The following is a 57,671-nucleotide window of genomic DNA, read 5'->3' as shown; positions in this document are numbered from 1 at the left end:
GAGGTCCAGGTGGAGCTGACGGAGGCGTAGACCCCTCCCCGGAAGCCCGGCTCCGCGCCGGACCGCGACCCCGGGCCACCGCATCGCCCGCACCTCGGTGGGGCCGTGGTGACCGCGGGTGCGCGCCCCGTACGACGACGGAGCCGGGGTTCGCGGAGCCGGGTGGCCCACGGAACGGGCCGGGTGTTCCACGGAGCCGGGCGATGCGTCGAGCCGGGCGGTGCAGGGAAGCCGGGCCGCTCCCGGAGCATGCCGACCGACCGTGCGACCGGGCCGGACTCCCACGGCGCCCGGCTGCCCGCAGGGCCCGGTCGCCTACGGAGCCCGGTCGTCACGGGCGGAGTCCGCCGTCCCCGCTCCGTACGCTCGCCCGCCCGCCCTCTCAGGCGCCCGTCCCGACCGGCGCGTCGGCCCGGAAGGTACCCGGGCGGGTTGACCCCTCCCGGAACGCATCGGGCGGGCTGCTTCCGCCCGGCTCGCGCTCAGCCAGTTTCCGGCCCGTGCCTGGACCACTCCCGGCCCGTTCGTCTCGTTCCCGGTTCGTTCCGTTCCTGGTTCGTTCCGGCGCCGCGCTGGTCCCGTGTCCGTGCACGTGTCCGTGCCCGTGTGCCGCCTCCCGGCGTGCCCGCCCCCTCCCACCTGCCACCTGAGCCCCCCACGCACCCGGGCCTCGCGCACCTGAGCCCCGCCCTCCTGCCGCGCTGCCGTCCCGGGCCCCACGTGCCCCCGGGGCAGCCCCCGCCCCCAGGGGCACTCGAACATCCGCCCGCCACGGGATAGCCTCCGCCCATGGCGAATGTGCAGGCCGACGGGCAGTGGTACCCCCCTGAGTGGCCGGACCGGATCCGTGCGCTCACGGACGGCAGTCTCACGCCGGTCGTGCCCAAGCGGGCGGCCACCGTCATGCTCCTCAAGGACACCGGCACGGGTCCGGTGGTCCACATGCTGCGCCGGCGCGCCTCCATGGCGTTCGCGGGCGGTGCCTACGCCTATCCCGGCGGCGGGGTCGACCCGCGGGACGACGACCGGCACGTCCGCTGGGCCGGGCCGTTGCGCACCTGGTGGGCGGAGCGGCTCGGCGTCGACGAGACGGTGGCCCAGGCGATCGTGTGCGCGGCCGTGCGGGAGACGTACGAGGAGGCCGGTGTGCTGCTGGCCGGTCCCACTCCGGACTCGGTGGTGGGGGACACCACGGGCGACGACTGGGAGGCGGACCGGGCGGCGCTGGTCGCGCGGGAGACGTCCTTCGCGGAGTTCCTGGACCGCCGCGGGCTGGTGCTCCGCTCGGACCTGCTCGGCGCCTGGACGCGCTGGATCACCCCCGAGTTCGAGTCGCGCCGCTACGACACCTGGTTCTTCGTCGCCGCGCTGCCCGAGGGCCAGCGGACCCGCAACGCCTCGACGGAGGCCGACCGCACGGTGTGGATCACCCCGCGCGAGGCGGCCGCCGGTTACGACCGGGGCGAGTTGCTGATGATGCCCCCCACCATCGCCACCTTGCGCCAGCTCATGGAGTACGACACGGTCGCGCAGACGCTCGCGGGGGCGCCCGAACGGGATCTTACGCCGGTGCTGGCCACCGCGCGTCTGGAGGAGGGGCGGATCGTGCTCTCCTGGCCCGGGCACGACGAGTTCACCCAGCACATCCCGAGCACCCCGGGTGCACCGGACACTCTCGTCAGTCAGGCCGTCCCGGAGGCTTCGGACGTCCCGAACGGTGGAGCCGCCGTATGACGGATGCCGCAGCCCTTCCCGGACAGCCGCGCGGCGGAGTCCTCTCCGGACCGGCGACCGCACGCGCGGTCAACGTGCTCGCCCCCAACGCCTCGGCCATGACGCTGGACGGCACCAATACCTGGATCCTGTCCGAACCCGACTCCGACCTGGCGGTCGTGGTCGACCCGGGCCCGCTGGACGACGGCCACCTGCGGCACGTCGTCGGTACGGCCGAGCAGGCCGGCAAGCGTGTCGCGCTCACCCTGCTGACGCACGGCCACCCCGACCACGCCGAGGGCGCCGCCCGCTTCGCCGAGCTGACCGGCACCAACGTGCGGGCACTGGATCCGGCGCTGAGGCTGGGCGACGAGGGCCTGGCCGCCGGGGACGTCGTCGCGGTGGGGGGCCTGGAACTGCGCGTCGTTCCCACGCCCGGTCACACCTCCGACTCCCTCTGCTTCCACCTGCCCGCCGACCGCGCGGTGCTGACCGGCGACACCGTCCTGGGCCGCGGTACGACCGTCGTGGCCCATCCGGACGGCCGTCTCGGCGACTACCTGGACTCGCTGCGCCGGCTGCGCTCACTGACCGTGGACGACGGCGTCCGCACGGTCCTGCCGGGGCACGGCCCCGTCCTGGAGGACGCCCAGGGGGCCGTGGAGTTCTACCTGGCGCACCGCGCCAACCGCCTCGCCCAGGTGGAGACGGCCGTCGAGAACGGCCACCGCACCCCGTCCGAGGTCGTCGCCCACGTGTACGCCGACGTGGACCGCTCGCTCTGGCCCGCGGCGGAGCTCTCCGTGCGGGCGCAGCTGGAGTACCTCCAGGAGCACGGTCTGATCTGAAGGCCGGCTCCGATCCGATTCCAACCGATCCGATCTATTTCGATCGGATTCCCTTCGATCGAACCTCTCCCGATCCGATCCGATCCGATCCGGACGGAACGGTGGGCCGTTCCCGGAGAACTGAGCGGTGGGCGTACGACGGCCCACGCGCCGCCCGACAGCGGTGGTCGGCCGGCGCGCGCAGGAAACCGAGGCCCTCAGCTGGGCCGGACGGGTGACGTGACGGTGGTCGGTGACGCGACGGACGGGCTCGGCCCCGTCGGACGGAGCCGCAGCAGCCCCAGCAGCGGCCGCAGCTGCCGTTGCTGGGGCGGCAGGAGCCGCCGACCGCCCGGGAGGCGTCAGCGCGAGCGCTTGGCGAGGCGCTCGACGTCCAGGAGGATCACCGCACGGGCCTCCAGACGGAGCCAGCCGCGCTGGGCGAAGTCCGCCAGTGCCTTGTTGACCGTCTCGCGCGAGGCGCCGACCAGCTGGGCCAGCTCCTCCTGCGTCAGGTCGTGCACGACGTGGATGCCCTCCTCGGACTGCACGCCGAAGCGGCGGGAGAGGTCCAGCAGGGCGCGCGCCACGCGGCCCGGGACGTCCGAGAAGACCAGGTCCGACATGGCGTCGTTGGTCTTGCGGAGGCGACGGGCGACGGCCCGCAGCAGTGCCGTGGCGACCTCGGGGCGGGCGCTCAGCCAGGGGGTGAGGTCGTTGTGACCGAGGCCGAGCAGCTTGACCTCGGTCAGTGCCGTCGCCGTGGCGGTGCGGGGGCCCGGGTCGAACAGCGACAGCTCGCCGATCAGCTCTCCGGGGCCGACGACGGCCAGCATGTTCTCGCGGCCGTCGGGCGAGGTGCGGTGGAGCTTGACCTTGCCCTCGGTGACCACGTAGAGCCGGTCACCCGGGTCGCCTTCGTGGAACAGTGAGTCACCCCTCGCCAGGGTCACCTCACTCATGGAGGCGCGAAGCTCCGCGGCCTGCTCGTCATCGAGCGCCGCGAAGAGCGGGTTCCGCCGCAGAACGTCGTCCACGAGTTCTCTCCTTGTCGACCTGCTCAGGGGATCATGTTCCCCCTAGTACCAGGGGACCGTGGTGCCCATTTTGCCGGACAGTCCAAACAGTGTGATCTGTCACAAGGATGCCGCACCGTGCAGTCGGGGTACGCGGCAGGGGTCCGATTGGGCGCCGATCTTCGGTGTCCGGGGCGGATGTCGGTGCCGGGTCGTAGGCTGGCCGGGTGTCCAAATCGCCGGTGAGAGCACAGGCCGAGGGGGCTGCGCGGGTGGAGGTACGTCGTGATTCCGCTGTGGGCGAACAGGGCCCCGATGGCGGAAGGAAATCCGCGGAACCGGTCGAAGCGACCAGGAGCGCGCCGGTGAAGAAGCCCGGCGCCCGGAAGGCACCCGCGACGAAGAAGACGCCGTCCGCGAAGAAGGCACCCGCGGCGAAAACGGCACCTGCGCCCAAGAAGACGGACGCAGCCAAGACGGCACCCGCACCCAAGAAGACGGACGCAGCCAAGACGGCACCCGCACCCAACAAGGCGGACGCCAACAAGGCACCCACGGCCAAGAAGGCAGCCACAGCCCGAAAGGCACCTGCCAAGAAGGCACCCGTCAAGAAGGCGCCCGCCCAAAAAGCCCCGCCCGTGAAGAAGGCGCCGGCCGCGAAGAAGCCGGTCGTGGCGCCGAAGAAGGCGGCCGTGGCGGTGAAGGGCGCGCAGACCAGGACCGTCGTCGGCGCTCCCCGGGGCGAGTCCCGTACCGCCCTGGTTCGTCGCGCCCGGCGGATCAACCGCGAGCTCGCCGAGGTCTACCCGTACGCGCACCCGGAGTTGGACTTCGAGAACCCCTTCCAACTCGTCGTCGCCACGGTGCTGTCGGCCCAGACCACCGACCTGCGCGTCAACCAGACGACTCCGGCGCTGTTCGCGAAGTACCCCACCCCCGAGGACCTGGCCGCGGCCGATCCCGAGGAGGTGGAGGAGATCCTGCGCCCCACGGGCTTCTTCCGCGCCAAGACGAAGTCGGTCATAGGGCTGTCGAAGGCCCTGGCGGAGGACTTCGGCGGAGAGGTGCCGGGCCGGCTGGAGGACCTGGTCAAACTGCCCGGTGTCGGCCGCAAGACCGCCTTCGTCGTGCTCGGCAACGCCTTCGGGCGTCCAGGGATCACCGTGGACACCCACTTCCAGCGCCTGGTGCGCCGCTGGGGCTGGACCGACGAGACCGACCCGGACAAGATCGAGGCGGCCGTCGGCGCGCTCTTCCCCAAGAGCGACTGGACGGACCTCTCCCACCACGTGATCTGGCACGGCCGCCGGATCTGCCACGCCCGCAAGCCGGCCTGCGGGGCCTGCCCGATCGCACCGCTCTGCCCGGCGTACGGCGAGGGCGAGACGGACCCGGAGAAGGCCAGGAAGCTGTTGAAGTACGAGAAGGCCGGCCTGCCGGGTCAGCGGCTGAACCCACCGCAGTCGTACCTGGACGCGGGAGGCCGTCCCGCTCCGCCGCTGGGCGCCGGGTGACGGAGCAGCCGGGTGGGCAGGCGAGCCGCCCGAGGAACGAAACCGGGGGCACCGGGCGTTGACCCCGTGGGACGCGGACGCGCACGCCGGCTCGGCCGCTGAGCCGGACGCGGGCATCGGTGCGGAGGTGGACGTGGACGACGTGGACGATGCGGGCGGCGAGGGGCACCCGCTGGGGCACGGACCGGAGGCATGGACGGGACGGCAGCCGGTCCCGTCCGGCGGCGCCCACCGGAACGCCCCCGAGCGGTCGCCGCACGCTCGGCGACGGGCTGCCGCGCGCCCACCCGCTACGGGCTCGCTGCCCGGCCCGGCCCGGTCACGAGGGGCACGGTCACGACGGCCACGCGACCGTGGGCACGTCGTAGCAGCCGTACCGGAGCACGCGTGGCGGTACGGCCGACCACGCCCGCGAGGGTGCTCAGGGTCGTACGCCCACGGCGAAGCGCAGGTGAGGGGACGCCCGGACCGGATCGGGCCCGGACGAGGGGGGTGGCGAAGATGCAGGTGAGCGGGGCCCGGGACGACCGGGTGGCGCTCCGTAGGGAAGGTCTGCCCTCCTGGCTCGACCCGGTGGCGCGGGCGGCCGAGACGGTCGCGCCGAGGCAGCTCAGCCGCTTCCTGCCGCCGGAGGACGGCGCGGGCCGCCAGTCCGCCGTCCTGGTCCTGTTCGGTGAGGGGCGTCGCGGCCCCGAGCTGCTGCTGATGGAACGCGCGAGTTCGCTGCGGTCCCATGCGGGCCAGCCGGCCTTCCCCGGTGGTGCCCTCGACCCCGAGGACGGCGACCCGCAGGCCGACGGGCCGCTGCGAGCCGCGCTGCGCGAGGCCGAGGAGGAGACCGGGCTGGACCCGGCCGGCGTCCAGCTGTTCGGTGCGCTGCCGAAGCTGTACATCCCCGTCAGCGACTTCGTGGTCGCTCCCGTTCTGGGCTGGTGGCGGGCCCCGAGCCCGGTGGGCGTGGTCGACCCGAACGAGACGGCACGCGTCTTCACGGTCCCCGTGGCGGATCTCACGGATCCGGACAACCGGGCCACCACGGTCCACCCCAGCGGCTACACCGGTCCGGCATTTCTGGTCGAATCGGCCCTGGTGTGGGGCTTCACGGCCGGGATCATCGACCGGCTGCTGCACTTCGCCGGGTGGGAGCGCCCGTGGAACCGGGACAAGCAGGTCCCGCTGGACTGGCGGTCATGACAGGCTGTTCGCCGTGCCGTGCTCTTCGGGGGCCTGCGAGGGTGGTGTGTCCGCCCCGCCCTCGCTTCCGGATTCCGGCCGTGCCGAAGCGACCGGAGTGACGAGGCGAGGCTTGAATCGGTGAACGTGCTGGACATCCTGCTGCTGGTGGCCGCCGTGTGGTTCGCCGTCGTCGGCTACCGCCAGGGGTTCGTCGTCGGCATCCTGTCGGTGATCGGTTTCCTGGGCGGCGGTCTCGTCGCCGTCTACGCCCTGCCGGTCATCTGGGACGCGCTGACGGACAACGCCGAGGTCAGCACCACCGCAGCCGTCGTGGCCATCGTCGTCGTCATAGTCTGCGCCTCCATCGGCCAGGCCCTGACGACCCATCTCGGCAACAAGCTGCGCCGCTACATCACCTGGTCCCCGGCCCGCGCGCTGGACGCCACCGGCGGCGCCCTGGTCAACGTGGTGGCGATGCTGCTGGTGGCCTGGCTGATCGGCTCGGCCCTCGCGGGGACCACGCTGCCGACGCTCGGCAAGGAGGTCCGCAGCTCCAAGGTGCTGCTCGGCGTCGCACGGGCGCTGCCCGACCAGGCCGACACCTGGTTCGCCGACTTCTCCTCCGTCCTCGCACAGAACGGCTTCCCGCAGGTCTTCAGCCCGTTCGCCAACGAGCCGATCAAGAACGTCCGTCCGCCCGACCCGGCGCTCGCGGGCAGCCCGGTGGCGGAGCGCGCGCAGCGGTCCATCGTCAAGGTCATGGGCACCGCCGAGCGCTGCGGCAAAGTGCTGGAGGGCACCGGTTTCGTCTTCGACGAGCGCCGCGTCATGACCAACGCGCACGTCGTCGGGGGAGTCGACGAACCCACCGTCCAGATAGGCGGCGAGGGCCGCAAGTACGACGCGACGGTCGTCCTCTACGACTGGGAGCGCGACATCGCCGTCCTCGACGTGCCCGACATGAAGGCGCCCGCACTGCGGTTCACGACCGAGGACGCGAGCAGCGGCGACAGCGCGATCGTCGCCGGGTTCCCCGAGAACGGTGCGTACGACGTCCGGTCGGCCCGGGTGCGCGGCCGGATCACGGCCAACGGTCCGGACATCTACCACCGGGGCACCGTCCGCCGCGACGTCTACTCCCTGTACGCGACCGTACGTCAGGGCAACTCCGGCGGCCCCCTGCTGACGCCCGAGGGCGAGGTCTACGGCGTGATCTTCGCGAAGTCGCTGGACGACGCCGAGACGGGCTACGCGCTGACGGTGGACGAGATCGAGGAAGACATCGCCAAGGGGCGCACCGCGAACCAGCAGGTCGACAGCGACAACTGCGCGCTGTGAGCGGGACGGAGGGACGTATCGGCCTCCTGATGGCCGTATGACCCGATGCCCCGACGGTCCCCTGAGGCGCTGACTGCCCGCCGTCTCGACGCCACGGCGCACCGACTCCCCGACGTCTCGACGCCCTGACAGCCGGCTGCCCGATGGCGGCCACATGCCGCGAAACGGGGCGCCCCGAGCCGGGACGGCTGGAACGGGGCGGCGGCCTGAACGGGACGGCCCGGCCCGGGCCCGGGATCGCCGGGTGAGCGACTCCGGGTGCCTGGTCCCGGGGGCGGTCGTCCCGCCGGACGGACGTGCCGTCGGGCTCCACCACCTGTGCGCAGCCGGGGTCCTGACCTGCCCTCAGGCTCGACTCCTGCTCACGTCCCGCATCAGGCCGCGACGGAAGCCAAGAGGAGGCGCCGCCCCGACTCCTTGCGGTCCCTGGCCCTCAGTGAGGCGTTCCGGGCATTCCGTTTACCGCTTACCGCACACGATCAACGCGTGCGACCGCTGCCCGGAGGTGTGCGGGAGTCGGGCCCCCGGAGCGGTCCGGCCGCGTGTGGCGCCGTGCGCGTACCACGGGTGCGGGTCCCCTGAAGCAGGCGTCCAGGCGCCCTGGAGCCCAGGCCGCTCAGGCGTGTGAACGGCCAGGCGTCCGAGGAGATCGAGGTGTTGGTCAGCCGCGTGGTTGGCGGAGGCGGACGGAGACCCAGCGGGCCCGGCGGCGCAGGATGCGCGGAATACCCACTTGAGGGTCGGTCCCTGCGACACCTGCCATACCTGCCATCTGCGGTGCACCGCCTCGCTGGTGAGAGCCCACACCGCTCGCCGAACGGCGCTTGCGGCTTGCGTCACTGTAGTCGTGCGTCCAGCCCATACCCGGACGTCTGCCCCCGCCCCATGGTCGATAACCGCTTCCCGCGCGCCCAATTGGCCTATGCGCCGGGCAAGTGGCCGCTCGTGGGGCAGGTGTTGGGGAAAACATGCGGGGAGTGGCCGTACGGTCACCGATCCGGTTCCGGATCCTTCAGCCAATTGATCAGTTCGGTTGAGAAGGCGACCGGATCCTCTTCGTGTGGAAAGTGTCCGAGCCCGTCGAACAACCGCCAGCGGTACGGAGCCTCGACGTACTGCCCCGAACCGGCCGCGCTCCTGGTGCGGACCACCGGGTCGAGCGAGCCGTGGAGATGCAGGGTGGGCACCCGCACCGGACGCTTCATCCTGCGGTTGAACTGGATGCCGTCCGGGCGGGCCAGGGAGCGCACCATCCAGCGGTACGGTTCCACGGAGCAGTGCGCCGTGGAGGGGATGCACATGGCGCGGCGGTAGACCTCCAACGCCTCCTCGTCGGCCGGGCGCGGTCCGGACCACTCGCGGATGAGCCGGGCGACGAGGGCCCCGTCGTCGGCGGTGAGCTGCCGTTCGGGGACCCAGGGCCGCTGGAACCCCCAGATGTGGGACAGCGCGGCCGACTGGCGGACGTCGGCCACCAGCGCCGAGCGCCACCGCCGCGGATGGGGCATGGACGCGACCGCCAGCCGCCGGACCAGCTTGGGCCGCATCGCGGCCGCCGTCCACGCCAGGAAGCCGCCCAGGTCGTGCCCCACCAGGGCGGCGTCCGGCTCGCCCAGGGAACGGATCACTCCGGTGATGTCCAGCGCCAGGTTGGCCGGGTCGTAGCCGCGCGGGGTACGGTCGCTGCCGCCGACGCCCCGCAGGTCCATGGCGACGGCCCGGAAGCCGGCGTCGGCGAGCGCGGGCAGCTGGTGCCGCCAGGTCCACCAGAACTGCGGGAAGCCGTGCAGCAACAGCACCAGTGGCCCGTCGCCCATTTCCGCGATGTGGAAGCGCGCGCCGTTGGCCGCGACGTCCCGGTGGGTCACCCGTGCGCCGCCGGGCACGTCGATGCGGACGACCGAGGCGGGTTGCGCCGAGGGGGGCTGCGCCGAGGGCGACTGCGCCGGTGGTGTGGAAGGGCCCGTCATGAGGACGAGCGTGCCACAGCCTCGATGGCTTCGGGGCCCCGGTTCTCGGGGAGGGCCGGACGCGGGTGCGGCTTGGCCTTCTGCAGCACGCCCGCCGTCTCCTTCATCGAAGCGGCGACCTTCTGCGGTCCGCGGCCCTTCTTCGCCTTCTTCGCGAAGACCACGCCGATCAGGACGAGTACCAGCGCGACGAGCACGTTCGCCGCGAAGGACAGCAGGAAGCAGAGGGCGAGGTTCCACTTGCTCCAGGTGTGGATGCCGTACGCCAGCGCGAAATTCAGCATCGGCAGGGAGAACACGAGGATCAGTCCGGCCAGCGACATCGCTCCGCCGCTGGCTGCTCCCCGCTTCACGTCCTGTTTGAGCTGCGCCTTCGCCAGCGCGATCTCGTCGTGCACCAGCGCCGACATTTCCGCCGTCGCCGAGGCGAACAGCTGGCCGACGCTGCGTTCGGCGCCGACCGGGCTGCCGTCGGGTGCGCTCATCGCGGTCTCCCTCTCCTGCGTACGTACTGCGTGCCGTGGCCACGGTGCAGTCTGCCGTCCGACGGTCCGTGCCGGGTGGAGCCGAGCCGGTCGACGTCGACCGGTCGTCCGCCGGCCCGCCACCGCGAACCGGTCGTCCGTCCGGCCCGCCGGGCCGCACGCACCGGTGCTGCGTTCGGTCCGGTGACTCCGGCCCGTCCGGTGCGGTGGTCCGACCGCCCGGTCCGGGTGGCCCGACGTTCCCGCTTCCACCGGTTCGGCGTCCGTCGCACCCCGACCGCTCCTGTCCGGCGGCGAGCGTTCGAGCCCGAGAGCCAACCGCTTGCTGCCGGACCGAGGCGCGTCCGACTTTTGTACCGTCTCGTCAGATCATGCCGGACGGTCGTGCTCCTCGCCTGCCCCGCCCGCCACTTCCGCAAGCCCGTGGCGCGCCGCGGCCTTCTCCTCGGCGAGTCGCCGGTGCTCCGCGGCCTTCCGCTCGTGGATCTCCGCCATGCGCACGTGGTACTCCGGGTCGTCCTCCTCGTAGATGTCCGGCACACCGCTCGCGTCCTCGTCGCGGTTCTCCGCCTCCTCCAGCCTGCGGTACTTGGCGTTGCGCAGCTTCAGCAGGACGGTGGCCAGGACGGTGGCGATGAGCGAGCCGGTCAGGACGGCGGCCTTGACCCGGTCGGTCATGGACGCGTCGCCGGCGAAGGCGAGTTCACCGATGAGCAGGGAGACGGTGAAGCCGATCCCGGCCAGGCTGGCCACGGCGAAGACGTCGGGCCAGGCGAGGTCGTCGCTGAGGGAGGCCCGGGTGAAGCGGGCCGTCAGCCAGGTGCCGCCGAAGATACCGACCGTCTTGCCGACGACGAGCCCGAGCACCACGCCGAGCGTCTCCGGAGTGGTGAACACGTCGGCGAGCGCACTTCCGGAGACCGTCACCCCGGCGCTGAACAGGGCGAACAACGGCACCGCAAGGCCCGCCGACACAGGCCGGACGAGGTGCTCCACGCGCTCCCCCGGAGAGCTCTCCTCACCCTCGCGACGGTGACAGCGGAGCATCAGGCCCATGGCGACACCGGCGATGGTCGCGTGGATGCCGCTGTTGTACATCAGCCCCCAGACGACCAGCGCGAGGGGCACGTACACGTACCACCCGCGCACGCCCTTGCGGAGCAGGAACCAGAAGAGGCCCAGGCTCAGGGCGGCACCGCCGAGCGCGGCGAAGTTGAGGCTCTCGGTGAAGAAGACCGCGATGATGAGGATCGCGAACAGGTCGTCCACCACGGCGAGCGTGAGCAGGAAGGCGCGCAGGGCGCTCGGCAGGGACGTGCCGATGACCGCGAGGACGGCGAGGGCGAAGGCGATGTCGGTGGCGGTCGGCACGGCCCAGCCGGCGAGTGATCCGCCGCCGGCCGAGCTGGTGATCGTGTAGACGATCGCCGGTGCGGCCATGCCGCAGAGGGCGGCGACGACCGGGAGCGCGGCGGCCCGGGGGTCGCGTAGGTCGCCCGCGACCAGTTCCCGTTTCAGTTCGACGCCGGCGACGAAGAAGAAGATCGCGAGCAGTCCGTCGGCGGCCCAGTGGGCGACGGAGAGGTCGAGGCCGAGCGCCTCCGGGCCGAAGTGGAAGTCGCTGACGCTCGTGTAGCTGTCGCTCAGCGCGGGAACGTTCGCCCAGATCAGGGCGGCGACGGCGGCGAGGAGCAGCAGGACCCCGCCGACGGTCTCGGTCCGCAGCGCGTCCGTGATGAAGGTCCGCTCGGGCAGCGAGAGGCGTCCGAAGGCCTTGCTGGGGCGGGGGGTGTGGGGCGGGGTCACGGGGTGGTCCTCTGGTCGGTGGGCAGCACGAACTGTGTGCCGACCAGACTTCCCGGCGCTCCATGGAACCGCTTCCGGCGCGGTTTCTGGCTACTGTAACCGCCACGCCGAACGGGTGCACCGGGGGGTGGCAGGGCGCCTGGCCGGGCCTGATGGGCTCACGACGGGGTCCGGACGCAGGTCCCGCGGGCTTCTCACCCGGTTCTCCGGGCCGGCGGCGCGCCTTCAGGGGGTCTTCTCGCCGACGCGCGGCCCGGCCGACCCGGGGCCCGGCCGACCCGGGGCCCGGCCGACGCGGGGCATCCGCCGGTACCCCGTCCTCCGGCCCGATGCCAGTCCCGGTACGGGCGCCCACCTGCTCGTACCGAGCAGCGTGCGCGCGCACCGAGCGGTGTCCGCGTGCACCGTGAGGCGTCCGCGCCCCCGAGTGCGGCTCGCGCACACCGACTGCGGCTCGCGCACGTCGGCGGCAGCGTTCCCGTTCCGCTCCTGCAACGCCCGGACACGGCGACGCCTCACGCCCCAGCGCCACGACGTGGGCGCGGCGCAGCGACGCCCCGGCCTCGCGACGCTCGGCCTCCCGACGCCCGACCGAACGCGGCAGGGGCACCCGGTGCGGTGAGCCCCGGGTGCCCCTGCCGGTCGCAACGGCTGTGCTGGCCGTCTCGGCCGGTCTCGGTCGTACCGGCGTGCCGGTCGTGCCGGTCGTGCGCGCCGGGCCGGCGGCGCCCTGCATGCCGGTCGTACCGGACGCCACCGTCAGTCCGCGCTCGGGCCTTGCTCAGCCCTCGCTCGGGCCTTGCTCAGCCGTCGCTCAGTCCTCGCTGGGCGACTGCGGCAGCTTCGCCTGGATGAGGTCCATGACGGTGGAGTCGGTCAGGGTGGTGACGTCGCCGAGCTGACGGTTCTCCGCGACGTCCCTGAGGAGACGGCGCATGATCTTGCCCGAGCGGGTCTTCGGCAGCTCCGCCACCGGAAGGATCCGCTTGGGCTTGGCGATCGGACCGAGGGTGGCGCCGACGTGGTTGCGCAGCTCGGCGACCAGGTCCTCGGTCTCCGCCGCCGTCCCGCGCAGGATGACGAAGGCGACGATCGCCTGGCCGGTCGTCTCGTCGGCGGCGCCGACCACGGCCGCCTCGGCGACCGACGGGTGGGAGACGAGGGCCGACTCGACCTCGGTGGTGGAGATGTTGTGCCCCGAGACCAGCATCACGTCGTCGACCCGGCCGAGCAGCCAGATGTCGCCGTCGTCGTCGCGCTTGGCGCCGTCGCCCGCGAAGTACTTGCCCTCGAACCGGGACCAGTACGTGTCGATGTAGCGCTGGTCGTCGCCCCAGATGGTGCGCAGCATCGACGGCCAGGGCTCGGTGACGACCAGGTACCCGCCGCCCCCGCTGGGCACCTCGTTGCCCTCGTCGTCGACGACGGTCGCGGCCACGCCGGGCAGCGGCGTCTGGGCGGAGCCGGGCTTGGCGTGGGTCACGCCGGGCAGCGGCGAGATCATGATGCCGCCGGTCTCCGTCTGCCACCAGGTGTCCACCACCGGGGTGCGGTCCCCACCGATGTTCTTGCGGTACCAGACCCATGCCTCGGGGTTGATCGGCTCACCGACCGAGCCCAGGAGCCGCAGCGACGACAGGTCGAACTTGGCGGGGACGTCGTCGCCCCACTTCATGAACGTCCGGATCGCGGTGGGCGCGGTGTAGAGGATGGTGACGCCGTACTTCTGGACGATCTCCCAGAAGCGGCCCTGGTGCGGTGTGTCGGGGGTGCCCTCGTACATGACCTGGGTCGCGCCGTTGGCGAGCGGGCCGTAGACGATGTAGGAGTGGCCGGTCACCCAGCCGATGTCGGCCGTGCACCAGAACACGTCCGTCTCCGGCTTCAGGTCGAAGACCGACCAGTGGGTGTACGCCGTCTGGGTGAGGAAGCCGCCGGAGGTGTGCAGGATGCCCTTCGGCTTACCCGTGGTGCCGGACGTGTACAGGATGAACAGCGGGTGCTCGGCGCCGAAGGCCTCCGGCGTGTGCTCGCTGCTCTGCCTTCCGACGAGGTCGTGCCACCACACGTCGCGGCCCTCGGTCCAGGCGATGTCCTGGCCGGTGCGGCGGACGACGAGGACGTGCTCCACGATGTCCGCCCGGCCGACGGCCTCGTCCACCGCCGGCTTGAGGGCGGACGGCTTGCCGCGCCGGTAACCGCCGTCGGCCGTGATGACCACTCGGGCGTCCGCGTCCTGGATGCGGGTGGCCAGGGCGTCCGACGAGAAGCCACCGAAGACCACGGAGTGGGCCGCGCCGATGCGGGCGCAGGCCAGCATCGCCACGACGGCCTCGGGGATCATCGGCAGGTAGACGGCGACCCGGTCGCCCTTCTGCACGCCCAGTTCCGTCAGGGCGTTGGCGGCCTGGGACACCTCGTCCTTGAGCTGGGCGTAGGTGATCGTGCGGCTGTCGCCCGGCTCGCCCTCGAAGTGGATGGCGACGCGGTCGCCGTGCCCGGCCTCGACGTGGCGGTCGACGCAGTTGTAGGCGACGTTGAGCTCGCCGTCCTGGAACCACTTGGCGAACGGCGGGTTGGACCAGTCGAGCGTCTCGGTGGGCTCCTTGGCCCAGGTCAGCCGACGGGCCTGCTCGGCCCAGAAGCCGAGCCTGTCAGCCTTGGCACTCTCGTACGCCTCGGCCGTGACGTTGGCGTGGGCGGCCAGGTCAGTGGGCGGCGCGAAGCGACGCTCCTCCCGCAGAAGGTTGGCCAGGCTTTCGTTGCTCACGGCATCTGCCTTTCCCAGGTGTGTCCGTTGTGTCCCAGGCCACAGCTCATCAGAACCGAGGGTGCCGTGACAAGGGGTGACGGCAAAGTGGTTTAGACCTGTTGCGGTGTCGGGTCGGTGTTGGCTCGGTGTCGAATGGTCGGGCGGCCGGGGGGTCACCGATACCCACGGATGCCGACGGCTCCCGGTTCAGGTCGGGTACCGCCTTTCACACCGGGACGGATCCCTCACCTGGGACATCCGCTGTCGGCAGTTCCTCCGCGCGGACGCGGTCGAAGGTCCGTGTCTCCTCCCTCTCCGTCAGCAGGTACGCCTGCGCGTCGGCCACGTCGAAGTACATCCCGTGCAGGTCGAGCCGCCCCTCCCGGACGGCGCGGGCGACCGACGCGTGGGCCCTGAGGTGGTCCAGCTGCTGGACCACGTTGCTCAGGCAGAGCCGCTCGACGGCGTCACGGGGCGGGCCCCCGGCGAGTCGCTCGGCCGGAGCGTCCGTGCCCTCCAGGCGGGCCAGGGCGGGCCGGCCGTGCCGCAGCCAGCGGCTCAGCGGGGTGCAGGCGCCCGCCGGGGGCGCGTCGAGCAGCGCCTGCATCGCACCGCAGCACGAATGGCCGCACACGGTGATCGAACGCACCGCCAGCACCTCCACGGCGTACTCGAGGGCGGCTGCCACCGAGTCGTCGCCCTCCTCGCCGGGCGGTGGGACGAGGTTGCCCACATTGCGCACCACGAACAGGTCTCCCGGACCACTGGACGTGATCATCGAGGTGACCAGTCGCGAGTCGGCGCAGGTCAGGAACAGTTGTGACGGCCGTTGTCCCTCGCGCGCCAGCCGGGCCAGCTCCTCGCGCACCAGCGGGGCGGTGTCCCGCTGGAACGCGCTGATGCCCCGGACGAGCTCCCGTCCGATCTCGCGCGGCCGGTCGACGCGTGCCGTCCCGGCCTCCCCTGGAGGAGGAGCGCCGGTCACGGGGGGCGCGGACGGGCGCTCGCACTGGTGGTTGCGCCAGGCGGTCCACGGCTTGCAGCGGCAGCCGCCGGCCGGCGCGCTGTCCTCCTCCGTGCCCTCGGCCGGGGGCGGCCCGGTGCGGTGCCCCGGCTCCGCGAGCCGGAGGCCGGCGCGACGGCCGGTGACCTCCACCCTGCCGCCCCGTGCGCGGTGGGTGCTCTGCCAGTCGTGCAGCGCCTCGTACGCCGCGTGGTCCATGAACGACCCGTCCAGCGTCACGACGGCGTCGGCGCCCGGGGGCACCAGGTGCAGGGCACGGCTGAGTCGCGGCACGGCGAGGAAGGTCAACTGCCCTCTCACGTGGATCCGGTGGGTGCCTCCTTTCTCCGTGTGCGTGATGCGGGTGCGGGTCAGACGGTGCAGGGCCACGGCGACGGCCACGGCGATGCCGAGGACGACGCCCTCCAGAACGCCCAGGGACACCACACCGAGGGTGGTGACGGCGTAGACGAGGACCTCACGGTGGCGGGTCACCGTGCGGATGTGGTGGAGGGACACCATCTGGATGCCGACGGCCATCACCAGGGCGGCGAGCGAGGCGAGCGGGATGAGCTCCAGGAGAGGGACCATCAGCAGTGCGGCGATCACTACGAGAACGCCGTGCAGCATCGTGGAGTTCCGGCTCACGGCACCCGCGCGCACATTCGCGGAACTGCGCACGGCGACCCCGGCGACGGGCAGGCCGCCGAGGCTGCCGGAGACGATGTTGGCGGCCCCCTGGCCGAGCAGCTCACGGTCCAGGTCGGAGCGGGTGACGTGCTGGGGGCCGGGGCGGGCCGACGCCAGCTTGTCGACCGCGACCGCGCCCAGCAGGGACTGCACGCTGCACACCAGCGTGGTGGTGAGCACGGCGGCCACGAGTCCCAGTACGGGGCCTTCGGGCAGCCCGGCCAGGGCGTGGCTGCGCCAGGACGGCAGGTCGACCTGGGCCAGGGCGAGGCCCGCGGCGGACGCCACGGCGGTGGCCCCGGTGACGGCGACGAGGGCGGCCGGGACCTTGCGCAGGATGCGGCCGATGCGGCCGGGGAGCCGTGGCCAGAACATCAGGAGCATCAGGGTCAGCAGGCTCGCGGACACCGCCGCGGGGTCGAAGTCGGCCAACTGGGCGGGCAGGGCCCGCAGGTTGTCGGGCACCGAGCTCTGCGGGGTGCCCCCGAGGACGATGTGCACCTGGGCGACGGCGATGGTGACCCCGATGCCGGCGAGCATGCCGTGCACGATGGCCGGGCTCACGGCGAGTGCGCCGCGGGCCACCCGCAGGCAGCCCAGGCCGAGCTGGGCGAGACCGGCGAGGACGGTGATGGCGCAGGTCGTACGCCAGCCGTAGCGCTGGATGAGGTCGGCGGTGACCACGGTGAGCCCGGCGGCGGGGCCGCTGACCTGGAGGGGGGAGCCGCCGAGCATTCCGGCGACGAGGCCGCCCACGGCGGCGGCCACCAGGCCGGCCTGGAGCGGCGCGCCGGTGGCGAGGGCGATGCCCAGGGACAGGGGGAGGGCGATCAGGAAGACGGCGACCGAGGCGGACACGTCGGCGCCCGCGATACGAGGGCGCCACGGTCCGGTCGGCGGCGGGCTGTGGGGCGGATGGGCGCGCTCGGTCCGATTCAGGTCGGCGGCGCGGGCGGGGACGCAGGCTGACATGTTTCCCGTCTCCTCGGGGTCTGCGCGGTCGCGGAACGGGTGGGGCTCCGCGCTGCGGCGGGCTGGTCGCGGCGGTGGGGCGCGGCGCCGGCACGGCGTCACCACGGCGGGACGATGCGCACGCACTCCCAACTGGCGGTAAACGAATCGTAATTCGGAGTAAAAGGTAGATCGTGACTTTCCCGGCATACAGGTCAAGGAATCACCCAGGGGGGTGAAGTGCCCATTCCATCGGCTTGTCGTACTAATCCCTGCTTCCGTGCCGTGCGACGTTGGCGGCGCTGTCGGCGTGCCGCGGCAGCACCTGACATCGCCCTCGCGAGGGTTCGTCCGAGAGAAGGAAGAAGGTGGGCGGAAGATGGCCGCCACCCACAGGATCGCAGCGGGCGCCGTGATCGTCGCGGTCTGCGCCGCCTCACTGGCCGCTTGCGGGACCGACACCGAGAACTCCGCGAAGGAGCGGGAGAAGGCCAAGCCGGCTCCGGCGCCGAAGAACGTGGTGCAGCTGATCGGCGACGGATCCACCGCCTACACCGGGGCCCAGCCGCACCTGCCCGAGCCCGAGCGGCTGAAGCCCGGCGAGAAGCCCCCGCAGTTCGTCGTCTTCTCCTGGGACGGAGCGGGCGAGGACAGCCAGAAGCTCTTCTCGCACTTCCGCAAGGTCGCCAAGGAGAACAACGCGACCATGACGTACTTCCTGAGCGGCGTGTACATGCTGCCGGAGGAGAAGCGCGACCTCTACCGCCCGCCGCAGCACTCGCCGGGCCGCTCCGACATCGGCTTCAACGACCGCCAGGGCATCACCGACACCGTCAAGCAACTGCGCCTGGCCTGGCTCGAGGGCAACGAGATCGGCACCCACTTCAACGGCCACTTCTGCGGCAACGGCGGCGGGGTCGGCGAGTGGTCGGTCGAGGAGTGGAAGGACGAGATCTCCCAGGCCAAGTGGTTCGTCAAGACCTGGAAGACCAACACCGGGGTCAAGAACGCGGCCCCGCTCCCCTTCGACTACGACAAGGAGCTCATCGGCGCCCGGACCCCGTGTCTGGAGGGCCAGGAGAACTTCATGAAGGCGGCCCGGGACCTGGGCTTCCGCTACGACACCAGCGGCGTCAACAACCAGGTCTGGCCGAAGAAGAAGGACGGCCTGTGGGACCTCTCGCTCCAGCTGGTGCCCTTCCCGGGACGGTCCTTCGAGACGCTGAGCATGGACTACAACTACATGGTCAACCAGTCCGGCACGACCACGCAGGGCGACCCCGCCAAGCACGAGCAGTGGGGTGACGAGATGCGGGACTCCCTGCTGCAGGGCTTCGACCGTGCCTACAACGGCAACCGCGCCCCGCTGATCATCGGCAACCACTTCGAGTCCTGGAACGGCGGCACCTACATGCGGGCCGTGGAGGAGGTCGTCGAGACGGTGTGCACCAAGTCCGAGGTGCGCTGCGTCTCCTTCCGCCAGCTCGTGGACTGGCTGGACGCGCAGGACCCGAAGACGCTGGAGAAGCTGCGCGGCCTCGGGGTCGGCGAGGCCCCGAAGAAGGACTGGAAGTCCTACCTGGCGGCAGCCGCCCCGGCCCCGGCGCCCAAGGGCGTCCCCGGGGCGCCGGCCGCCAAGGACTGACCGCCCGGCGGTGGCCGTGGAGCCGCCCGCCCTCCGCCGACGTGGTGGCGGGGCGGGCGGCCGGCTCTGTCGGCGCCCCGCCGGGTGGCGGATCCGTCACGGTGCCGGCGGCGCGGGGCGCCGAGCAACGCACTTGCGCGGGCGGCGGCACACCTCCGATGGCGTCCCGCCCGGCGACCGCTCGGGGACACCCGGCGCATCCCCACGGCACCCGCCCGGCGCACCTCAGGGGCGTCCGGCCCCCGGTACCTCCCGCCGGAGCGACCCGGTCATGCGGTGGCCGTGACGCCCTCCCCGAGGACGAAGGAGGGGTCGACCTGGGCCGCGAGGTCGGCGCCCGTGCGCTCGTTGCCCCACGCCTGGGCGTTCTTGAGGTGGAAGTGCACCATCTGGCGCATGTAGCGCTCCCGGTCCCGCCGTTCGTACGAGGCGTCGACGGCCTCGCGCAGCAGGCGCAACGCCCCGCGGTTGGACTCCTCCAGGAGCTCGAAGCGGGGCGGGCGGCCCTTCTCCAGTGCGCGGACCCAGTCGGAGTGCCCGACGGTCACCAGCAGGTCGTCCCCGGTCTCGGCGCGCAGGAAGTCGAGGTCGTCCGGGCCCTGCACCTTGTTGCCGACCACCTTCAGGGCGACGCCGAAGTCACGGGCGTACTCCTTGTACTGCCGGTAGACGGAAACCCCCTTCCGGGTCGGCTCGGCCACGAGGAACGTGAGGTCGAAGCGGGTGAACATGCCGGAGGCGAAGGAGTCCGAACCCGCCGTCATGTCGACCACGACGTACTCGTCCGGGCCGTCGACGAGGTGGTTCAGCCACAGCTCCACCGCTCCCGTCTTGGAGTGGTAGCAGGCGACCCCCAGGTCGGCGTCGGTGAAGGGGCCGGTAGCCATCAAACGGACGGCACCGTCGTCGAGTTCCACCGGGCGGGCGCAGGCGTCGTAGACGGGGTTCTCCTCGCACACCCGCAACAGCCGGGAGCCCTCGCCGGGCGGCGTCGTCTTGATCATCGCGGCGGCCGACGGGATGCGCGGGTTGGTGCCGCGCAGGTAGTCCTTGATGAGCGGCAGGTGCTCACCCATCGCGGGCAGCGCCGCGGCCTCCTCCTCGGCCAGCCCGAGGGCGGCCCCCAGGTGCTGGTTGATGTCCGCGTCGACTGCCAGGACCGGAGCTCCCTCGGCCGAGAGATGGCGGATGAACAGGGAGGACAGCGTCGTCTTGCCGCTGCCGCCCTTCCCAACGAAAGCAATTTTCATGTTCACCAAGCGTAGTGGTGCGATAGCTGTATGTGGCAATCCGACGTGAAGAAGACCACTCCTCCGTGGGTGGGGTCCCCGGGGTGGCTAGGGTCGTACCCATGAGTACGACTGGTGCGTCCGCGGGCCCTCCGCCCGGCCCCCGTCCGGCGTCGAGTGGCGGAGATCCCTTGGCGGCCCTCGGTTCGCTGCCCGGTGTGGCCGACTCCGTGGAATCGGTGCGCAAGGCCGTGGACCGGGTCTACGGGCACCGGGTCATGCGGCGGCGCAGCAACGAGATCACGTCCGAGGCGGCCCTGCGCGGCGCGCGGGGTTCGGCGGCGCTCGGCGGCGCCGACTGGGCCCTGGAGGAGGTGCGGCGGCGCACCGACTTCAGCGGTGACGACGAGGCGCGCACCGTGGGCGCGGCCCTGCGGCTGACCGCCGAGGCGGGACAGTTGCTGTCCATCTGGCGGCAGTCACCCCTTCGGGTGCTGGCCCGGCTGCACCTGGTCGCCGCGGCGGACAAGGCGGAGTTCGTCGGCCGCCCCCGCAAGCAGGGCGAACGGGTCGACGAACCGGGGATCGGGCTGCCCGTGCCCGGCGCCGCCGAGGCGCACGGACGCCTGGAGGGGCTGGCCGACCTGATCATCGCGGGCGGGTCCGCGCCGGCGCTGGTCACCGCCGCCGTGGTGCACGGCGAACTCCTCGCGCTGCGCCCGTTCGTCTCGCACAACGGCCTGGTCGCCCGCACCGCCGAACGCATCGTCCTGGTCGGCAGCGGCCTGGACCCGAAGTCGGTGTGTCCGGCCGAGGTGGGGCATGCCGAGCTGGGCCACGAGGCGTACCTGGCGGCCCTGGAGGGCTACATGTCGGGCACCCCGGAGGGCGTGGCCGCGTGGATCGTCCACTGCGGACGGGCGGTCGAGCTGGGGGCGCGCGAGTCCACGGCGGTGTGCGAGGCCCTGCAGCGCGGAGCGGCCTGACGCCGGCCGGTCCTGCGGACGGCCGCACGAGCGGAGCGGCGCCTGGTGGGCGGCGGTTCGGGCGGGTCGGCCGAGACGGGGCGGCGGTCCGTGGTGAGGGTGGCGGTCCGTGAGGGCGGCGGTCCGGAGTGGTGCGGGCGCGCGGCACAAGAATGCGGCGGTACGAGAACTCGTACCGCCGCCGGCATGTCCACCCGGTTACCAAGCGTCCTCGATATGTACCCATCAGGTCGGGGACTTCGCCCGTCACCTGGTGTGGCTGGCCCGTAATCGACGGGTCGACGTCGCGTGGGTGCCTGGTGGCCATGCTCGGTCCGTGGGGCCTCGATGCGTCTGTCGGGGGATCCTCTCGGATGTCCCTGGTCTCGCGGGCCGTGAATCCTTTGTACTGCACGTACGGACGATGCGGAAGACCCGGCCGCGCTTCTTTACTTTTGGGTTCAAAGGGGCGCTAAACGGGCGTGCGGTTTCCCGGTGGTGAGGGCGTGGACCGGTCCGCGATCAGGCCGCGGACGTCCGTCGTCGGCTGGCGTACCAGACCAGGCCGGCGGTGGCGGCCGCCGCCCCGATGGCCGCGGCGGCCACCAGCGCGGGGCGCGGCGGCACGGACAGGGTGGGCAGGCGCTGCTTCAGCCGTACGGGGCGGTGGAAGTCCAGGATCGGCCACTGTCGTGCGAGGGCTTCCCGGCGCAGGGCCCGGTCGGGGTTCACGGCATGGGGGTGGCCCACGGACTCCAGCATCGGCAGGTCGGTCACCGAGTCGCTGTAGGCGTAGCAGCGGGCGAGGTCGTAGCCCTCGGACTCGGCCAGCTCGCGGACGGCCTCCGCCTTCGTCGGGCCGTAGGCGTAGTACTCCACCTCCCCGGTGAAGCAGCCGTCGTCGCCGACGACCATGCGGGTGGCCACGACCCGGTCCGCGCCCAGCATGTCCCCGATCGGCTCGACGACCTCGGCGCCCGAGGTCGACACGATCACGACGTCCCGGCCCGCGGAGTGATGCTGCTCGATGAGGGTGGCGGCCTCGTCGTAGATGATCGGGTCGATGAGATCGTGCAGCGTCTCCGCGACGATCTCCTTGACCTGCTGCACGTTCCAGCCGCGGCACAGCGCGGACAGGTACGTGCGCATACGTTCCATCTGATCGTGATCGGCGCCGCCGGCCAGGAACACGAACTGGGCATATGCGGTGCGCAAGACCGCCCGGCGGTTGATCAGACCGCCTTGGTAGAAGGACTTGCTGAAGGTGAGCGTGCTCGACTTCGCAATGACCGTCTTGTCCAGATCAAAGAAGGCCGCTGTGCGGGGCAAGGAGTGGTTTTCCACGCCCCGAGCATAGGCGCAGCCCATTCGGCGTAAGGTGCGGCGCGTGGGTTTGCTTGAGAGGGCCCTCGGGTACACCATGGAAGTCACGGATCGTTCGCGACCGTGCTAACCCGGCCCGACTCCTCCCCCCCCGAGTCGGCCGTGGGGACGACCCCCGCTCTCCCCCCCGGCGGGGGTCGTCGCATGTCCGGATACTTTTTGGGCCCGACCTCCCAGCAGTCCGACTGTCGCCTTCCGTGGCGTGGCGCCTCGTTTGTCATGGCTATGACTTAATACGCTGCGTAGCCATCGGACTGCTCTACGGAAAGTCGCACAGTCGGTGCGCCCCGCCCGCCGGTTCTCACTGGTTCGGGTGACGGCTGTATTCACAGCCTCCGTTTTGTCCACAGTTTTCAAGCAAGATCCACTTTATTTCTCGCGGCGCTGCACCGTGTTTCCGACGCGACCCGTCCGGGGCGAGTTCATGGCCGGATGGGTAAGTCGCGTCGCGTTTGGCCGGATTCCGTCGGATCTCCGCAGGAGAAGGCGCTTTCCGGCACTCCACACGTCCGTACACCGCGCAGCCGCACAGGCCGCGCGCCCTGTGCAGCAAGGGGGACCACCATGGCTGGAACCGTCGCACACGACCCGCCGCCGAGGACCGGAGGAGGCCGGCAGGGCGGGCCACTGATCGTCACCGAGGACGCCGGCCTCCTGGACGACCTGCTGCGCCTGTGCGCGGCGGCAGGCGCCACTCCGGAGGTCCACCACGGCCTGCCGGAGCGCCGGGGCCGCTGGGAGGCGGCACCCCTGGTCATCGTCGGGGACGACGCCTCGCGGAGGGTGCGCGGTGCCGCGCGTCGCCGAGGGGTGGTGCTGGTGGGGCGCGACCAGGACGACTCCGGTGTGTGGCGGCGGGCCGTCGAGATCGGCGCCGACCACGTACTGATGCTGCCCGACGGGGAACAGTGGCTGGTCGACCGCATCGCCGACGTCGCCGAAGGCGTCGGCCGCCCCGCACTGACCGTGGGCGTCATCGGCGGCCGGGGCGGGGCCGGCGCGTCCACCCTCGCGTGCGCCCTCGCCGTCACCGCCGCCCGCGAAGGGCTGCGCACCCTGCTCGTGGACGCGGATCCGCTGGGTGGCGGGCTCGACGTGGTCCTGGGCGGCGAGTCGGCCGACGGTCTGCGCTGGCCCGCGTTCGCCGCCTCGCGCGGACGGGTCGGTGGCGGCGCCCTGGAGGAGTCGTTGCCGGAACTGCACTCGCTGCGGGTCCTCAGCTGGGACCGCGGCGACTGCGTGGCCGTGCCGCCGCAGGCGGTCCGCGCGGTGCTCGCTGCCGCACGCCGCGGCGGGGGCGCGGTGGTGGTCGACCTGCCGCGACGTGTCGACGACGGGGTCGCCGAGGCCCTCGCCCAGGTCGACCTCGGGGTCCTCGTGGTCCCCGCCGAACTGCGCGCCGTCGCCGCGGCGGGGCGGGTGGCCTCCGCCGTGGGCATGGTGGTGCGCGACCTCCGCGTGGCGGTGCGCGGACCGTACGCGCCCGGCCTGAACGACCGCGAAGTGGCGCGGCTGCTCGGGCTGCCCCTGGCGGGGGACGTACCCGTCGACCCGGATCTGCGGCACGGACACGCAGCGGGCCGCCCGCCCGCCGCGTCGGCCCGCGGACCGCTGGCCCGCTTCTGCAAGGAGTTCTGGGAGCGGGCGCTGGTGGAGGCGAGGGCGTCGTGACGACCCAGGAACGGGGTGCGGAGGCGTGTGGCGCGGCTGCGACGCAGCTCGGTGCACGGGCAGGTGGCGGGCAGGCGTGGGGCCAGGGCGGGCGGCGGGACGACGTGACGGCGTGGGGGGCGGGTGGGCGACCGGGTGGCATGAGGCTCCCGCCGACACCGGACCGTGCGGCACGGATCCCTGACGGAGGTGCTGCGCGGACCGGGGCGGCGGAGGGGGCACGAGCGGCAGGCGTCGTCCACGTGAGGACGTTGGCCGAGGGTGTCGGTGCCGTGCCCGTGGACAGTCCGACCGGGAAAGGCCCGGCGGCCCACCGGCACGACGCGGCCCGGGGCGAGCGGCCCACCGGCCGCGGACCGTGGTCCGCCTGGTTCGCGTCCGGCCGGTCACCGGAGCAGCAGGCGCCACGGCGACAGCCCTCACCGCCGCCGCAGGCTCCGGCACCACCGCGTCGACCGGCCGGACCGCCGCCGGACGGCGGGCGCAGGCCCGTCCACCGGGCGAACGACGGAAGGGACGGCGACACGGTGCTGATGCCTGGACTGCTCGACGGGGTCCGGCGATGGCTGGCAGAGCGCGGCGCCGAGCCGACGCCCGCGCGGGTGGCGCAGGCACTGCGCGAACAGGGACGGGTCCTGGGCGATGCAGAAGTGCTCCGGACCGCGCAGCAGCTGCGGTCCGAGCTGGTCGGCAGCGGGCCGCTGGAACCGCTGCTCGCCGATCCGTCGGTGACCGACGTGCTGGTGTCGGCACCGGACCGGGTCTGGGTTGACCGGGGCGGGGGACTGGAACTGACCGGCGTCCGCTTTCCCGACCCGACGGCCGTACGGCGCCTGGCCCAACGCCTCGCCGCCGTGGCCGGCCGCCGCCTGGACGACGCCCGCCCCTGGGTCGACGCCCGGCTGCCCGACGGCACGCGCCTGCACGCCGTGCTGCCTCCCGTCGCCGTGGGCTGCGCGTGCCTGTCCCTGCGGGTGGCGCGTCCTCGGGCCTTCACACTCGACGAGCTGGTGGCGGCGGGGACGGTTCCGCCCGGCGGCGACCGGATCCTGCGGGCCCTGCTGGAGGCACGGCTGTCGTTCCTGGTGAGCGGGGGCACGGGCTCGGGGAAGACAACGCTGCTCAGCGCCCTGCTCGGGCTCGCGGGGCCGGAGGAGCGGATCGTCCTGGCCGAGGACTCGGCGGAACTGCGGCCCGACCATCCGCACGTCGTCCGTCTGGAGACCCGGCCCGCCAACCAGGAGGGCGCGGGCCTCGTGACCCTCGAGGACCTGGTGCGGCAGGCACTGCGGATGCGGCCGGACCGGCTGGTGGTGGGAGAGGTGCGCGGCCCGGAAGTGATCCATCTGCTGGCCGCCCTGAACACCGGTCATGACGGCTCGGGCACGGTGCACGCCAACGCCGCGGCCGATGTGCCGGCCCGTCTGGAAGCCCTGGGCACGGCGGCCGGACTCGACCGGCTGGCCCTGCACAGCCAGGTGGCCGCCGCGCTGTCGGTCGTGCTGCACCTGGTGCGCGACCGCGCCGGGCGACGGCGGATCGCGGAGGTGCACGTGCTGCGGCGGGACCCGTCGGGGCTCGTCCGGACGGTACCGGCACTGCGGTGGGGCCCGGAGGCCTTCATCCGCGAGGAGGGCTGGGAACGGTTGCGGGGGCTGCTCCGCGCCGCGTACGCCGACCTCGGCCTCTGAGGCGGGCGACGCGACCGGTGCGGGCACGACGTGCGGGCACGGCGTGCGGGCGTACGGCGACACCGGTACGGGCACGGCGTACGGGCGGACGGTGCGACGAGCGGGGCCGGCCGACGGCGTCAGGCGACGCGTGGCCCGGCGGTCCGCGCCCGGGTGCTCCGCGCGTACCCCCGGCTGCTTCTGCTTCGCGCGAGGGATCGGCCGGAGCGGAGAACCGAGGGCCGGGGAGACGCCGGCCGCTGGGTCGGCCGCTGGGTCATGTGGGACGGGGACGTGCCGGCGCTGGGTCGTCCGGGCCGGGGCGCGCGGGGGCGCTGGGGTCCGGGGTCTGTCGTCGGAAGCGGTCTCGCGGTGGCGGTCCGGCCGTCGGCTTCGGTCGCGCGGCGGCGGCCGGGCCCTCGGCGGCCACTGGGTGTGCGAACACAGGAGTGAGGAGGACGTGAGGATGTACGACTCGACCGAGGTCGCGGCGGGCGCGGCCACCGCCTGTCTGGGCACTGCGCTGTGGCTGCTGGGTACCGGACGCACTCGGGCCAGGGGCGCGCGGCTGCTGGACGGTGGGACGGTACCGGTGGGGTGCGGTCCGCCCGGGTGGTCGCGCGCCGTCGGCGAACTGCTGCGGCGGATCCGTGGGCGACTGCGCTACGAGTGGTGGTCCTTGGCCGGGGGCTTGGTGGTGGCGGCGCTCGGCGCGTCCGTGCTCCCCGCCGTGGCGGGGGCCGCCGGGGTACCGCTGCTGCGCCGCACCAGGCTGGCCGCTGAGCAGCGCCGGGAACAGGAGCGGCGCGGGGACGCGGTGATCGCACTGTGCGGGGCGCTCGCCGGGGAGGTCCGAGCCGGACGCCAGCCCGGCGAGGCGCTGCAGTGGGCCGCACGGGACTCGTGCGGGCTCGGTGCGGCCCGGGCCGCGGTGCTCGCGGCCGCCCGATTCGGCGGCGACGTACCGGATGCGCTCGCGGTGGCCGCCCGCAACCCCGGTGCCGAAGGGCTGCGTGGGCTGGCCGCGTGCTGGCGGGTGGCCGTCGACCAGGGGGCAGGGCTCGCGGCCGGACTCGACCGGCTGGAGGCCGCCCTGCGGAACGAGCGTGACCTGCGCGCCGACCTGCGCGCCCAGTTGGCCGGTGCCCGCGCCACAGCGGTGATGCTGGCCGGGCTCCCGGTGCTCGGTCTGGGTCTGGGAGCGGCCCTCGGAGCCGACCCGCTGCACGTTCTGCTGCACACCGCCTCGGGACTGGGTTGCCTGGCGGCGGGTGTGCTCCTGGAGGGCGCGGGCCTGTGGTGGGTGCTGCGGATCATGCGCGGCGCCGAGGAGGCGGCCGTATGAGCGGCGACGTCATCCACAGGCTGGGGATGGCGCTGGGGGTCGTGGCGGTCGCCGGCTGCTGGGTGCGGTCCCTCGGGCGCGCCCGGGCCGCGCGCAGAACACGCAGGCGCCTGCCCGGGGTGCTGGCCGCGGAAGTGTCGTCGAGCCGCCGGTGGTTCACGGTGCCGAAGCGGGCCCCGGGGTGGCTTTCCTGCCTCGCGGTCGCGGGTGCCGGCTGGGTGCTGGTGGGCGGCCTCGGCGGAGCCGGCGTCGGAGTGACGGGCGGGTTCGCGCTCTGGTGGTGGCAGCGCCGGCGGGCGGGCTCCCTCGATCCGGCGAAGGCCCGCGACGCGACGGTGGCGGCCCGGCAACTTCCGTTGGCCGCCGACCTGCTGGCGGCCTGCATCGAGGCCGGCGCCGGGCCGGTGACGGCCGCACAGGCGGTCGGGGAAGCCCTGGGCGGCCCGGTGGGCGACGCCCTCGCCCACGGCGCGGCGGAGATGCTGCTGGGCGGCGAACCCGGTGTGGCCTGGCAGGGGCTGGCTGCCCTGCCGGGAGCCGGAGCGCTGGCACGGCTCCTGGAACGGGCCGACGTCTCGGGACTCCCCCTGGCCGGACCGGTCGCTCGCATCGCAGCCGGGACTCGCGCGGAGTGGGCCCGTGCCGGCACGGCGCGGGCGCGCAGGGCGGCCGTGCTGGTCACCGCCCCGGTCGGGCTGTGCTTCCTGCCCGCGTTCGTGGCCGTGGGGGTTCTCCCCGTGGTGATCGGCCTCGCGGGCGGAGTGCTGGGAGGGGGAGGCGCATAGCGGACCGCGGAGTACGGGCTGTGGAGAGGGCGACGGGGCGGCGCCGCCCCCACGGCCGGTGAGCCCGGCGACGGGCGCAGCCACACGGCGGACGTCGGCAACGACCGACCAGTGAGAGAACGACCCAATCATCCAAAACCGCAAGGGAGTTGACATGTATCAGATGGTGAAGGCGCGGCTGCGTGCCGTGGTGCGCAGGGTCCGCGCCGTGCGCAAGGACGCCGGAATGGTGACGTCCGAGTACGCGATGGGCATCGTGGCGGCGGTGGCGTTCGCCGTGGTGCTCTACAAGGTGGTCACGAGCGGGCCGGTGGCCGCGGCGTTGTCGAAGATCGTGAAGCAGGCCCTCGATGGCCGGATGTGAGCGGCGGAGGCACCGGGACCGTGGGTTCGTGACGGCGGAGGCGGCCGTGGTGCTGCCGGTGCTGGTGCTGTTCGTGACGGCGCTGGTCTGGGCGTTGCTGGTGGTTGCGGCCCAGATCGAGTGCGTCGACGCGGCCCGGGCGGGTGCTCGCGCTGCCGCCCGGCAGGATCCGCCCGCAAAGGTCGTCGAAGTGGCGCGTGAGGCGGCACCGGCCGACGCCAAGGTGACGGTCAGCCGGGAGTCGGAACACGTCCGGGTGGTTGTGGAGGCCCGGCCGCCGCTGCTGCACGGGTTGCCCTTCGACATCCGGGAGGAGGCCGTGGCGGCCGTGGAGGAGTCGGTGGGGAGGGGGCGTGAGGTCGCGTCTGCGGGGTGAGAGGCGAGGACCGTCGGCTCGACCGGGCGCGATGGGCGGGGGCGGACGCGTCACGGTGTGCTGGGGGAGGCGGCGGCAACTGCCCCGGGGCGAAGGGGGCGAGTGGCGGCAACGGCAGCGGGCCGAAGGGGGTGAACGGAGCGCAGGTCGGCCGTGGGTCCCTGGGCGGCGAGGTGGGATCCGACAGCCGACTCGCGGCAGAGGCAACGGGCGGCAATTCCTGGCTGACGGCAGCGGAAAGGGCATGGGGCGAGGTGGCCGCTGGGTCGACGGCGGCGCTCATCCGTCCTGCCGGGGTGGCCGCGGGGCCGAGGGCGCCGCCCGTCCACTCGGCCGGGGTGGCCGCGGGGCAGGCGACCGCGGCTCCGCCACCGTCTGGAGCGTCGGGGCCATCGCCGTGCTGTGTGTGGTGTCCGGGGTCGTCCTCGGGCTCGGGGAGGCCGTCGCGGTGCGGCACAGGGCAGCCGGAGGCGCCGATCTCGCGGCCCTCGCCGCCGCCGATCACTGGACGGACGGCGCCGCCGAGGCGTGTGCCGTGGCGGACCGGGTGGCCCGGGCGCAGGGCACCCGGCTGACGCGCTGCGATCTCGACGGCGATGTCGCCGACGTGTCGGTGGCGTCGGGGAGGGAGCCGTTCACGGCGGAGGTGCGGGCACGCGCCGGACCTCCCGCCGATCCGATGCCACCGGAGCACCCCGCCTCCCGACAGGCGTCGGCCCGCTCCTGGCCGGGCACGGGCACGGGCTCGGCCTACTCGCGGTCCTCCTCGTCAGGCATGCGGTCGGGCCGCTCCTCGTCGGACACCCACCCACGCTGCTCGCTCTCCGACGCCGTCTCCTTCGTTGCCGTCTCCTCCCGCGCCGTCTCCTTCGGCACCTTGGCCCCCGCCTCGGCCGCCTGTGCCCACGCCTCCGTGGGAGCAGCCTCCCCGGGAACGTCGGCCGCGTCGTCCGGAACAACGTCGTCCGGAACAACGTCGTCCGGAGCAGCGCCGACCGGAGCAGCCTTCTCGGGGGCAGCGTCCCCCGGGGCGGCCGGCTCCCGGGCTTGCTCCGGCGCCGGCTCCGCCAACCCTGCCGGCCCCACCGTTCCCGCCGTCCCGGTTGCCTCTCCCACCCTCACCGCCGTAGCCGTCTCCCCGGTCCCCACCGCCGTAGCCGTCTCCGCAGTCCCGCCCGGATTCACCGTCCTCGGATTCATCGTCCTCGTATCCGCCGTCCCCGGATCCGACGTCTCCGGAATCGCCGTCCCGGAATCCGTCGCTTCCGTCGCCTCCGCCAGCAGGACGGTGAGGAGGCGCACCGCACCGCGCTTGTGGAGAGGCTCGTTGCCGTTGCCGCACTTGGGGGACTGGATGCAGGACGGGCACCCGGCGTCGCACTCGCAGGAGGCGATGGCCTGGCGGGTGGCCGTGAGCCAGGAACGGGCGGTGTGGAAGGCCCGCTCGGCGAAGCCGGCACCGCCCGGGTGGCCGTCGTACACGAAGACGGTCGGCAACAGGGTGTCGGGGTGGAGAGGCACCGAGACGCCGCCGATGTCCCAGCGGTCGCAGGTGGCGAAGAGGGGCAGCATGCCGATCGAGGCGTGCTCGGCGGCGTGCAGGGCTCCGCCGAGGATCTCGGGGTTGATCCGCGCCCGGTCCAGTTGGTCCTCGGTGACGGTCCACCACACGGCCCGGGTGCGCAGCGTCCGGGGAGGCAGGTCCAGCTTCGTCTCGCCCAGGACCTCCCCGGTCATGACCCGCCGGCGAAGGAAGGAGACCACCTGGTTGGTGACCTCGACCGAGCCGAAGCAGAGGCGTCCCTCGCCCCAGGGGACCTCGGTGTCGGTCTCCAGGACGGAGATCGACGTCGTGTCCCGGGCGACCGTCGTGTACGGCGGACTCGCCTGTTCCACCAGGGCGACGGAGTCCTCCAGGTCCAGGGAGCGGACCAGGTAGGTCCGGCCCTGGTGCAGGTGGACCGCGCCCTCGTGCACCGTGGTGTGCGCGGCGCCCGCGTCGACGGTGCCGAGCAGGCGCCCGGTACCGGCCTCGACGACCTGGACCGGCCGCCCGCCCGCCCCGCGGATGTCGGTCAGGTCGGCGGCCCGCTCCCGGCGGGTCCAGTGCCAGGCCCGGGTCCGGCGACGGAGCAGCTTGGCGGCCTCCAGTTGCGGCAGTAGGTCCGTGGTGGCCGGGCCGAACAGGGCGATGTCGTCGTCCGTCAGGGGCTGTTCCTCGGCCGCGGCGCACAGGTGCGGGGCGAGCACGTAAGGGTTGTCGGGGTCGAGGACGGTGGACTCCACCGGTTGGTCGAACAGCGCCTCGGGATGGTGCACCAGGAAGGTGTCCAGCGGGTCGTCGCGGGCGACCAGCACGGCGAGGGCACCCTGCCCGGACCGTCCCGCGCGTCCCGCCTGCTGCCACAGGGACGCCCGGGTGCCGGGGTATCCGGCGATGACGACGGCGTCCAGGCCGGAGATGTCGACGCCCAGTTCCAGGGCGTTGGTGGCGGCGAGGCCGAGGAGTTCGCCCGAGTGCAGGGCACGCTCCAGGGCGCGGCGTTCCTCCGGGAGGTAGCCGCCCCGGTAGGCGGCGACCCGCCCGGTCAGGGAGCGGTCGACCTCGGCGAGGCGTTCCTGCGCGATCACGGAGATCAGTTCCGCGCCCCGCCGGCTCCGCACGAAGGTGACCGAACGGACGCCCTGCACCGTGAGGTCGGTCAGCAGGTCGGCGGCCTCCGCGGTGGCCGTGCGGCGGACGGGGGCACCCTTCTCGCCGTGCAGCTCGGTCAGCGGAGGCTCCCAGAGCGCGAACACCAGTTCACCGCGCGGTGAGGCGTCGTCGGCCACCTCGATCACCGGCAGGCCGGTGAGGCGGCGGGCCGCGACCGCGGGCTCGGCGGCGGTCGCGGAGGCGAGCAGGAACACCGGTGCGGCGCCGTAGCGGGCGCACAGGCGGCGCAGCCGGCGCAGCACCTGGGCCACGTGGGAGCCGAAGACGCCCCGGTAGGTGTGGCACTCGTCGATGACGACGTACTTCAGGGCCTTCAGGAAGGAGGACCAGCGGGAGTGGGACGGGAGGATGCCGCGGTGCAGCATGTCCGGGTTGGTCAGGACGTAGTTCGCGTACTGGCGGATCCACTCGCGTTCCTCGAACGGCGTGTCGCCGTCGTACACCGCGGCGCGCACCGAATGGCCCAGCGGACGTGAAAGTTCCTTCACAGCCCGGCACTGGTCGGCGGCGAGCGCCTTGGTGGGGGCGAGGTACAGGGCGGTGGCGCCGCGGCCGTTCGGTGCCTCGGCACCGTCCAGCAGGGTCGACAGGACCGGGGTGAGGTAGGCGAGCGACTTCCCGGAAGCCGTGCCGGTGGCGACCACGACCGACTCGCCGTCCAGGGCGTGCTCGGCGGCCCGTGCCTGGTGGGCCCAGGGATGCTCGATGCCCGCGGCCTGCACGGCGGCGACGACCTCCGCGCGGATCCGGTCCGGCCAGACGGCATGGCGGCCCTCACGCGGGGGCAAGTGCTCCGTATGAGTAATGCGCGAAGCCCGGCTCGGACCGGACGCGAGCCGGCCGAGGACCGCGTCCGGCGCGGGCCGGGACGCGGTGTCCACAGGGGGTCGATCGGATCGGTGATTCTTGGCCATCGGCACCGAGTGTGTCACTGGCGTGACGGACAATGGGGCCAAGGCGTCGTGCACGCCTGCCGGTAAGTGATTGAATGCCATCGCGGCTGGCGAACCGTCCCGGGGGCTGAGCCGAGATGCCCCAAGGGCGACCGCTCGATAGCTAGGTGCTGGAGGATCCGTGGACCTGTCCCTGTCGACCGAGACCATGGGCGATCGCACGATCGTCAGGGTCGGTGGCGAAATCGACGTATATACCGCGCCAAAGCTGCGCGAGCAGCTGGTCGAGCTGGTGAACGACGGCAGTTTCCACCTTGTCGTCGACATGGAGGGTGTGGACTTCCTCGACTCCACCGGGCTCGGCGTGCTGGTCGGCGGCCTGAAGCGTGTGCGTGCCCATGAGGGCTCGCTGCGCCTGGTCTGCAACCAGGAGCGCATTCTCAAGATCTTCCGCATCACCGGTCTCACCAAGGTGTTCCCCATCCACACCTCGGTCGAGGAAGCGGTGGCGGCGACCGACTGACCGTCCGCCCGGGCCCCGTGCCCGGGCGGCAGGAGTGAAGTTCGAGGGGACCGGGCTCTTCGGCGGTCCGGCCTCTCCACAGCACGCCCGAAGTTGCGAGGGGGATGCATGGCCACCGTTGAGCTCCGCTTCAGCGCGCTGCCCGAGCACGTCAGGACCGCCCGTCTGGTGGCGGCGGCGGTGGCGCGCAGGGCCGGGGTCGACGAGGCCGTCCTCGACGAGGTGCGCCTGGCCGTCGGCGAGGCGTGCTCACGGGCTGTGGGACTGCACCGGAACGGGGGCATCTCCGCCCCCGTGAAGGTCCTGCTGATCGAGGAGGAGAAGCAGTTCTCCATCGAGGTCGGCGACGAGATCCCCCATGCCGCTCCCGGCGAGGAAGTCGCCGACGGCGGTGACGGGGGCGTGGAGACCGGGGAGGACGAGATGGGCCTCGCGGTCATCAGCGGTCTCGTCGACGACGTCGAGGTCAGCGCCGGGGAGCACGGCGGGTCGATCCGCATGAGGTGGCCCACCGCGCCGCCGGCCACCCACCTCGGCTGACCACCGGACCGTCGCACACCACGCGGGACACACCGGGCTGCGCCCACCGAGCCGCACCCCGACGGGCCACTCCCCGCCGGGCCGCTGTCTCCAGGGCCTCGCCGCTTCACTCGTACGGGTGATCGTCTCTCCTGAAGGGCCCCTCGTGGGGCCCTTCAGCGTGTGCGGGTACCGCTGCCCGCGCCTACTGTGACCCCTGTGCCGTTGATCGCGTGAATTCCTTCACGACCGACTGCCGCACAGGCTGAAATGCACAAACGATCGACCGAATGCCTCAAGGGCATTACCGATTTCAGGCCCCAGGCCGTTTCTCGATCTTCAGGTGAAGAGTGCGCACCGGCATTTACATTTAACGCACTCTGTTTTGATCAGGTTCCGGTACCTAGAATCCCGTCCACATCTTGAGCTCAGCCCAAGCGTCAAGGAGGACGAATGGCGGGGCTTTCCATCTCATATCAGTCGGGCCGGCCCACATCTCTCGCGGCCGCCGTGCTGACCGACGACAACCGCGTGCTCGTGGTCGTCATCGGACTCGTGGCCCTGGCGGCGCTCGTGGTCGCGGGAGTCCTGGTGCGCCAGGTGCTCGCGGCCGGCGAGGGCACCGACAGCATGAAGAAGATCGCGGCAGCGGTCCAGGAGGGCGCCAACGCCTATCTGGGACGCCAGTTGCGCACGCTCGGCGTATTCGCCGTGGTCGTGTTCTTCCTGCTCATGCTGCTGCCCGCGGACGACTGGAATCAGCGTGCCGGACGGTCGGTGTTCTTCTTGATCGGAGCGGCGTTCTCGGCGGCCACCGGATACATCGGCATGTGGCTCGCCGTGCGCAGTAATGTGCGGGTCGCCGCGGCGGCCCGGGAGGCGACACCGGCGGAGGGCGAGCCGGAAAAGGATCTCACCGCCGTCTCCCACAAAGCGATGAAGATCGCATTTCGCACGGGTGGCGTCGTCGGCATGTTCACCGTCGGACTCGGCCTGCTGGGCGCGTCCTGCGTGGTGCTGGTGTACGCGGCCGACGCGCCGAAGGTGCTGGAGGGGTTCGGCCTCGGCGCCGCCCTCATCGCCATGTTCATGAGGGTCGGCGGTGGCATCTTCACCAAGGCCGCCGACGTCGGCGCCGACCTGGTCGGCAAGGTCGAGCAGGGCATTCCGGAGGACGATCCGCGCAATGCCGCGACCATCGCCGACAACGTGGGCGACAACGTCGGCGACTGCGCGGGCATGGCGGCCGACCTCTTCGAGTCCTACGCCGTCACCCTGGTCGCCGCGCTGATCCTCGGCTCGGCCGCGTTCGGTGACGCCGGGCTCGCCTTCCCGCTCATGGTCCCGGCGATCGGCGTGCTCACCGCGATGATCGGTGTCTTCGCGGTGGCTCCCCGGAGGTCGGACCGCAGCGGCATGAGCGCGATCAACCGCGGCTTCTTCATCTCCGCGGTGATCTCCCTCGTGCTCGTCGCGATCGCGGTGTACACCTACCTCCCGTCCTCCTACGCCGACCTCGACGGCGTCACCGACGCCGCGATCCAGGGCAAGGACGGCGACCCCCGGGTGCTCGCCCTGGTCGCCGTGGCGATCGGCATCGTGCTCGCCGCCCTGATCCAGCAGCTCACCGGGTACTTCACGGAGACCACCCGGCGACCCGTGCGGGACATCGGCAAGACCTCGCTCACCGGCCCGGCCACCGTGGTGCTCGCCGGCATCTCCCTCGGCCTGGAGTCCGCCGTCTACACCGCACTGCTGATCGGCCTCGGGGTGTACGGGGCGTTCCTGCTGGGCGGTACGTCGATCATGCTGGCGCTGTTCGCGGTGGCGCTCGCCGGCACCGGACTGCTCACCACGGTCGGTGTGATCGTCGCAATGGACACCTTCGGCCCGGTCTCGGACAACGCCCAGGGCATCGCCGAGATGTCGGGCGACGTCCAGGGCGCGGGCGCCCAGGTCCTCACCGACCTGGACGCGGTCGGCAACACCACCAAGGCCATCACCAAGGGCATCGCCATCGCCACGGCGGTACTCGCGGCGGCGGCACTGTTCGGCTCGTACCGTGACGCCATCACCACCGGCGCCCGGGACGTGGGCGAGAGACTGAGCGGCGAGGGCGCGCCGATGAGTCTGATGATGGACATCTCGCAGCCGAACAACCTCGTCGGCCTGATCGTGGGCGCGGCGGTCGTCTTCCTCTTCTCCGGACTGGCGATCAACGCGGTCTCGCGGTCGGCGGGCGCGGTGGTCTTCGAGGTGCGGCGGCAGTTCCGCGAGAAGCCCGGGATCATGGACTACACCGAGAAACCGGAATACGGCAAGGTCGTCGACATCTGCACCAAGGACGCCCTGCGGGAGCTCGCCACCCCCGGCCTGCTGGCGGTGATGGCGCCGATCCTCGTCGGCTTCACCCTCGGCGTCGGGGCCCTCGGCGCCTTCCTCGCGGGCGCCATCGGCACCGGCACGCTGATGGCCGTCTTCCTCGCCAACTCCGGTGGCGCGTGGGACAACGCGAAGAAACTCGTCGAGGACGGCCACCACGGCGGGAAGGGGAGCGAGGCGCACGAGGCCACGGTCATCGGCGACACCGTCGGCGACCCCTTCAAGGACACCGCCGGCCCCGCGATCAACCCCCTGCTGAAGGTGATGAACCTCGTCGCGCTGCTCATCGCGCCCGCGGTCATCAAGTTCTCCTACGGAGCCGACCGCAGCGTCGGCGTGCGGGTGTTGATCGCGGTCCTCGCGGCGGCCGTCATCGTCGGCGCGGTCTACGTGTCGAAGCGGCGGGGGATCGCCATGGGGGACGGGGACGACTCCGAACCGGAACCCAAGTCGGCCGACCCGGCGGTGGTTTCGTAGGGCCGCAGCCGGTCCTGGTCCCAAGATGCGGGCGGGCGGCGCGCGTTGGCGCGTCGCCCGCCCGCGCCGTGCGGAGGGCGCCGGGGTCGTGAGCCTTCTCTCGCTTGGTGCAAACGGCTTCAAAAGTGTCGTACCGGTCGCCCTGCGGGTGGGTGTCGTCCATATGGCGTGTATGTTCCGGGGCCGAGAGCCATGGAAGGGACCAATCCGGTGAACAAGAAGCTCGCGGCCGCACTGTCCGGCGGTGCGGTACTGGTACTGGCGCTGACAGGGTGCGGCGGCGACGACGGCAACGAGAAGCTGGACGCCTGGGCGAAGGAGGTCTGCGACGCCGTGCAGCCGCAGGCCAAGAAGATCGAGTCCGCCAACGCCGCGATCCAGAAGGAGACCTCGGACAACAGCACGCCCGAGGAGGTCCAGAAGACCGACTCCAAGGCGTTCCAGGACATGTCCGACGCCTACAAGGCCATCGGTTCCGCCGTGAACAAGGCCGGTGCTCCGGACGTGGAGAACGGCGAGAAGAAGCAGCAGGACGCGGTCAAGGAGCTGAACGGCATCTCGACCTCCTACGCCGACCTGAAGAAGCAGGTGGACGGGCTCGACACCGACGACCAGGCCAAGTTCGCCGACGGTCTGAAGGACATCGCCACCGAGCTGGACAAGCTCAGCAAGAGCGGCAACGACGCGCTGCGGACGCTGGAGGAGGGCGAGGTCGGCGAGGCCATGTCCCGCCAGCCCAGCTGCAAGACGGCCACCGCCCCGGCAGCGAAGAGCTGACCGGCGGACGGCTCGGCCGGGGCCCGGCGGCGGACGGGCGACCGTCTGACCGGACCGTGACCGTGTCGCTCTCCCGGCGGCCCGGAACCGGCGGCATGCCTCCCCGGTGACGGGTGAGGCGACGACCGTGACGACCGAGCCGCGCCCCCTCTCCGGGTGTCAGCCGGCCGGTCGGCGTCGGCCCCTCTGTCGGAGGGCGAGCCGACGATCGCCTCGGATGCATTGGCTGCCTCGGCTGCCTCGGCTACCCCACGGCGCGTCGGGGCGGTGGGCGGTCCCTGTCGGACGGCCCGGGAGGGGGCGACTGTGGGGACGGCGACGGGCTGTGCGACGGCAGGACGCGTTCCGCCGGTGACGGAAGGGGCATCGCCGTTCAGGGCGCGGGAGTTCCGGCCCGGCCGGACCCTCCCGGGCAGGCGGCGGACGGCACCCGGGATGCGGCTCCCGGGAACACGTCTCCCGCGAGGCACCCCGCCCTTCGCGACGCAGAACCGCGACGCAGAACCGCGACGCAGAACCGCGGCCCGGAACCTCGGCACGGAACCGCGTCGACGGCGCCGCTCCTCCGCCGCGCGGGGGCGTACGGGCGCCGGGCGGCGGTGACAGGGCCGGGGCGGCGGCCACAATGGGGTGCGTGAGTAACGCCGGCCTGCCGCCCCTGCCCCCATCCGACCGACCCGACGCCGCCGCACGGCTGCGCGACGCCCTCCTCGGTGCCTCCTTCACCGCGGACGGCCTGCTCGACCTGCTCGGCGCCCCCGCCTACGCCGCCCTGGCCCGCAGCGAGACCGTGCCGGCTCTCCGGGCGACCCGCGGGGACACCCCACTGGAGACGCTCGTCCGGTTGTTCCTGCTGCAACAGCCCGTCCCGCACACGCGTGTCGCCTCCGTCCTGCCCGTCGACCTGTGCCTGGAGAACGGCTGGCTGCGGCGGACGGACGCGGAGGCACCGGCCGCCGCGGGCGAGCTGGCCGCGACCGTCGACATCCGGCCGTACGGCGGGCCGGACGGTGAGGACTGGTTCATCGTGTCCGACCTCGGCTGCGCGGTCGGCGGCGCCGGGGGCATCGGCAGCAGGGACGAGGGCGTCGTCCTCGGCGTCGGCGGCGCGTCGACGACCCTGGCCGGCATCACCGTCCGTACGCCGGTCGGTTCCGCGCTCGACATCGGCACCGGATCCGGCATCCAGGCGCTGCACACCGCCCGGCACGCCACCCGGGTGACGGCCACCGACGTCAACCCGCGCGCGCTGCACATCACCGCCCTCACCCTGGCCCTTTCCGGCGTGCCGGCGGCCGATCTGCGGGAGGGGTCGCTCTTCACGCCGGTCCGTGACGACGAGAGGTACGACCTGATCGTCTCCAACCCGCCGTTCGTCATCTCGCCCGGCGCCCGGCTGACGTACCGGGACGGCGGGATGGGCGGGGACGATCTGTGCCGCACGCTCGTTCAGCAGGCGGGGGAACGGCTCAACGAGGGAGGATTCGCGCAGTTCCTCGCCAACTGGCAGCACGTCGAGGGGGAGGACTGGCAGGACAGACTCAGGTCATGGGTGCCCCGCGGGTGCGACGCATGGATCGTGCAGCGCGAGGTGCAGGACACCACCCAGTACGCCGAGCTGTGGCTGCGCGACGCCGGCGACCACCGGGGCGACGGCGCGGAGTACCGGGCGCGGTACGACGCGTGGCTGGACGAGTTCGAGGCGCGCAAGGTGAAGGCCGTCGGCTTCGGCTGGATCACCCTGCGCAAGTCGGCGTCGGCGTCGGCGGTGCCCTCGATCACGGTGGAGGAGTGGCCGCACCCGGTCGAGCAGCCGCTCGGTGACACGGTCCTGGGCCATTTCGACCGGCTCGACTACCTGCGGGCGCACGACGACGCGGCGCTGCTGGAGGCCCACTTCCGGCTGGCCGCCGAGGTGGTGCAGGAGCAGGTGGGCCTGCCCGGCGCCGAGGACCCCGAACACGTCGTGCTGCGCCAGAACCGCGGCATGCGCCGGGCCACCCGGGTGGACACGATCGGCGCCGGCTTCGCGGGGGTGTGCGACGGCACGATGAGCGCGGGCCGCATCCTGGACGCCATCGCCCAGCTGCTGGGCGAGGACCCGGTCGTGCTCCGGGACCGCACGCCCGCCCAGATCCGGCTGCTGGTGGAGCAGGGGTTCCTGGAGCCGGTGGGTTAGTCGGAGGGTCCGGCGGCGCCGCCGGCCGGTGTGCCGGGACGGCGGGCCCCGACCGGCCGTCGTCATGGGCGGACGGCTTCCACCGGTCGTCCAGGGCGGCTCCCACCGGTCGCCAGGGGTGGACGGATCCGCCCGGTCGCTGCCCCGGGCGGATGCCCGGGCAGGCCGTCGGCCGTTCCCCCCGGGGCCGCAGGCTCCCGACTTGACCCGACCCGGGCCGGCCCGGCCTCCGCTCAGCCTCCCCGAGCCACTGCCGGACCGAGCGCCGTCCGGGGCCCGCCCGGGTGCGCTCCCGCGCCCGGGCAGGGACCTGCCCCTCCCGCGCCCGGGCGGGCCCTGCCCCTCGCCCGGAGGGGCGGACTGTTCCGAAACTCGGCTCACCGAGACGCCGGGGCGGGGTCCGAGGCGCGGCTCCCCCGACATCCCGCCGGTCCGAGGGAAGCTCCCCGGAGAGACGGCTCCCGGACAGCCCTTGGCTCCCCCGGAGGGACGGCCGGGAGACGGCGGCGCGCCCTCTCGCGCCGTCCCGTCCCGCGCCGTCCCCGCGCCGTGCCGAGCCGGCCCCTCCCGCGCCGTCCCAAGTCCTCGGATCGGAGTTGCCTCCGTCACCCGCGGTTCCGCGTCCCCTCCGGCGAATGTCACACGCGTCGGCCCGGCGAGAATCGGCCGGGGCCCGTCGGCGTTCCCTGGCCTCGGCCGCGCGTTCACCTCGGGTTCGCCTGTCCGCCGTCCGTGCGTGTCAGCCTCCCTCCGAGGCCGGCTTCGGCGGACGCGGACGAGGGACTCGGGGAAACATGGAGAGCGGACCGGCGATCTTCGCGGGATTGGTGTTCTGCCTGTTCGGAGCCGCACTGCTGGTGTGGACGGCGACCCGCGCCCGGCAGCACCGGCCGGTGGCCCACGGGGCCGGTCCACTGGCTTCGGTCGCCGTCGCCACCACCGTCGGCGTGGTCTGTCTGGCCCTCGGCGCGTGGTGCCTGACGCGGCTCTGAGGGCCGGAACCGACCGTGGCCGCGCGTAACCGGTAGGTGGCGCTCCGCATGGGGATCGGCGAGCTCTGAACGGTCCGGGCGGCAGGAACGGTGGTAGTCGGGTTACCGTTCGAGTGGCCGTTGCGGGCTTTTCCCGTTTGACACGGGGGCGGGATGTACCGTCACACTCCGCAGCGTCACCATGACCAGATCCCCCGGGAGACCGCCTGGGGAAGGCTGAGCGTCGACCGGAGAGAAGAGCGAAGTTGTCCCCGACCAGCGAGACCGCGAACGGCGGCCGCCGACTCGTCATCGTCGAGTCGCCTGCCAAGGCGAAGACGATCAAGAGCTATCTCGGCCCTGGCTACACCGTCGAGGCGAGCGTCGGGCACATCCGTGACCTTCCCAACGGCGCTGCCGAGGTGCCCGAGAAGTACACCGGTGAAGTCCGCCGGCTCGGTGTGGACGTCGACCACGACTTTCAGCCGATCTATGTGGTCAACGCGGACAAGCGGGCCCAGGTCAAGAAGCTCAAGGACCTGCTGAAGGAGTCGGACGAACTCTTCCTCGCCACCGATGAGGACCGCGAGGGCGAGGCCATCGCCTGGCACCTGCAGGAAGTGCTGAAGCCGAAGATCCCGGTCAAGCGCATGGTGTTCCACGAGATCACCAAGGACGCGATCCGGGCCGCCGTGGCCAATCCGCGCCAGCTGAACCAGCGCCTGGTCGACGCCCAGGAGACCCGGCGCATCCTCGACCGTCTCTACGGCTACGAGGTCTCGCCGGTCCTGTGGAAGAAGGTCATGCCCCGGCTGTCGGCCGGCCGCGTGCAGTCCGTCGCCACCCGGCTCGTGGTGGAGCGGGAGCGCGAGCGCATCGCGTTCCGCTCGGCCGAGTACTGGGACCTGACCGGTACCTTCTCCCCGGCGGGGGCGGGCCCAGCCGGGGACGCGGGTGCCGTCTCCGACCCGTCGTCGCTGGTCGCCCGCCTGCAGAGCGTCGACGGACGACGCGTCGCACAGGGGCGCGACTTCGACTCGCTGGGACAGCTGAAGAACGCCAACACGCTCCACCTCGACGAGGCGAACGCCCGCGCGCTGGCCGCCGCCCTGGAGAACACGCGGTTCGCCGTGCGCTCCGTCGAGTCCAAGCCGTACCGCCGCTCGCCGTACGCGCCGTTCCGTACGACGACGCTGCAGCAGGAGGCGAGCCGCAAGCTGGGCTTCGGCGCGAAGGCCACCATGCAGATCGCGCAGAAGCTGTACGAGAACGGCTACATCACCTACATGCGTACGGACTCGACGACGCTGAGCGAGACGGCGGTCGCCGCCGCCCGCGCCCAGGTCACGCAGCTGTACGGGGCCGACTACCTGCCGCCGCAGCCCCGCACCTACGCGGGCAAGGTCAAGAACGCGCAGGAGGCGCACGAGGCGATCCGCCCGTCGGGCGACCGTTTCCGTACGCCGGCCGAGACCGGGCTGACCGGCGACCAGTTCCGGCTGTACGAGCTGATCTGGAAGCGGACCGTCGCCTCGCAGATGAAGGACGCGACGGGCAACTCCGTCACCGTGAAGATCGGCGGCACGGCGGCCGACGGCCGCGACGCCGAGTTCAGCGCGTCCGGCAAGACGATCACGTTCCACGGCTTCCTGAAGGCGTACGTCGAGGGCGCGGACGACCCGAACGCCGAGCTCGACGACCGCGAGCGCCGCCTGCCCGAGGTGCGCGAGGGCGACGCCCTGACCGCCGAGCAGATCACGGTGGACGGTCACGCCACCAAGCCCCCGGCCCGCTACACCGAGGCGTCGCTGGTCAAGGAGCTGGAGGAGCGGGAGATCGGCCGCCCGTCGACGTACGCGTCGATCATCGGCACGATCCTCGACCGCGGTTACGTGTTCAAGAAGGGCACGGCACTCGTGCCGTCCTTCCTCTCCTTCGCCGTGGTCAACCTGCTGGAGAAGCACTTCGGCCGGCTCGTCGACTACGACTTCACCGCCCGGATGGAGGACGACCTCGACCGCATCGCACGCGGTGAGGCCCAGGCGGTGCCGTGGCTGAGGCGTTTCTACTTCGGCGAGGGCACCGGCGGGGGCGGCGCGGCCGACGCCGGGAACGGTGACGGCGACCACCTCGGCGGTCTCAAGGAACTGGTGACCGACCTGGGCGCGATCGACGCACGCGAGGTGTCGTCGTTCCCGGTGGGCAACGGCATCGTGCTGCGGGTCGGACGCTACGGCCCGTACATCGAGCGCGGGGAGAAGGACAGCGAGCAGCACCAGCGCGCCGACATCCCCGAGGACCTGGCGCCGGACGAGCTGACCGTCGAGCTGGCCGAGGAACTCCTCGCCAAGCCGAGCGGCGACTTCGAGCTGGGCACCGACCCGGCGACCGGCCACACCATCGTCGCCAAGGACGGACGCTACGGCCCGTACGTCACGGAGGTCCTCCCCGAGGGCACGCCGAAGACCGGCAAGAACGCGGTGAAGCCGCGGACGGCGTCGCTGTTCAAGTCGATGTCCCTGGACACGGTGACCCTCGACGACGCCCTCAAGCTGATGTCGCTGCCCCGCGTGGTCGGCACGGACCCCGAGGGCCAGGAGATCACCGCGCAGAACGGCCGCTACGGGCCCTATCTGAAGAAGGGCACGGACTCCCGTTCGCTGCAGAGCGAGGAGCAGATCTTCACGATCACGCTGGAGGAGGCGCTGGCGATCTACGCCCAGCCCAAGCAGCGTGGCCGGGCGGCTGCCAAGCCGCCGCTGAAGGAGCTCGGCACCGACCCCGTCAGCGAGAAGCCGGTCGTGGTCAAGGACGGCCGCTTCGGCCCGTACGTCACCGACGGGGAGACCAACGCGACCCTGCGCTCCGGCGACAGCGTCGAGGAGATCACCCCCGAGCGCGGCTTCGAACTGCTCGCCGAGAAGCGGGCCAAGGGCCCCGCCAAGAAGGCGGCGAAGAAGACCACCAAGAAGGCGGCGGCCAAGAAGGCGCCGGCGAAGAAGGCCACGGCCGCCAAGAAGACGGCGGCGAAGAAAACCACCGCCACCGCCAAGAAGACGGCGGCGAAGAAGACGACCGCCGGGACGGCGGCGGCGAAGAAGGCGACGACGGAGGACTGATCCGGGCGCGCGGGACGTCGGAGCCGTACCCGTCGGAGCCGCACCGGCCCGCGCCGCTCCTGGTTCCCCCCGGCGCCCCTCGTGGCCCCCGGCGCGCCTCCCGGTCCCCCGGGCGCGGGCGTCGCCCGAGCTCCCCGGCCGTGCGGGGCGGGGATTCCGTCCCACGGCCGAGGCCGTCCGGGCGCCGCCGGGTCCTGCGACCCTGCGGGACGGGGTCCGTCCCACGGAAGCCGCTCCGCGGCGTTCGGAATGCGAACGCCCGGGCATCACCGGTACGTCGCGGCGTGCGCATGTCACGAGGGCCCTCCGGGCTGTCGGCGCGGGCCGATAGGCTGAACGCATGACGCGAGCCGAGCAGCCCACGGCCCCTCAACCGGCCCCCGACGACGCCCTGGTCGCGGACTCCCGCGAGCGCGCCGTCCGTGCCCTGCTGCGCCGACCGCAGTTGAAGCGCCTCTGGAGCGCGCAACTCGTGGGCGGTGTCGGCGACACCCTCGCCCTCCTGGTGCTGGTGCTCCTCGCCGTCCAAGCCGCCGTGGCCGAGGGCTCCTTCGGGGGCGGCTACCGCGGCGTGGCGTTCGCAGTGGCGACCGTTTTCGGCGTGCGGATCCTCGCGACGCTGCTGTTCGGGGCCGTGCTGCTGGGCCCGCTGACGTCGCTCACCGCACCGGACGGCCCGCTGGACCGCCGGTGGACGATGGTCGGCGCGGACGGACTGCGGGCCCTGGCGCTCATCGTGGCCCCCCTGTGGATCGACTGGACGCCCGACGAGGCCCTGGCCGCCCTCCTCGTCACCGTCTTCGTGACCGGAGTCGCCGAGCGGTTCTGGACCGTGTGCCGGGAGAGCGCCGCGCCCTCCCTGCTGCCCGCCCCGCCCCCCGAGGGCGCGTCGATACGACCGCTCCCCGACCACCTGGACGCCCTGCGCCGGCTGTCGCTGCGCACGGGCTTCCTCGCCGTCCCGCTGGCGGCCGTCGCGCTCGTCGTCGCCGGCCTGTTCAACAACCTGCTGGGCACCGGGATCGCCTGGTTCGACACCCACCAGGCGGCCCTCGCCTCGTACGTCGCGGCCGGCCTGTTCGCCGCGTCGCTGTCCGTCCTGACCTTCCTCGAACTGCCCGCGAGCCGCACCCCGCGCCCGCGGTCGCCGCTCGAGGGCCTCCGCCGCCCGAAGAGCGCCGCCGGCTCCGAGAAGGGCCGCACGGGCGCGATGCCCCTGCTGGTGCTCGCCTCCGGGGCCGTCGCCGCGGCCGTGTCGGCCGCCGTCGCCGTGGCCGTGCTGCACGCCGTCGACCTGGGCGGCGGCCCCGTGCTCTTCGGTCTGATGGTGGCCGCGCTGACCGGCGGTGTCGTGGCCGGCATCCGCACGGCGCCCTCGCTCCTGCCGTCGCTGTCCCGGCGGCGGCTGCTCGCCCTGGCCCTCGCCTTCACCGGCCTGGCCCTGCTGGCCGCCGGACTCGTGCCGGACGTCACCACGGTGCTGCTGATCCTCGTCCTCGCCGGAGCCGGCGCGGGCACCGCGGCCAACATCGGACACACCCTGCTCGACCAGGAGACCGAGGAGCAGCGCCGGGGCCGCACGACGGAGCACCTGCACGCGGTGGTCCGGGTCCTCGTGGCGCTCGGCGCGGTCGTCGCCCCGGTGGTGGCCGCCCTCATCGGCCCCCACCGGCTGGAGAACGGCCGCTTCGTCTTCGCCCACGGCGGCGCCGCGTTCACCCTCATGCTGGTGGGCGCGCTGCTGCTGCCGCTGGCCGCGCTGGTCCTGGCCAAGGTCGACGACCGCTCCGGCGTGCCGCTGCGACAGGACCTGCGTGACGCGCTCCTCGGCGGCGACGACCCCGCGCCGGCCCCCGCCCCGAGCGGCTTCTTCATCGCCCTGGAGGGTGGCGACGGCGCCGGGAAGTCCACGCAGGCCGAAGCCCTCGCCGACTGGATCAGGAGCAAGGGCCACGAGGTCGTCCTCACCCGGGAACCGGGAGCGACGCCGGTCGGCAAGCGGCTGCGGTCGATCCTGCTGGACGTCTCCAGCGCCGGGCTCTCCCACCGCGCGGAGGCGCTGCTGTACGCGGCGGACCGCGCCGAGCACATCGACACCGTCGTACGGCCCGCCCTGGAGCGCGGCGCGGTCGTCATCTCGGACCGCTACATCGACTCGTCGGTGGCCTACCAGGGCGCCGGCCGGGACCTGTCCCCGACCGAGATCGCCCGCATCAACCGCTGGGCGACCGACGGGCTCGTCCCCCACCTCACGGTGCTGCTGGACGTGGCTCCGGAGACCGCGCGCGAGCGGTTCACCGAGGCCCCGGACCGGCTGGAGTCGGAACCCGCCGAGTTCCACGCCCGGGTCCGCGCCGGGTTCCTCACCCTGGCCGCCGCCGACCCCGGCCGCTACCTGGTGGTCGACGCCGCTCAGGAGCCGGAGGCGGTCACCACGGTCGTCCGGCACCGGCTGGACCAGGTGCTGCCGCTGTCCGAGGCCGAGATCCGGGCCCGCGAGGAGGCCCGGCGCAAGGCCGAGGAGGAGGCCCGCCGCAAGGCGGAGGAGGAAGCGGCGCGCAAGGCCGAGGAGGAGCGCCTCGAGCGCGAGCGCCAGGAGCAGCTCGCCCGGCTGCGCGCCGAGGAGGAGGAGCGCAAGCGGCGCGAACTCGAGGAGGCCCAGCGGCGCGAGGCCGAGCGGCAGGCCGAGGAGGCCCGGCGGCGGGCCGAGGAAGCCGCCCGGCGCGCCGAGGAGGAGCGTCGGCGGCTGCTCGCGGAGGAGAAGGCGCGCGCCGAGGAGGAGGCCCGCCGCAAGGCCGAGGAGGAACGCCGCCGCAAGGAGGCCGAGGAGGAGGCCCGGCTGCGCGCCGAGGCCGAGGCCCTGCGCCTGGAGAAGCAGCGCAAGGCCGAGGAGGCGCTGCGCCGCGCCGAGGAGGCCCGGCGGCTCGCCGAGCAGGCGGCCGCGGCGGCCGAGGCGGGCCCGACGAAGCAGGCGCCCAGCGCGGCTCCGGATCCGCAGACCCCCGGCACGTGGCCGCGCGAGGCGGGAGCGGACGCGATGACCGTGCCGACGCCGGTGGTCTCACCGACGGCCCCGGCGCACACCCCGGGCGGGTCGGTGGACGAGACGGCGGTGCTGCCCCGCGTGCGGGACGACGAGGGCTCCGGCCCCGGTGCCGGGGTGCGGGAGGCCGAGGTGACGGCCGAGCTGCCGAAGCCGCCGGTCCCGCCGACCCCGCTCGGCGCCTCCGACGAGACGGAGGTCCTGCCCGCCGTGCCGCCCGGTGCCGCGGACGAGACGGCCGTGCTGCCGCCGGTGCGCGGCGACGACCCGGCGGCGGCCGACGCCGACCGGAACGACCGGGCGGGCGCGGGCTGGGACGACCGGCTGCCCCCGGGCCACTTCCGCGACGAGCGCGCCCAGGGCGGCCCCGACGCGTCCCCTGGCGCCGTCGACAGCACGCGCGAGCTGCCGCGGGTGGAGGCCGAGAAGGCACCCCGGCGGCGCCGGAAGCGCTCCGACTGGGCCGAGGAGACCCCGCTGGACGACCTCCCCACGCTGGCCGACGAACTGCTGGGCCCGCACGACGACGGCCCCGGTGACGAGGGCGAGGGTGGCAGAGGGCGCGGACGACGCCGCTGACGTGTGGAGGCGGTCGGCCGCCGGGCACCTGTCGTGACACGGAGACCCGTCTCACGACAGGTGTCGGACGCCACCGAACGCGGGCGGTCCTCTGCCTGGCCCGTGCTGCCCGTGCCTGTGTCCGTGCCGCCGGTGCCCTCACTGTCGGTGCCTCCCCTCACAATGGATCCCGCGGGCCGTGCGGCCGGTGCGAGCAGCAGCCGTACCGTGCGCGCGGCCGGGGTCCTGCGGTGGGCGCAGGGCTGCGGGCGTGCAGGGGACACAGGAGTCGCAGAAGACCGGGAGCTGTAGAAGACCGGGAGCTGCGGAGGACCGAGAAGACCGGGAGCCGCAGAAACGGCAGGGGATGCAGGGGAGCGGTGGACGCGGGAATCGCAGAAGGCGCAGGGGACGGACGCGGTGTGACGCGTCGGAACGGAAGGACGGCGTGACGCCATGACCGTGTGGGACGACCTCGTCGGGCAGGAACGGGTCGGCGCACAGCTCGACGCGGCGGCCCGTGACGCCGACGCGCTCGTCACCGCCGCCGCGGCCGACGCCCCGCCGCCCGAGGCGTCGAAGATGACCCACGCCTGGCTGTTCACGGGCCCTCCCGGCGCCGGACGCAACCAGGCGGCGCGGGCCTTCGCCGCCGCCCTGCAGTGCGTCAGCCCCGACCGCGCGCTCGGCGGCGCCCCCGGCTGCGGCTTCTGCGACGGCTGCCACACCGCGCTGGTCGGCACCCACGCCGACGTGAGCACGGTGGCCGCCGTCGGCTCGGAGATCCTGGTCAAGGACATGCGCGACACCGTGCGGAAGTCCTTCACCGCCCCGGCGAACGGCCGCTGGCAGGTCATCCTCGTCGAGGACGCCGAGCGGCTGAACGAGAAGTCCGCCAACGCCGTCCTGAAGGCGGTCGAGGAGCCCGCGCCCCGCACGGTCTGGCTGCTCTGCGCCCCCTCCGTCGAGGACGTCCTGCCCACCATCCGCTCCCGCTGCCGTCACCTCAACCTCACCACCCCCTCCGTCGACGCGGTCGCCGACATGCTCGTGCGCCGCGAGGGCGTCGAACCGGAGGTCGCCGCGGCGGCGGCCCGGGCCACTCAGGGGCACGTCGACCGGGCGCGCCGCCTGGCCACCGACCCCGCGGCCCGCGCCCGCCGCGCCGCCGTCCTGAAACTGCCGCTGCGCGTGGAGGACGTCGGCGGCGCGCTGAAGGCCGCCCAGGAACTCGTGGACGCCGCCGCGGAGGACGCCAAGCAACTCGCCGAGGAGATGGACACCAAGGAGACGGACGAGCTGAAGGCCGCCCTCGGCGCGGCCCAGGGCGTCCGGCTCCCGCGCGGCACGGCCGGTGTCGTCAAGGAACTGGAGGACATGCAGAAGCGGCGCAGGACCCGGACGCAGCGCGACAGCCTCGACCTCGCCCTGACCGACCTGACGAGCTTCTACCGCGACGTGCTCGCCCTGCAGCTCGGCTCCCGCGTCGCCCTCGCCAACACCGACAGCGAGGACGTCCTGGAACGCCTCGCCCGCTCCAGCACCCCGGAGGCCACCCTGCGCCGCATCGAGGCGATCGCCGCCTGCGGCGAGGCCCTCGACCGCAACGTCGCGCCGCTGCTGGCGGTGGAGGCGATGACCATGGCCCTCAGAGCCGGCTGACGGGGCAGCGCCACCCCGGGGGACCCGCACACCACCCCTCCGGGGCGGCGGGCAGTAACTCGTACGAGGCACGACGTGCACACACGGCACTCGCACCGTCGCACACGGTTACCCTCGCGGCATGGACTCACGGCGCACCCCCCGCACGACCGGCCCGACCCCCAGCACCAGCGGCAGCCCCGGCCGCCCCGGCCCCCGCACGGGGAGGACCGGCAGCCCCGACCTCGGCCCCCGCGCGGGAAGGACCGGCAGGGCCCCGGGCGACCGGCGCACCGGCAGAACCCGCCTCCGTACCGGGGCGACCCTGCTCGCGGCCGTCGCCCTGCTGCTGGCCGGCTGTTCCGCCGGGGCGACGTCGACGAGCGCCGGCGCGTCCGCGGCGGAAGAGGCGCCCACGCTGGCCCCGCTGCCGCGCAGCGCTCCCGACTCGCTGGCCCGGTACTACGCGCAGAAGCCGGCCTGGCGCGACTGCGGCACCCCCGGCTTCCAGTGCGCCACCGTCCGGGCCCCGAGGGACTACGCCGAACCGGCCGACGGTGACGTCCGCCTCGCCGTCGCCCGCAAGAAGGCCACCGGACCGGGGGAGCGGCTCGGCTCCCTCCTGGTGAACCCCGGTGGACCGGGCGGCTCGGCGATCGGCTACCTCCAGGCGTACGCGGGCATCGGTTACCCGGCCGAGGTCCGCGCCCGCTACGACATGGTCGCCGTCGACCCCCGGGGCGTCGCCCGCAGCGAACCCGTCGAGTGCCTCGACGGGCCCGAGATGGACGCGTACACGCAGACCGACCTGACGCCCGACGACGAGAAGGAGACCCAGGCACTCGTCACGGCCTTCCGGACGTTCGCCGAGGGCTGCGGCGCGGACGCCCCGAAACTGCTGCGCCACCTGTCCACCGTGGAGGCGGCCCGTGACATGGACATCGTCCGCGCCGCACTGGGCGACGAGAAGCTGAACTACGTGGGCGCCTCGTACGGAACCTTCCTCGGCGCGACGTACGCCGGGCTGTACCCGCACCGGACGGGCCGGCTGGTCCTGGACGGCGCGATGGACCCGTCCCTGCCCGCCCGGCAGCTCAACAAGGAGCAGACGGCCGGCTTCGACACCGCCTTCACGGCCTTCGCCGAGGACTGCGTGCGGCAGACCGACTGCCCGCTCGGTGACCGCGGCACCACCCCCGAGCAGGCCGGCAAGAACCTCAAGGCCTTCTTCGACGAGCTGGACACCAAGCCGCTGCCCACCGGCGACGCCGACGGCCGCCGGCTCACCGAGTCACTGGCCACCATGGGCGTGATCGCCGCGATGTACGACGAGGGCGCCTGGCAGCAACTGCGCGAGTCGCTGACCTCGGCCATGAAGGAGAACGACGGCGCCGGACTCCTCTTCCTGTCCGACAGCTACTACGAGCGCGACGCCGACGGAAAGTACTCCAACCTGATGTTCGCCAACGCGGCCGTGAACTGCCTCGACCTCCCGCCGGCCTTCGAGACCCCGGAGCAGGTGCGCGAGGCCGTGCCCGACTTCGAGAAGGCGTCCCCGGTCTTCGGCGAGGGCTTCGCCTGGGCCGCCCTGAACTGCGCCTACTGGCCGGTGGCGCCGACCGGGCAGCCGCAGCGGATCGAGGCCAAGGGGGCCGCCCCCATCGTCGTCGTCGGCACCACCCGCGACCCGGCCACTCCCTACCGCTGGTCCGAGGCCCTGGCCGCCCAGCTCGACACCGCCCGCCTCCTCACCTACGACGGCGACGGCCACACCGCCTACGGCCGGGGCAGCGCCTGCATCGACGCCGCCATCAACGCCCACCTCGTCGACGGCACCCCGCCCGCTGACGGCAAGCGCTGCCGGTAGCCGCGCCTGCGCCCTGGGGGCCCTGACCCCGCCCCCAGGGCGTGTGCGAAGCACCCCTCGGAACTGTGTAGACTTACCGTCGTTGTCGATCGCACCATGGTGCGGACAGCGCGCCGCCTTAGCTCAGATGGCCAGAGCAACGCACTCGTAATGCGTAGGTCTCGGGTTCGAATCCCGAAGGCGGCTCCATTGAACCCCAGGTCACCTACTCCGTGACCTGGGGTTCTTGCTTCTACCGGATGCGGCGACGGCGCCGGGCGCGCTCCGCGCGGGTGTCCGGGGTCTCAGTTCTGGTCTCAGTGGCGGCTCTCGGACGGGGCATGAACGTGTCCCCCATGCGACGCATCGCGTCCTTGGACAGGTGGGATCTCCCCTTCACGTATCGCCGGGTCTGACTGATCTGGGTGTGCCGCAGGATCTCCATGATCGTGGGCATGTCCACCCCGAGTTCGTTCAGGATCGTCCCGGCGGTGTGGCGGCTCCCGTCGTACAGACGTCGGTCGTCGATTCCCGCTTCCGCAAGCAGCTCCTTGAACTCCTCCCAGTCCTGCCGCGGGTCCAGCGGCCGGCCGTCTGGACGCGTGAAGACGAGCTTGTGTTCCTGCCACAGCTCCCCGGCCGCGGTGCGCATCTCGTCCTGTTGTGCCATGTGCTCCCGCAGGTAGGAGATGAACGGCGGCGGGATCGGCACGGCGTTCCGGCTCTTCTTGGTTTTCGGGCGAGTGAAGACCAGGCCACCGCCCTGCCGCTCGGGGCAAGCGCGAGCGTGCCCGGTGCACCCCTTGGGGCACGGCATGGGGCACCCGCGCTTGTAGCCCTTGTGCGCCTTGCATTCCGGCGGGCAAGGCTCGAATCGGTGGAACTTACCGCCGCACGCGTGCGGGTCCTCGCAGCCGTGTCGCCACGTGAGGCGCTGAAGCTGCCATTCGGGGTGGAACAGCTCGTTCTCCAGGTCGACATACGGCCACCGCAAGCCGAGTGTTTCGCCCTGCCGGAATCCCATACCGACCCCGACACACCACCGCATGAAAGTGGGCCGCTTGGCGGCGGCCTCCAGAAATGCCTTCGCTTCCTCGGTGGTGAACGGGTTCGCCTCGGTCTCGTCCACCGTCGGCGGGTCCACGAGGGTGGCGACGTTCTCGACGATGAGCCGCCGGCGGTGGGCAATCTTCAGAGCACGGGAAAGGATGCGGTGCACCTTGAGCACGTGAGACGGGGCGTGCCCCTCGTCCAGCATCGCCCGGTACATCCGCTCCAGGTGCTCCGGGGCCAACTTGTCGAGCCGGTGCTTACCGACCCCGGGGATGATGTCGTTGCGCGTCTTGGACCAGTAGTCGTCAAGGGAACGCGGCTTCAGCTTCAGCGACGCGATGTCGGTGAGGTACGTGGTCATCCACTGTTCCACGGTCGGCTTGCGGCCGGCCTTGGGTGCGCGTCCTTGCTCCCGGAGCGCTTCCAGTTCGCGGACCTTTCGGCGCACCTCCGCCTCGGTGCGTGCTCTGCGGTGGCGCCGGTCCGGGCTGCCGTCGTCCTTGACGCCCATCGTCACGCGGCCGTGCCACCAGCCGTCATTGCCCAGATATATGGACGATTCCATGTTCGCCTTGCGAGGGCTCATGCGTTCCTCCGTACGGGAGGCGGCCCCGGACGTCGGTCCGGGGCCGCCTCAGGGTGAAGCGTGGCTCAGTTGGGCAGCGGGGCGAGGTCGGCCACGTAGCTTTCGAGGTCCGTCCGCCGGATGCGGCGGCAGCGGCCCAACTTGATGTACTTCAGGGCTCCGTCGGCCATCAGCTCGTAAAGGGTCGAGCGGCCGATGGCGAGTGCTTCGGCGGCCTCTTCCGGCGTGTAGAGCAGCCGGTCCACAGGTGCGGCGATGACTGTGCTCATCCGGGATGTCTCCTCGGCGGGGTTGTCTGGTGTCGGCCCTGCTCTCAGAAGTCCGCTACATCCGCTACAGCGCTACATCGCAGGTCAGCGGGTGTCTTTTTGTAGCGGACGGGTGGCGTGTAGCGGCTACGCACGCGCTACGGAGTAGCGGGCGTAGCCGCTACACGCTTCGGTGCCGCTACAGCTCCAGGGGGTCTGAGCTGGGCTGTAGCGGCGTAGCGGATGTAGCGGAGTCCTGGGGAGGCGGGCAGTAACGGGCCCACGCGTCGGCGAGGTCGGCGGCGTGGAATCCCTTCAGGACCCCGCCGGCGGTGCGGATGTTGCGGGAGCGGATCGGCTCGTTGTCGGCCGTCATGTACTCCCCGAGCATCCGGGACAGCCGGCGGTTGTCGAGCGGCTTGCCGTTGAGGTCGGCCCAGGGAGCGTCGTCCAGGGCGTTGAGCCGGTCGATGATGGCGATTGTGGGCAGCCGGTCGATGCCGATGAGCACGTGATCGCGCAGGTCCGTGAGCAGCCGGATGCCGAGACTGTGCTTGTCGGTGTACTGCGCGGCCTTGACCAGGGTCACGCACGCCTCCCGGGCCCGGCCGGGCCAGTCGCCCCCTACCGCGTCGGCGACGGCAAGCAGCGGTTCCCACACGTCCGCCGGCCGGTCGGTGACCCCGTCCGGCATCTCCGGCCACGCCCCGGTGACCTGCGCGCGAGCGTGCTCGGCCCACTGCGCGAGCCGGTCGCGCAGCTTGCGCCCCTCGGCTTCGTGGATACGGGCCCGGAACGGTTCGACCTTCTCGTTCCTGGCCCGGCGGCGCATGCGGATGACGACGGAACGGGTCAGGATCGTGTCCGGCAGCGAGCCGAGACCGGCGACCGCGACCGCGCAGTACGAGGGGAAAGCTTGCACGGTCTGGTTACCGCCGTCGCCGATGCACCGGTATGTCACCCCGGAGCGGCGGTGGCCGGCGTTGAGGAAGCCACGCAGTTCCTCGTTGTCCCCCGCCTTCGGCCCAAACACTGTGTCGATCTCATCGAACAGGATGGTCGGCCTGCCGTCGGCTCCGGACACCGCGCGGAACAGGGCGGCGGCGGACGCATTGACGGCCACCATGGGGTGCGGCACGAGGGTTTCCACGATCTCCAGTGCGCGGGACTTGCCCGAGCCCGGCTCGGGGGAGAGGAAGGCGAGCCGGGGGGTGGAGTCGAAGCAGTCGAGCAGGTGCGCGTGTGCGTCCCACAGGGCGACGGCGACGTAGGCGGCTTCGGTGGGGAAGACGTTGAACCGGCGGTGGAAGGCTTCCACCTCGTTCAGCAACGCGGCCCCGTCAACCGTGGTGGTGCTCATACAGCGTTCCTCCGTTCCAGCGTGGCAGGGGTTCCGGTGCGGATACCGGGCCGCTCCGGGGTCGGGGCGTTGCTGGGGTGCGCTCCGGTGGTCGGGAACCGGTTCGAGCGAAGGGCAGTGACGACGCCCTTGCGGGCGGCGCCTTTCGGCTCGCCCACGACCGGCCGGACGGCGCCCGGTTCGGCGGCGTGCGGGCCGGTGGCCGGGGCCGGTTGGCCTTCCAAGCGGGGGTGGGGTTCGGTGGTCATGCCGCCTCCCGCGGCCGGGCGGTGCGGATCGAGCTGTTGAGGGCGCTTCGGATGGTGGTGCGGCACTCGGCCGGGGTGAGTCCCGCCGCCTCTCCTGCCGCTTGGAAGGCGTCCTCTGCCACGTTGCGGGGGAGGTCGCCCCACGCGACGAACCGTCCCACCTTGAAGGCGCTGCGGTTCAGCGTGCTGTTGCGCAGCCCCTCTGGCGCGGTGGTGACGGCGGCGCATTCGGCTTCCAGCGCGGCCACGGCCGCCCGGCTTCCGTCCACCGCGGGGAGCCTCAGGGGGGCCGCAGGGCGGGCGGGGGCCGGTTGCAGGACGGCTTGCAGCCACCCGGGCAGGGACACGGCCACGGGGCCGCACAGGGCTTCGTACGGTCCGGCGGGGGTGATGCTGCCCGCGGCGACGACGTAGCCGCCCCACGCGCGGGTGTCGACCGCGTCCGCGACGGTGCCCGCCGTGTTGGCGAGCCGGGCCCCGTGCGGGGCGGTGAAGTACAGGTGCGTCCCGCCGCTCGCGGTCCGCACCCGGTAGGTGGTGGGGACGGCGTGGCCGGCGCGCTCGCAGAGCGCTGCAAAGGTCGCCGCGCCGCAAGGCGCGTCCCCACTGCTGTTGTCCTTCGGGGTGTCCAGGTCGACGACGACCAGCCCGGAGGGGCCGGTGGCGATGCCGACGTTGAACGGCGCCCGCGACCACGCGGCCCGGATCCGGTCCGGGTCGGTGGTGGCGCGCTGCTCCCACTTCCGGTGTCCGGCCGCGCACGGGCCGGTGCGGGTGCAGGTCTTCTCACCGTGCAGGGCCGGCCGCTTGCTGCCGGGGCGGAGAGGGAAGACGTGCCAGCCGCGTTCCGCGGCGTCCAGCGCTGTACGGAGCAGCGCGGCACGGGTGTCTTGGGTCATGCTGGATGTCTCCAGTTCCTTGATGGGTGCTGGGCACAAGGGCGGCCCCGTGTTCTTGGCGGAAGCGGGGGCCGCCCTTGGTGGCTAGCCGTGGAAGTGGTTGCGCTTGATCACGGCCTTGCGGATGTTCACCGTGGTCCCGCCGCGGTGGCCGCTCGTTCCGAGGACCTGGGCGGCGATCCATCCGCCGAAGATGACGGCGGCCAGGGTGATGAGCTGGGTGACGAGCGCGGCCAGGGCGGCGATGAACGAGGTGAGCAGGAGCAGTCCGCCGCACACCGCGAGGAAGCCGACGCCGCCGAGGGCGAGGTTCACCGCGGTGCGAGAGACGGCCGGCATGGTCGCGGCCGGGGCGTGCTGGGTGTGGTCGACGGCGTAGCCGGTGATGATCCGGCCGTCCGGCAGGACGATGCTCGCCACCGCCGGGATCGTGCCCGGTTGCACCGGCACGACCGGTGAGGGGTGGACGACAGCGGGCGGGAGCGGGGTCGGGGAGTGGACCGGTAAGGCCCGTTCGGCGGGCGGGTGGGGGACGTGTTCGGGATGCATGCGGAATCCCTTCCGGTACATGGTCAGGGAGGCAGGGACACCCCCTTGGGGATGCCGTGTGAAGGGGTGTTTGAAGGGTGTGACCTGGGCGCCTCCCTACCTCCCTGGACGATCATTCGCGCTGGTCAGGGGGAGGGAGGCGGGTCAGGGAGGGGGTTAGGGAGTTCTCCCTGCCTCCCTGACCCGCCGGGGGTCGGCTCCCTGCCGTCAGTCGGCGGAAACGGAACCCTCGCCGTCGCGGTTGGCGAGGGCGCGGGCGAGGCGTTCGCGGGCGACGACCATGCGGCCGTCGGACTTGTACGGCTCGGCTCCGGTGCCCTCCAGCACACGGCGCAGGTCGGCGAACGTCCATGATCCGTAGGCGGTCTCGTTCAGCGCGGTGAGCCGCTTGAGGACGTCCTGCGTGACCAGCCGCGGAGCCTGGCCGAACACGCCGGCGATGTCGGCGAGCGGGTCGCGTTCCTCGCCCCGCTCGATCACGTGCAGCGTGGTGACCCCGTCGCGCAGCCGCTTGGCGCGTTCGGCGATCTCGGTCGCGGTCTCGGTGTCGATGTAGTGCGTGCGCACCGTGAGCGACGACTGCCCCGCCGGAATCTCAATCCCGTCCGAGGCGACGACCACGGTGCCCTTGTCGAGCCCGGGCCGCAGCAGGTTGGGTGCCGCGCCCCCGTCAACGGCCTTGTCGCCCAGCGCCATCCGGGCCTGCGACTCGGTACCGAGGGCGAGCGAGGCACGCGTGTGCGCGCCCTCGCGCACGAGCTTGGGAAGGTTCTGGTCGGTGGGGTCCTGAGTGCCCTGCCACAGCAGCACGTTGACCGCACGTCCCTGGTTGTGAATCTTGCGCGCGGCCATGAAGTAGCGAGAGGTGGCCTTGGAACCGCCGTAGGGGCGCTTGTCTTCGTCGAGCAGCGGGCACATGAACGCCACCTGCGCCTCGTCCACCAGCAGGATCAGCGGCGGGAACGCGGTGCCCGGGGGTGCCTGCAGACGGCGTTCCATCTCGCTGACGCCCCCTTCGAGCATCTCGGTCGCCTCGATCACGTGCTCATCGGTCGGCCCCTGGATCAGCACGGTGGCGAGCCCGTCATACATGGCCCAGTCACCGGCGCCCTTCAGGTCCGCGACGCGGAACTCAACCGACCGGTCCAGCGCCAGCCACAGGGCGAGCGCCCGGAGAGCGGCGGTCTTGCCCTGGTTGGACAGGCCGGTGATGAGCAGGTGCCGCTGATACAGCGACAGGGCGGCGGCATCCCCGCGCAGGTCCTGCCCCCACGGCGCCTTGCCCTTGGCGTAGTCGGCGGTCAGGCTCTCGTCCATGACCAGCGGGGAAGGGCCGATCGGCTCGTCCAGGGCGCCGGAGTCGGCGACCCACAGCCGGACGGTGCGGGCCGCGGTCGGGATGGTGATGAACACTTCGTGTTCGTGCCGGGTGAGGTTCTCGGCGAGCTTGCGCCGCTTGGCCTGCACCTCGTTGGTCGACACCCCTGAGGGAAGGGTCACGTCGACTTCGATGCCGCATCCGGCGATCCGGATCGGCCCGAGCATGGAGGCGCCGGCGTCGCCCATCTCCTTGATGGCCCGTGCCAGGGCGGGCACGCCCAGGTCGCGCAGGGCCTTGACCACGATGGACGGGGTGATCGGCTCGCCCTCGCCGTTGCGGACGTTCGCCGGGAGCGCCCAGGCGGGTGCGGCCTGCTGCTTGCTGCCCACCGCCCACAGGGCGAACAGGGCGAGGAACGGGCCGATGGTGAGGGCCGGGCCCCAGACGACCTGCACGATGCGGATGAGCAGGGCGATGAAGTCGATGGTCGCGGACAGCGGGGTGATGACGTCCCCGGCCTGGCCGGTGTTGAGGGCCATGACGATGCCGAGGGCGACCAGCACGCCGATGCTCATGCCGGCCCCGACGGCCATGCCCTTGGCGGCGTCGACGGGGGAGTGAAGGAGGTCCATGCGGCGGCGGTGGCGGGCGTCGCGGAAGCGCTGCAGCCGCTCCTCCCACTCCTCGGCCACCTCGTAGTTCCCCGCGGCTTCGGCGGCCCGGAGCATGCGTTCGTACCGGGAGCCGGTACGGCCGTCCCAGGTGCGGCGGGCCACGATCCGCCCGCCGTTGACGGTGTAGAGACTGTGCCGGGCGACCGCCCGCACGAGCGTGGTGGTGCGCTCGTGCGTGACGGCGGTCTTCACTGCACGCCCGGAGCGCACCCACAACGGCACCGGCGCCGCGGGCGGCGCGTCGGGAACGACGGTGAGGGTGGTCACGGCCGCCGGTTCGGCGGGCGGGGGGTCGGTGGGCTTGTGGAGGTGAACGACGTTCTCGGACATGCTGCAAGTGCTCCTGACTGCCCCCGGCAAGGGGCGGGAGTGAGGAAGGGCGCCGGGGTGGCCGGGCCTGTGGAAAGAAGCGGCC

General features: G+C 72.7%; 39 protein-coding genes, 1 tRNA gene and 2 pseudogenes (1 of these 42 cut by a window edge). 26 read left to right on the top strand and 16 right to left on the bottom strand.

All coding sequences use genetic code 11. The features are described from left to right. From AC02VZ_RS19320 to AC02VZ_RS19310, 3 genes are all read left to right on the top strand, one after another. Positions 1–30, top strand: the end of a protein-coding gene (locus AC02VZ_RS19320) for a RidA family protein (protein ID WP_476475972.1). Its footprint begins 438 nt before the window's first position; only the last 30 of its 468 coding nucleotides appear in the window; the start codon falls outside the window, past its left edge; the stop codon is at positions 28–30. A 759-nt stretch (positions 31–789) separates the two neighbouring features. Beyond that, positions 790–1,734, top strand: a complete 945-nt coding sequence (locus AC02VZ_RS19315; RefSeq protein ID WP_476475971.1) for an NUDIX hydrolase — start codon at positions 790–792, stop codon at positions 1,732–1,734. Further along, positions 1,731–2,561, top strand: a complete 831-nt coding sequence (locus AC02VZ_RS19310; RefSeq protein WP_476475970.1) for an MBL fold metallo-hydrolase — start codon at positions 1,731–1,733, stop codon at positions 2,559–2,561. The genes AC02VZ_RS19315 and AC02VZ_RS19310 overlap by 4 nt, the downstream gene beginning before the upstream one ends. Positions 2,562–2,902: 341 nt before the next feature. Here AC02VZ_RS19310 and AC02VZ_RS19305 read toward each other — a convergent pair whose 3' ends face one another. Further along, complete coding sequence (locus AC02VZ_RS19305) at positions 2,903–3,577, bottom strand: Crp/Fnr family transcriptional regulator (protein ID WP_164334673.1); 675 nt, start codon at positions 3,575–3,577, stop codon at positions 2,903–2,905. Positions 3,578–3,921: 344 nt separating this feature from the next. On the opposite strand from AC02VZ_RS19305, the gene nth reads away from it, so the two are divergent. The 3 genes from nth to AC02VZ_RS19290 all read left to right on the top strand — a co-directional run bounded on the left by nth (position 3,922) and on the right by AC02VZ_RS19290 (position 7,584). Continuing rightward, positions 3,922–5,070, top strand: coding sequence for an endonuclease III (nth, locus tag AC02VZ_RS19300; RefSeq protein ID WP_476475969.1), 1,149 nt, complete (start codon positions 3,922–3,924; stop codon positions 5,068–5,070). 501 nt (positions 5,071–5,571) lie between these two features. Continuing rightward, positions 5,572–6,264, top strand: a complete 693-nt coding sequence (locus AC02VZ_RS19295; protein ID WP_476475982.1) for an NUDIX hydrolase — start codon at positions 5,572–5,574, stop codon at positions 6,262–6,264. A 120-nt stretch (positions 6,265–6,384) separates the two neighbouring features. Next, on the top strand, positions 6,385–7,584 hold the full coding sequence (locus AC02VZ_RS19290; RefSeq protein ID WP_476475968.1) for a MarP family serine protease: 1,200 nt from the start codon (positions 6,385–6,387) through the stop codon (positions 7,582–7,584). A 661-nt stretch (positions 7,585–8,245) separates the two neighbouring features. Here AC02VZ_RS19290 and AC02VZ_RS19285 read toward each other — a convergent pair. The 6 genes from AC02VZ_RS19285 to AC02VZ_RS19260 form a co-directional block, all read right to left on the bottom strand. Continuing rightward, positions 8,246–8,446, bottom strand: coding sequence for a hypothetical protein (locus tag AC02VZ_RS19285; RefSeq protein WP_362098421.1), 201 nt, complete (start codon positions 8,444–8,446; stop codon positions 8,246–8,248). Between the two features lie 127 nt (positions 8,447–8,573). Beyond that, complete coding sequence (locus AC02VZ_RS19280) at positions 8,574–9,554, bottom strand: alpha/beta fold hydrolase (RefSeq protein WP_432054549.1); 981 nt, start codon at positions 9,552–9,554, stop codon at positions 8,574–8,576. Further along, positions 9,551–10,039: a phage holin family protein gene (locus tag AC02VZ_RS19275; RefSeq protein WP_432054548.1), complete on the bottom strand. Its 489-nt coding sequence runs from the start codon at positions 10,037–10,039 to the stop codon at positions 9,551–9,553. The genes AC02VZ_RS19280 and AC02VZ_RS19275 overlap by 4 nt, the downstream gene beginning before the upstream one ends. 369 nt (positions 10,040–10,408) lie before the next feature. Next, positions 10,409–11,845, bottom strand: a complete 1,437-nt coding sequence (nhaA, locus tag AC02VZ_RS19270; protein WP_432054547.1) for a Na+/H+ antiporter NhaA — start codon at positions 11,843–11,845, stop codon at positions 10,409–10,411. 814 nt (positions 11,846–12,659) lie between these two features. Further along, positions 12,660–14,615: an acetate--CoA ligase gene (gene acs, locus AC02VZ_RS19265; RefSeq protein WP_432054546.1), complete on the bottom strand. Its 1,956-nt coding sequence runs from the start codon at positions 14,613–14,615 to the stop codon at positions 12,660–12,662. A 208-nt stretch (positions 14,616–14,823) separates the two neighbouring features. Further along, entirely contained in the window at positions 14,824–17,262 is a 2,439-nt protein-coding gene (locus AC02VZ_RS19260; RefSeq protein WP_432054545.1) for a bifunctional SulP family inorganic anion transporter/carbonic anhydrase, read from the bottom strand. 358 nt (positions 17,263–17,620) lie between these two features. Between AC02VZ_RS19260 and AC02VZ_RS19255 the strand changes: the two genes are divergently transcribed. Then, positions 17,621–18,886 (top strand): polysaccharide deacetylase family protein, encoded by a 1,266-nt coding sequence (locus tag AC02VZ_RS19255; protein ID WP_432054544.1) that lies wholly within the window; start codon positions 17,621–17,623, stop codon positions 18,884–18,886. A 269-nt stretch (positions 18,887–19,155) separates the two neighbouring features. Here the strand turns inward: AC02VZ_RS19255 and AC02VZ_RS19250 are convergent, their stop codons facing one another. After that, positions 19,156–20,136 carry an ATP-binding protein gene (locus tag AC02VZ_RS19250; protein ID WP_476475967.1) on the bottom strand — a complete coding sequence of 327 codons (981 nt, stop codon included), beginning with the start codon at positions 20,134–20,136 and terminating at the stop codon, positions 19,156–19,158. Between the two features lie 101 nt (positions 20,137–20,237). Between AC02VZ_RS19250 and AC02VZ_RS19245 the strand changes: the two genes are divergently transcribed. Next, on the top strand, positions 20,238–21,101 hold the full coding sequence (locus tag AC02VZ_RS19245; RefSeq protein ID WP_476475966.1) for a Fic family protein: 864 nt from the start codon (positions 20,238–20,240) through the stop codon (positions 21,099–21,101). A 501-nt stretch (positions 21,102–21,602) separates the two neighbouring features. On the opposite strand, the gene AC02VZ_RS19240 is transcribed toward AC02VZ_RS19245, so the two are convergent. Continuing rightward, positions 21,603–22,448, bottom strand: a complete 846-nt coding sequence (locus AC02VZ_RS19240) for an HAD family hydrolase (RefSeq protein WP_476475965.1) — start codon at positions 22,446–22,448, stop codon at positions 21,603–21,605. Between the two features lie 579 nt (positions 22,449–23,027). Between AC02VZ_RS19240 and ssd the strand changes: the two genes are divergently transcribed. From ssd to AC02VZ_RS19205, 7 genes and pseudogenes are all read left to right on the top strand, one after another. Next, positions 23,028–24,134, top strand: coding sequence for a septum site-determining protein Ssd (ssd, locus tag AC02VZ_RS19235; RefSeq protein ID WP_476475964.1), 1,107 nt, complete (start codon positions 23,028–23,030; stop codon positions 24,132–24,134). A gap of 533 nt (positions 24,135–24,667) precedes the next feature. After that, on the top strand, positions 24,668–25,825 hold the full coding sequence (locus tag AC02VZ_RS19230) for a TadA family conjugal transfer-associated ATPase (protein ID WP_476475963.1): 1,158 nt from the start codon (positions 24,668–24,670) through the stop codon (positions 25,823–25,825). A 445-nt stretch (positions 25,826–26,270) separates the two neighbouring features. After that, the gene (locus tag AC02VZ_RS19225; protein WP_476475962.1) at positions 26,271–27,149 is read left to right on the top strand and encodes a type II secretion system F family protein; all 879 of its coding nucleotides are present in this window, start codon (positions 26,271–26,273) and stop codon (positions 27,147–27,149) included. Next, positions 27,146–27,934: a type II secretion system F family protein gene (locus AC02VZ_RS19220; RefSeq protein WP_476475961.1), complete on the top strand. Its 789-nt coding sequence runs from the start codon at positions 27,146–27,148 to the stop codon at positions 27,932–27,934. The genes AC02VZ_RS19225 and AC02VZ_RS19220 overlap by 4 nt, the downstream gene beginning before the upstream one ends. A 154-nt stretch (positions 27,935–28,088) precedes the next feature. Beyond that, positions 28,089–28,298: a DUF4244 domain-containing protein gene (locus AC02VZ_RS19215; protein ID WP_432054537.1), complete on the top strand. Its 210-nt coding sequence runs from the start codon at positions 28,089–28,091 to the stop codon at positions 28,296–28,298. After that, positions 28,285–28,674 carry a TadE family type IV pilus minor pilin gene (locus AC02VZ_RS19210; RefSeq protein WP_476475960.1) on the top strand — a complete coding sequence of 130 codons (390 nt, stop codon included), beginning with the start codon at positions 28,285–28,287 and terminating at the stop codon, positions 28,672–28,674. Before AC02VZ_RS19215 ends, AC02VZ_RS19210 begins: the two co-directional genes overlap by 14 nt. 391 nt (positions 28,675–29,065) lie before the next feature. Then, positions 29,066–29,371, top strand: a pseudogene (locus AC02VZ_RS19205) (Rv3654c family TadE-like protein); the annotation flags it as partial. 566 nt (positions 29,372–29,937) lie between these two features. On the opposite strand, the pseudogene AC02VZ_RS19200 reads toward AC02VZ_RS19205, so the two are convergent. Then, positions 29,938–32,385, bottom strand: a pseudogene (locus AC02VZ_RS19200) (DEAD/DEAH box helicase); the annotation flags it as partial. 79 nt (positions 32,386–32,464) lie between these two features. Here AC02VZ_RS19200 and bldG point away from each other — a divergent pair. The 11 genes from bldG (at position 32,465) to AC02VZ_RS19145 (ending at position 50,528) form a co-directional block, all read left to right on the top strand. Further along, positions 32,465–32,806 (top strand): anti-sigma factor antagonist BldG, encoded by a 342-nt coding sequence (gene bldG, locus AC02VZ_RS19195; protein ID WP_003991900.1) that lies wholly within the window; start codon positions 32,465–32,467, stop codon positions 32,804–32,806. A 108-nt stretch (positions 32,807–32,914) separates the two neighbouring features. Beyond that, entirely contained in the window at positions 32,915–33,346 is a 432-nt protein-coding gene (locus AC02VZ_RS19190) for an ATP-binding protein (RefSeq protein WP_432054534.1), read from the top strand. A gap of 432 nt (positions 33,347–33,778) precedes the next feature. Further along, positions 33,779–36,184, top strand: a complete 2,406-nt coding sequence (locus AC02VZ_RS19185) for a sodium-translocating pyrophosphatase (protein WP_476475959.1) — start codon at positions 33,779–33,781, stop codon at positions 36,182–36,184. Positions 36,185–36,376: 192 nt separating this feature from the next. Next, positions 36,377–36,961, top strand: coding sequence for a small secreted protein (locus AC02VZ_RS19180; RefSeq protein WP_362098470.1), 585 nt, complete (start codon positions 36,377–36,379; stop codon positions 36,959–36,961). 625 nt (positions 36,962–37,586) lie between these two features. Then, positions 37,587–39,140: a DUF7059 domain-containing protein gene (locus AC02VZ_RS19175; protein ID WP_432054531.1), complete on the top strand. Its 1,554-nt coding sequence runs from the start codon at positions 37,587–37,589 to the stop codon at positions 39,138–39,140. A 794-nt stretch (positions 39,141–39,934) separates the two neighbouring features. Beyond that, complete coding sequence (locus AC02VZ_RS19170; RefSeq protein WP_476475958.1) at positions 39,935–40,132, top strand: hypothetical protein; 198 nt, start codon at positions 39,935–39,937, stop codon at positions 40,130–40,132. A gap of 245 nt (positions 40,133–40,377) precedes the next feature. Continuing rightward, entirely contained in the window at positions 40,378–43,230 is a 2,853-nt protein-coding gene (gene topA, locus AC02VZ_RS19165; RefSeq protein WP_432054529.1) for a type I DNA topoisomerase, read from the top strand. A gap of 340 nt (positions 43,231–43,570) precedes the next feature. Further along, complete coding sequence (tmk, locus tag AC02VZ_RS19160) at positions 43,571–46,852, top strand: dTMP kinase (RefSeq protein WP_476475957.1); 3,282 nt, start codon at positions 43,571–43,573, stop codon at positions 46,850–46,852. A gap of 435 nt (positions 46,853–47,287) precedes the next feature. After that, complete coding sequence (locus AC02VZ_RS19155; RefSeq protein ID WP_476475956.1) at positions 47,288–48,493, top strand: DNA polymerase III subunit delta'; 1,206 nt, start codon at positions 47,288–47,290, stop codon at positions 48,491–48,493. Between the two features lie 121 nt (positions 48,494–48,614). Beyond that, the gene (locus AC02VZ_RS19150) at positions 48,615–50,339 is read left to right on the top strand and encodes an alpha/beta hydrolase (RefSeq protein WP_476475955.1); all 1,725 of its coding nucleotides are present in this window, start codon (positions 48,615–48,617) and stop codon (positions 50,337–50,339) included. A 112-nt stretch (positions 50,340–50,451) separates the two neighbouring features. After that, a tRNA-Thr gene (locus tag AC02VZ_RS19145) sits at positions 50,452–50,528 on the top strand. A gap of 43 nt (positions 50,529–50,571) precedes the next feature. On the opposite strand, the gene AC02VZ_RS19140 is transcribed toward AC02VZ_RS19145, so the two are convergent. From AC02VZ_RS19140 to AC02VZ_RS19115, 6 genes are all read right to left on the bottom strand, one after another. Next, complete coding sequence (locus AC02VZ_RS19140) at positions 50,572–51,957, bottom strand: tyrosine-type recombinase/integrase (protein WP_476475954.1); 1,386 nt, start codon at positions 51,955–51,957, stop codon at positions 50,572–50,574. 65 nt (positions 51,958–52,022) lie between these two features. Beyond that, complete coding sequence (locus AC02VZ_RS19135; RefSeq protein WP_164337615.1) at positions 52,023–52,226, bottom strand: helix-turn-helix domain-containing protein; 204 nt, start codon at positions 52,224–52,226, stop codon at positions 52,023–52,025. 178 nt (positions 52,227–52,404) lie between these two features. Then, a complete protein-coding gene (locus tag AC02VZ_RS19130; protein ID WP_476475953.1) occupies positions 52,405–53,565 on the bottom strand; it encodes a DUF3631 domain-containing protein in 1,161 nt (386 codons plus the stop codon). Positions 53,566–53,809: 244 nt separating this feature from the next. Then, the gene (locus tag AC02VZ_RS19125; RefSeq protein ID WP_476475952.1) at positions 53,810–54,712 is read right to left on the bottom strand and encodes a bifunctional DNA primase/polymerase; all 903 of its coding nucleotides are present in this window, start codon (positions 54,710–54,712) and stop codon (positions 53,810–53,812) included. Between the two features lie 84 nt (positions 54,713–54,796). Beyond that, positions 54,797–55,261, bottom strand: a complete 465-nt coding sequence (locus AC02VZ_RS19120; protein WP_476475951.1) for a hypothetical protein — start codon at positions 55,259–55,261, stop codon at positions 54,797–54,799. A gap of 207 nt (positions 55,262–55,468) precedes the next feature. Next, complete coding sequence (locus AC02VZ_RS19115; RefSeq protein WP_476475950.1) at positions 55,469–57,586, bottom strand: FtsK/SpoIIIE domain-containing protein; 2,118 nt, start codon at positions 57,584–57,586, stop codon at positions 55,469–55,471. Between the last annotated feature and the right edge of the window lie 85 nt (positions 57,587–57,671).

The organism is Streptomyces sp. 3-6, from assembly GCF_056323165.1.
This window is presented reverse-complemented; position numbering and strand designations above follow the sequence as displayed.

Bases quoted from the DNA above. Each gene is read 5' to 3' on its own strand.
- AC02VZ_RS19315 (WP_476475971.1), top strand. From the start codon at position 790: ATGGCGAATGTGCAGGCCGACGGGCAGTGGTACCCCCCTGAGTGGCCG.
- AC02VZ_RS19310 (WP_476475970.1), top strand. From the start codon at position 1,731: ATGACGGATGCCGCAGCCCTTCCCGGACAGCCGCGCGGCGGAGTCCTC.
- AC02VZ_RS19295 (WP_476475982.1), top strand. From the start codon at position 5,572: ATGCAGGTGAGCGGGGCCCGGGACGACCGGGTGGCGCTCCGTAGGGAA.
- AC02VZ_RS19285 (WP_362098421.1), bottom strand. From the start codon at position 8,446: ATGGGCTGGACGCACGACTACAGTGACGCAAGCCGCAAGCGCCGTTCG.
- AC02VZ_RS19280 (WP_432054549.1), bottom strand. From the start codon at position 9,554: ATGACGGGCCCTTCCACACCACCGGCGCAGTCGCCCTCGGCGCAGCCC.
- AC02VZ_RS19275 (WP_432054548.1), bottom strand. From the start codon at position 10,039: ATGAGCGCACCCGACGGCAGCCCGGTCGGCGCCGAACGCAGCGTCGGC.
- AC02VZ_RS19260 (WP_432054545.1), bottom strand. From the start codon at position 17,262: ATGTCAGCCTGCGTCCCCGCCCGCGCCGCCGACCTGAATCGGACCGAG.
- AC02VZ_RS19255 (WP_432054544.1), top strand. From the start codon at position 17,621: ATGGCCGCCACCCACAGGATCGCAGCGGGCGCCGTGATCGTCGCGGTC.
- AC02VZ_RS19250 (WP_476475967.1), bottom strand. From the start codon at position 20,136: ATGAAAATTGCTTTCGTTGGGAAGGGCGGCAGCGGCAAGACGACGCTG.
- AC02VZ_RS19245 (WP_476475966.1), top strand. From the start codon at position 20,238: ATGAGTACGACTGGTGCGTCCGCGGGCCCTCCGCCCGGCCCCCGTCCG.
- AC02VZ_RS19240 (WP_476475965.1), bottom strand. From the start codon at position 22,448: ATGGGCTGCGCCTATGCTCGGGGCGTGGAAAACCACTCCTTGCCCCGC.
- ssd (WP_476475964.1), top strand. From the start codon at position 23,028: ATGGCTGGAACCGTCGCACACGACCCGCCGCCGAGGACCGGAGGAGGC.
- AC02VZ_RS19230 (WP_476475963.1), top strand. From the start codon at position 24,668: ATGCCTGGACTGCTCGACGGGGTCCGGCGATGGCTGGCAGAGCGCGGC.
- AC02VZ_RS19225 (WP_476475962.1), top strand. From the start codon at position 26,271: ATGTACGACTCGACCGAGGTCGCGGCGGGCGCGGCCACCGCCTGTCTG.
- AC02VZ_RS19220 (WP_476475961.1), top strand. From the start codon at position 27,146: ATGAGCGGCGACGTCATCCACAGGCTGGGGATGGCGCTGGGGGTCGTG.
- AC02VZ_RS19215 (WP_432054537.1), top strand. From the start codon at position 28,089: ATGTATCAGATGGTGAAGGCGCGGCTGCGTGCCGTGGTGCGCAGGGTC.
- AC02VZ_RS19210 (WP_476475960.1), top strand. From the start codon at position 28,285: ATGGCCGGATGTGAGCGGCGGAGGCACCGGGACCGTGGGTTCGTGACG.
- AC02VZ_RS19190 (WP_432054534.1), top strand. From the start codon at position 32,915: ATGGCCACCGTTGAGCTCCGCTTCAGCGCGCTGCCCGAGCACGTCAGG.
- AC02VZ_RS19185 (WP_476475959.1), top strand. From the start codon at position 33,779: ATGGCGGGGCTTTCCATCTCATATCAGTCGGGCCGGCCCACATCTCTC.
- AC02VZ_RS19180 (WP_362098470.1), top strand. From the start codon at position 36,377: ATGGAAGGGACCAATCCGGTGAACAAGAAGCTCGCGGCCGCACTGTCC.
- AC02VZ_RS19175 (WP_432054531.1), top strand. From the start codon at position 37,587: ATGGGGTGCGTGAGTAACGCCGGCCTGCCGCCCCTGCCCCCATCCGAC.
- AC02VZ_RS19170 (WP_476475958.1), top strand. From the start codon at position 39,935: ATGGAGAGCGGACCGGCGATCTTCGCGGGATTGGTGTTCTGCCTGTTC.
- tmk (WP_476475957.1), top strand. From the start codon at position 43,571: ATGACGCGAGCCGAGCAGCCCACGGCCCCTCAACCGGCCCCCGACGAC.
- AC02VZ_RS19155 (WP_476475956.1), top strand. From the start codon at position 47,288: ATGACCGTGTGGGACGACCTCGTCGGGCAGGAACGGGTCGGCGCACAG.
- AC02VZ_RS19150 (WP_476475955.1), top strand. From the start codon at position 48,615: ATGGACTCACGGCGCACCCCCCGCACGACCGGCCCGACCCCCAGCACC.
- AC02VZ_RS19140 (WP_476475954.1), bottom strand. From the start codon at position 51,957: ATGAGCCCTCGCAAGGCGAACATGGAATCGTCCATATATCTGGGCAAT.
- AC02VZ_RS19135 (WP_164337615.1), bottom strand. From the start codon at position 52,226: ATGAGCACAGTCATCGCCGCACCTGTGGACCGGCTGCTCTACACGCCG.
- AC02VZ_RS19130 (WP_476475953.1), bottom strand. From the start codon at position 53,565: ATGAGCACCACCACGGTTGACGGGGCCGCGTTGCTGAACGAGGTGGAA.
- AC02VZ_RS19125 (WP_476475952.1), bottom strand. From the start codon at position 54,712: ATGACCCAAGACACCCGTGCCGCGCTGCTCCGTACAGCGCTGGACGCC.
- AC02VZ_RS19120 (WP_476475951.1), bottom strand. From the start codon at position 55,261: ATGCATCCCGAACACGTCCCCCACCCGCCCGCCGAACGGGCCTTACCG.
- AC02VZ_RS19115 (WP_476475950.1), bottom strand. From the start codon at position 57,586: ATGTCCGAGAACGTCGTTCACCTCCACAAGCCCACCGACCCCCCGCCC.